The organism is Rhodococcus sp. NPDC055112 (assembly GCF_053607505.1).
The window spans coordinates 1-56,326 of sequence record NZ_JBSGTR010000022.1 but is presented as its reverse complement, the minus strand read 5'-3'; the positions used below and the strand labels follow the sequence as shown (position 1 = coordinate 56,326).

At 68.5% G+C, this 56,326-nt stretch carries 59 protein-coding genes (1 of these 59 cut by a window edge); 36 read left to right on the top strand and 23 right to left on the bottom strand.

The genetic code is table 11. From position 1 onward, the window contains the following. Positions 1–242, top strand: partial view of a DUF222 domain-containing protein gene (locus tag ACWFRB_RS12760; protein WP_452641408.1) — the 3' end only. 706 nt of this gene lie to the left of the window's left edge; the window shows 242 of its 948 coding nt (coding positions 707–948); its start codon lies off the left edge, out of view; it ends in the stop codon at positions 240–242. A 1,084-nt stretch (positions 243–1,326) separates the two neighbouring features. On the opposite strand, the gene ACWFRB_RS12755 is transcribed toward ACWFRB_RS12760, so the two are convergent. The 3 genes from ACWFRB_RS12755 to cofD are packed head-to-tail and all read right to left on the bottom strand — an operon-like array spanning position 1,327 to position 4,192. Further along, complete coding sequence (locus tag ACWFRB_RS12755) at positions 1,327–1,881, bottom strand: NUDIX hydrolase (RefSeq protein ID WP_452641407.1); 555 nt, start codon at positions 1,879–1,881, stop codon at positions 1,327–1,329. After that, on the bottom strand, positions 1,878–3,221 hold the full coding sequence (locus tag ACWFRB_RS12750) for a coenzyme F420-0:L-glutamate ligase (RefSeq protein ID WP_452641406.1): 1,344 nt from the start codon (positions 3,219–3,221) through the stop codon (positions 1,878–1,880). Before ACWFRB_RS12750 ends, ACWFRB_RS12755 begins: the two co-directional genes overlap by 4 nt. Then, positions 3,218–4,192, bottom strand: coding sequence for a 2-phospho-L-lactate transferase (gene cofD / locus ACWFRB_RS12745; protein ID WP_452641405.1), 975 nt, complete (start codon positions 4,190–4,192; stop codon positions 3,218–3,220). Before cofD ends, ACWFRB_RS12750 begins: the two co-directional genes overlap by 4 nt. A 475-nt stretch (positions 4,193–4,667) precedes the next feature. Between cofD and ACWFRB_RS12740 the strand changes: the two genes are divergently transcribed. Then, positions 4,668–4,901, top strand: a complete 234-nt coding sequence (locus tag ACWFRB_RS12740) for a WhiB family transcriptional regulator (RefSeq protein WP_179800471.1) — start codon at positions 4,668–4,670, stop codon at positions 4,899–4,901. A gap of 28 nt (positions 4,902–4,929) precedes the next feature. On the opposite strand, the gene ACWFRB_RS12735 is transcribed toward ACWFRB_RS12740, so the two are convergent. Beyond that, positions 4,930–5,424 (bottom strand): metallopeptidase family protein, encoded by a 495-nt coding sequence (locus ACWFRB_RS12735; protein ID WP_452641404.1) that lies wholly within the window; start codon positions 5,422–5,424, stop codon positions 4,930–4,932. Positions 5,425–5,505: 81 nt separating this feature from the next. On the opposite strand from ACWFRB_RS12735, the gene ACWFRB_RS12730 reads away from it, so the two are divergent. The 18 genes from ACWFRB_RS12730 (at position 5,506) to secA (ending at position 25,896) form a co-directional block, all read left to right on the top strand. Beyond that, on the top strand, positions 5,506–5,898 hold the full coding sequence (locus ACWFRB_RS12730; RefSeq protein ID WP_452641402.1) for a DUF3499 domain-containing protein: 393 nt from the start codon (positions 5,506–5,508) through the stop codon (positions 5,896–5,898). A gap of 71 nt (positions 5,899–5,969) precedes the next feature. Then, positions 5,970–7,334 carry a phosphomannomutase/phosphoglucomutase gene (locus tag ACWFRB_RS12725; RefSeq protein WP_452641401.1) on the top strand — a complete coding sequence of 455 codons (1,365 nt, stop codon included), beginning with the start codon at positions 5,970–5,972 and terminating at the stop codon, positions 7,332–7,334. 59 nt (positions 7,335–7,393) lie between these two features. After that, positions 7,394–8,506 carry a tobH protein gene (locus tag ACWFRB_RS12720; protein ID WP_452641400.1) on the top strand — a complete coding sequence of 371 codons (1,113 nt, stop codon included), beginning with the start codon at positions 7,394–7,396 and terminating at the stop codon, positions 8,504–8,506. Then, complete coding sequence (manA, locus tag ACWFRB_RS12715; protein ID WP_452641399.1) at positions 8,506–9,738, top strand: mannose-6-phosphate isomerase, class I; 1,233 nt, start codon at positions 8,506–8,508, stop codon at positions 9,736–9,738. The genes ACWFRB_RS12720 and manA overlap by 1 nt, the downstream gene beginning before the upstream one ends. Positions 9,739–9,844: 106 nt before the next feature. Then, positions 9,845–11,374, top strand: coding sequence for an amino acid permease (locus ACWFRB_RS12710; RefSeq protein ID WP_452641398.1), 1,530 nt, complete (start codon positions 9,845–9,847; stop codon positions 11,372–11,374). 222 nt (positions 11,375–11,596) lie between these two features. Then, the gene (locus ACWFRB_RS12705) at positions 11,597–12,811 is read left to right on the top strand and encodes an alkane 1-monooxygenase (protein WP_452641430.1); all 1,215 of its coding nucleotides are present in this window, start codon (positions 11,597–11,599) and stop codon (positions 12,809–12,811) included. 2 nt (positions 12,812–12,813) lie between these two features. Next, complete coding sequence (locus tag ACWFRB_RS12700) at positions 12,814–12,978, top strand: rubredoxin (protein WP_452641396.1); 165 nt, start codon at positions 12,814–12,816, stop codon at positions 12,976–12,978. Then, complete coding sequence (locus tag ACWFRB_RS12695; RefSeq protein WP_027500191.1) at positions 12,978–13,151, top strand: rubredoxin; 174 nt, start codon at positions 12,978–12,980, stop codon at positions 13,149–13,151. The genes ACWFRB_RS12700 and ACWFRB_RS12695 overlap by 1 nt, the downstream gene beginning before the upstream one ends. Continuing rightward, positions 13,148–14,386 (top strand): NAD(P)/FAD-dependent oxidoreductase, encoded by a 1,239-nt coding sequence (locus tag ACWFRB_RS12690; RefSeq protein ID WP_452641395.1) that lies wholly within the window; start codon positions 13,148–13,150, stop codon positions 14,384–14,386. The genes ACWFRB_RS12695 and ACWFRB_RS12690 overlap by 4 nt, the downstream gene beginning before the upstream one ends. A gap of 8 nt (positions 14,387–14,394) precedes the next feature. Then, complete coding sequence (locus ACWFRB_RS12685) at positions 14,395–15,033, top strand: TetR family transcriptional regulator (protein WP_452641394.1); 639 nt, start codon at positions 14,395–14,397, stop codon at positions 15,031–15,033. 67 nt (positions 15,034–15,100) lie between these two features. Beyond that, on the top strand, positions 15,101–16,582 hold the full coding sequence (gene ahcY / locus ACWFRB_RS12680) for an adenosylhomocysteinase (protein ID WP_452641393.1): 1,482 nt from the start codon (positions 15,101–15,103) through the stop codon (positions 16,580–16,582). Positions 16,583–16,593: 11 nt separating this feature from the next. Then, complete coding sequence (locus ACWFRB_RS12675) at positions 16,594–17,235, top strand: dTMP kinase (protein ID WP_452641392.1); 642 nt, start codon at positions 16,594–16,596, stop codon at positions 17,233–17,235. Between the two features lie 65 nt (positions 17,236–17,300). Continuing rightward, positions 17,301–17,978 carry an MtrAB system response regulator MtrA gene (gene mtrA, locus ACWFRB_RS12670; RefSeq protein WP_097210558.1) on the top strand — a complete coding sequence of 226 codons (678 nt, stop codon included), beginning with the start codon at positions 17,301–17,303 and terminating at the stop codon, positions 17,976–17,978. Then, a complete protein-coding gene (gene mtrB, locus ACWFRB_RS12665; protein WP_452641390.1) occupies positions 17,975–19,708 on the top strand; it encodes an MtrAB system histidine kinase MtrB in 1,734 nt (577 codons plus the stop codon). The genes mtrA and mtrB overlap by 4 nt, the downstream gene beginning before the upstream one ends. Beyond that, positions 19,705–21,456, top strand: a complete 1,752-nt coding sequence (gene lpqB / locus ACWFRB_RS12660; RefSeq protein ID WP_452641389.1) for an MtrAB system accessory lipoprotein LpqB — start codon at positions 19,705–19,707, stop codon at positions 21,454–21,456. The genes mtrB and lpqB overlap by 4 nt, the downstream gene beginning before the upstream one ends. A 30-nt stretch (positions 21,457–21,486) precedes the next feature. Next, complete coding sequence (locus tag ACWFRB_RS12655; RefSeq protein WP_452641388.1) at positions 21,487–22,146, top strand: ComF family protein; 660 nt, start codon at positions 21,487–21,489, stop codon at positions 22,144–22,146. 171 nt (positions 22,147–22,317) lie between these two features. After that, the gene (gene hpf, locus ACWFRB_RS12650) at positions 22,318–22,992 is read left to right on the top strand and encodes a ribosome hibernation-promoting factor, HPF/YfiA family (protein ID WP_452641387.1); all 675 of its coding nucleotides are present in this window, start codon (positions 22,318–22,320) and stop codon (positions 22,990–22,992) included. Between the two features lie 111 nt (positions 22,993–23,103). Beyond that, a complete protein-coding gene (gene secA, locus ACWFRB_RS12645) occupies positions 23,104–25,896 on the top strand; it encodes a preprotein translocase subunit SecA (protein ID WP_452641386.1) in 2,793 nt (930 codons plus the stop codon). Positions 25,897–25,902: 6 nt separating this feature from the next. Here secA and ACWFRB_RS12640 read toward each other — a convergent pair whose 3' ends face one another. Further along, positions 25,903–26,412, bottom strand: coding sequence for an Rv3235 family protein (locus tag ACWFRB_RS12640; RefSeq protein WP_452641385.1), 510 nt, complete (start codon positions 26,410–26,412; stop codon positions 25,903–25,905). Positions 26,413–26,581: 169 nt separating this feature from the next. On the opposite strand from ACWFRB_RS12640, the gene ACWFRB_RS12635 reads away from it, so the two are divergent. From ACWFRB_RS12635 to ACWFRB_RS12610, 6 genes are all read left to right on the top strand, one after another. Continuing rightward, complete coding sequence (locus tag ACWFRB_RS12635; protein ID WP_452641384.1) at positions 26,582–27,004, top strand: HAD-IA family hydrolase; 423 nt, start codon at positions 26,582–26,584, stop codon at positions 27,002–27,004. Then, positions 26,998–28,365 carry a WS/DGAT/MGAT family O-acyltransferase gene (locus tag ACWFRB_RS12630; protein ID WP_452641383.1) on the top strand — a complete coding sequence of 456 codons (1,368 nt, stop codon included), beginning with the start codon at positions 26,998–27,000 and terminating at the stop codon, positions 28,363–28,365. The genes ACWFRB_RS12635 and ACWFRB_RS12630 overlap by 7 nt, the downstream gene beginning before the upstream one ends. A 9-nt stretch (positions 28,366–28,374) precedes the next feature. Next, positions 28,375–28,881 (top strand): DUF6912 family protein, encoded by a 507-nt coding sequence (locus ACWFRB_RS12625; protein ID WP_452641382.1) that lies wholly within the window; start codon positions 28,375–28,377, stop codon positions 28,879–28,881. A gap of 74 nt (positions 28,882–28,955) precedes the next feature. Next, entirely contained in the window at positions 28,956–30,071 is a 1,116-nt protein-coding gene (locus tag ACWFRB_RS12620; protein ID WP_452641381.1) for a ferredoxin reductase, read from the top strand. Between the two features lie 105 nt (positions 30,072–30,176). Beyond that, a complete protein-coding gene (locus tag ACWFRB_RS12615) occupies positions 30,177–31,403 on the top strand; it encodes a fatty acid desaturase family protein (protein ID WP_452641380.1) in 1,227 nt (408 codons plus the stop codon). Between the two features lie 122 nt (positions 31,404–31,525). Then, positions 31,526–32,767, top strand: a complete 1,242-nt coding sequence (locus ACWFRB_RS12610; protein ID WP_452641379.1) for a fatty acid desaturase family protein — start codon at positions 31,526–31,528, stop codon at positions 32,765–32,767. A 342-nt stretch (positions 32,768–33,109) separates the two neighbouring features. On the opposite strand, the gene rsgA is transcribed toward ACWFRB_RS12610, so the two are convergent. Together rsgA and aroA are read right to left on the bottom strand one after the other, a co-directional pair. Further along, entirely contained in the window at positions 33,110–34,156 is a 1,047-nt protein-coding gene (gene rsgA / locus ACWFRB_RS12605; RefSeq protein WP_452641377.1) for a ribosome small subunit-dependent GTPase A, read from the bottom strand. Then, the gene (aroA, locus tag ACWFRB_RS12600) at positions 34,117–35,412 is read right to left on the bottom strand and encodes a 3-phosphoshikimate 1-carboxyvinyltransferase (RefSeq protein WP_452641376.1); all 1,296 of its coding nucleotides are present in this window, start codon (positions 35,410–35,412) and stop codon (positions 34,117–34,119) included. The genes rsgA and aroA overlap by 40 nt, the downstream gene beginning before the upstream one ends. 38 nt (positions 35,413–35,450) lie before the next feature. Here aroA and ACWFRB_RS12595 point away from each other — a divergent pair, with 38 nt between their 5' ends. Next, entirely contained in the window at positions 35,451–36,236 is a 786-nt protein-coding gene (locus ACWFRB_RS12595; protein WP_452641375.1) for an SOS response-associated peptidase, read from the top strand. Here ACWFRB_RS12595 and ACWFRB_RS12590 read toward each other — a convergent pair. Together ACWFRB_RS12590 and ybaK are read right to left on the bottom strand one after the other, a co-directional pair. Further along, positions 36,204–37,217 carry an LLM class flavin-dependent oxidoreductase gene (locus tag ACWFRB_RS12590; RefSeq protein WP_452641374.1) on the bottom strand — a complete coding sequence of 338 codons (1,014 nt, stop codon included), beginning with the start codon at positions 37,215–37,217 and terminating at the stop codon, positions 36,204–36,206. The genes ACWFRB_RS12595 and ACWFRB_RS12590 overlap by 33 nt on opposite strands. 89 nt (positions 37,218–37,306) lie before the next feature. Next, positions 37,307–37,801: a Cys-tRNA(Pro) deacylase gene (gene ybaK, locus ACWFRB_RS12585; RefSeq protein ID WP_452641373.1), complete on the bottom strand. Its 495-nt coding sequence runs from the start codon at positions 37,799–37,801 to the stop codon at positions 37,307–37,309. A 181-nt stretch (positions 37,802–37,982) separates the two neighbouring features. Here ybaK and ACWFRB_RS12580 point away from each other — a divergent pair, with 181 nt between their 5' ends. After that, positions 37,983–38,654: a sigma-70 family RNA polymerase sigma factor gene (locus ACWFRB_RS12580; RefSeq protein WP_452641372.1), complete on the top strand. Its 672-nt coding sequence runs from the start codon at positions 37,983–37,985 to the stop codon at positions 38,652–38,654. After that, on the top strand, positions 38,651–38,932 hold the full coding sequence (rsrA, locus tag ACWFRB_RS12575; RefSeq protein WP_027500167.1) for a mycothiol system anti-sigma-R factor: 282 nt from the start codon (positions 38,651–38,653) through the stop codon (positions 38,930–38,932). The genes ACWFRB_RS12580 and rsrA overlap by 4 nt, the downstream gene beginning before the upstream one ends. Positions 38,933–38,986: 54 nt before the next feature. On the opposite strand, the gene ACWFRB_RS12570 is transcribed toward rsrA, so the two are convergent. From ACWFRB_RS12570 to ACWFRB_RS12540, 7 genes are all read right to left on the bottom strand, one after another. Then, positions 38,987–39,691 carry a hypothetical protein gene (locus ACWFRB_RS12570; protein ID WP_452641371.1) on the bottom strand — a complete coding sequence of 235 codons (705 nt, stop codon included), beginning with the start codon at positions 39,689–39,691 and terminating at the stop codon, positions 38,987–38,989. 49 nt (positions 39,692–39,740) lie between these two features. After that, on the bottom strand, positions 39,741–40,415 hold the full coding sequence (locus tag ACWFRB_RS12565; protein WP_452641370.1) for a hypothetical protein: 675 nt from the start codon (positions 40,413–40,415) through the stop codon (positions 39,741–39,743). A 191-nt stretch (positions 40,416–40,606) separates the two neighbouring features. Beyond that, positions 40,607–41,308: a hypothetical protein gene (locus ACWFRB_RS12560; protein ID WP_452641369.1), complete on the bottom strand. Its 702-nt coding sequence runs from the start codon at positions 41,306–41,308 to the stop codon at positions 40,607–40,609. Between the two features lie 88 nt (positions 41,309–41,396). Next, on the bottom strand, positions 41,397–42,062 hold the full coding sequence (locus ACWFRB_RS12555; RefSeq protein ID WP_452641368.1) for a hypothetical protein: 666 nt from the start codon (positions 42,060–42,062) through the stop codon (positions 41,397–41,399). A 50-nt stretch (positions 42,063–42,112) separates the two neighbouring features. Beyond that, positions 42,113–42,841 carry a hypothetical protein gene (locus tag ACWFRB_RS12550; protein WP_452641367.1) on the bottom strand — a complete coding sequence of 243 codons (729 nt, stop codon included), beginning with the start codon at positions 42,839–42,841 and terminating at the stop codon, positions 42,113–42,115. Positions 42,842–43,067: 226 nt separating this feature from the next. Continuing rightward, a complete protein-coding gene (locus ACWFRB_RS12545) occupies positions 43,068–43,802 on the bottom strand; it encodes a hypothetical protein (protein WP_452641365.1) in 735 nt (244 codons plus the stop codon). Between the two features lie 231 nt (positions 43,803–44,033). After that, positions 44,034–44,108: a 50S ribosomal protein bL37 gene (locus ACWFRB_RS12540; protein ID WP_115967926.1), complete on the bottom strand. Its 75-nt coding sequence runs from the start codon at positions 44,106–44,108 to the stop codon at positions 44,034–44,036. A 94-nt stretch (positions 44,109–44,202) separates the two neighbouring features. Between ACWFRB_RS12540 and ACWFRB_RS12535 the strand changes: the two genes are divergently transcribed. Both ACWFRB_RS12535 and ACWFRB_RS12530 read left to right on the top strand, forming a co-directional pair. Continuing rightward, entirely contained in the window at positions 44,203–44,418 is a 216-nt protein-coding gene (locus tag ACWFRB_RS12535; protein WP_136906687.1) for a biotin/lipoyl-binding carrier protein, read from the top strand. Between the two features lie 17 nt (positions 44,419–44,435). After that, entirely contained in the window at positions 44,436–45,947 is a 1,512-nt protein-coding gene (locus ACWFRB_RS12530; protein WP_452641363.1) for a sensor histidine kinase, read from the top strand. Positions 45,948–46,022: 75 nt separating this feature from the next. Here the strand turns inward: ACWFRB_RS12530 and ACWFRB_RS12525 are convergent, their stop codons facing one another. Both ACWFRB_RS12525 and ACWFRB_RS12520 read right to left on the bottom strand, forming a co-directional pair. After that, a complete protein-coding gene (locus ACWFRB_RS12525; protein WP_027500159.1) occupies positions 46,023–46,277 on the bottom strand; it encodes a WhiB family transcriptional regulator in 255 nt (84 codons plus the stop codon). A gap of 292 nt (positions 46,278–46,569) precedes the next feature. Beyond that, positions 46,570–47,526: a diacylglycerol/lipid kinase family protein gene (locus ACWFRB_RS12520; protein ID WP_452641362.1), complete on the bottom strand. Its 957-nt coding sequence runs from the start codon at positions 47,524–47,526 to the stop codon at positions 46,570–46,572. A 100-nt stretch (positions 47,527–47,626) separates the two neighbouring features. Between ACWFRB_RS12520 and ACWFRB_RS12515 the strand changes: the two genes are divergently transcribed. Continuing rightward, complete coding sequence (locus ACWFRB_RS12515; RefSeq protein WP_452641428.1) at positions 47,627–47,989, top strand: hypothetical protein; 363 nt, start codon at positions 47,627–47,629, stop codon at positions 47,987–47,989. A gap of 3 nt (positions 47,990–47,992) precedes the next feature. Here ACWFRB_RS12515 and ACWFRB_RS12510 read toward each other — a convergent pair whose 3' ends face one another. Next, a complete protein-coding gene (locus ACWFRB_RS12510) occupies positions 47,993–48,466 on the bottom strand; it encodes an N-acetyltransferase family protein (protein ID WP_452641361.1) in 474 nt (157 codons plus the stop codon). 22 nt (positions 48,467–48,488) lie between these two features. After that, a complete protein-coding gene (locus tag ACWFRB_RS12505) occupies positions 48,489–49,076 on the bottom strand; it encodes an acid phosphatase (RefSeq protein ID WP_452641360.1) in 588 nt (195 codons plus the stop codon). Positions 49,077–49,147: 71 nt separating this feature from the next. Between ACWFRB_RS12505 and ACWFRB_RS12500 the strand changes: the two genes are divergently transcribed. Beyond that, a complete protein-coding gene (locus ACWFRB_RS12500) occupies positions 49,148–49,942 on the top strand; it encodes a ParA family protein (protein WP_077041046.1) in 795 nt (264 codons plus the stop codon). Positions 49,943–49,946: 4 nt separating this feature from the next. Here the strand turns inward: ACWFRB_RS12500 and ACWFRB_RS12495 are convergent, their stop codons facing one another. Continuing rightward, entirely contained in the window at positions 49,947–51,161 is a 1,215-nt protein-coding gene (locus ACWFRB_RS12495) for an Rv3212 family protein (protein WP_452641359.1), read from the bottom strand. A 9-nt stretch (positions 51,162–51,170) separates the two neighbouring features. Further along, a complete protein-coding gene (locus ACWFRB_RS12490; RefSeq protein WP_452641357.1) occupies positions 51,171–52,781 on the bottom strand; it encodes a DEAD/DEAH box helicase in 1,611 nt (536 codons plus the stop codon). 318 nt (positions 52,782–53,099) lie between these two features. Between ACWFRB_RS12490 and ACWFRB_RS12485 the strand changes: the two genes are divergently transcribed. Beyond that, positions 53,100–53,780, top strand: a complete 681-nt coding sequence (locus ACWFRB_RS12485; protein ID WP_452641355.1) for a ferritin-like fold-containing protein — start codon at positions 53,100–53,102, stop codon at positions 53,778–53,780. Positions 53,781–53,892: 112 nt separating this feature from the next. After that, positions 53,893–54,123, top strand: a complete 231-nt coding sequence (locus ACWFRB_RS12480) for a DUF3107 domain-containing protein (RefSeq protein WP_452641353.1) — start codon at positions 53,893–53,895, stop codon at positions 54,121–54,123. An 82-nt stretch (positions 54,124–54,205) separates the two neighbouring features. On the opposite strand, the gene ACWFRB_RS12475 is transcribed toward ACWFRB_RS12480, so the two are convergent. After that, entirely contained in the window at positions 54,206–54,850 is a 645-nt protein-coding gene (locus tag ACWFRB_RS12475) for a TetR/AcrR family transcriptional regulator (protein ID WP_452641352.1), read from the bottom strand. Between the two features lie 253 nt (positions 54,851–55,103). Between ACWFRB_RS12475 and ACWFRB_RS12470 the strand changes: the two genes are divergently transcribed. Beyond that, on the top strand, positions 55,104–56,222 hold the full coding sequence (locus ACWFRB_RS12470) for a DUF3152 domain-containing protein (RefSeq protein WP_452641350.1): 1,119 nt from the start codon (positions 55,104–55,106) through the stop codon (positions 56,220–56,222). Positions 56,223–56,326: the final 104 nt, after the last annotated feature.

Here is a 56,326-nt window from a genome sequence, read left to right as displayed (position 1 = left end):
GGACGGATGCGTTCATGGCGTTGGTGCACGGCGAGAGCTATCTGCACTGCCAGTGCCGGCGGAGGACTGCCGCACGGCGCACTTGCCCCGACCCGAGCGGCCGAAGCCGGAGGTCCACATCCACATCGACCTCGACACGCTGCTGCGACTGGCTGATAACCCCGGTCACCTCGAAGGCCACGGCCCGATCGATCCGGAGTTGGCGCGGTTGCTGGCTGGCGATGCGACGTGGCAGGCGGTGATCACCGATGCCAGGCGTGTCGATGCGGAGCGAAAGGCCGCTGTCGGCAACGAGACCCAGAGCGTCAAGGATTGCGAAGGCGATCCTGTCTGTGATTCCGAGGCCGACTGCGACTCCGACGGCATTGTCGAGGGCGGTGGGGTCGTGGGGGAGGGCTCCGAGCCGCCACGCGGCCAGCAGAGTACCCAGGTTTGGCGCAGCGGCCCGGTAGATGCCGATCCGACGGACTGTGCGAACGGCGATCCGACGCGAGAGTTGAAGGGCGACATTGGTTCAGGGGACAACTCTGCTACCACCTCAACACCAGGCGTCCCGGCCCGCTACCGACTTCGACGCCGACGGGCGGGGCAACTGCCGCCACGACATGACCCACCGACACTGTCGCGACGAGCGGATGCCGGCCCACGAGAACCTCGGGTCACCGACATCCTCGACGCGATCGCCGCGAACCCTGGCCTGCTCGACGGCCAGTTCCCCAAGCACGGCGGCTACGACCACCCGCCCAGCGGCGCCCTGACCTACCGACCCAGCAATGCCGTCCGCGCTGCCGTCTTCGACAAGTACGACACCTGCACTTTCCCCGGTTGCACCGTCAAGGCCCGCGATTGCCAGTTCGACCACATCGTCGAATTCGACCCCGACAATCCCCACGCAGGCGGCTGGACCGTGGAAAGCAACGGTGAACCCGCGTGCACCCGCCACCACCAGGCCAAGACCGACCGTCTCTTCCGCGTCGTCCGGCTCGAGGGCGATGTCATCGTCTGGATCGGTGCGCACGGCACCATCGGCGTCACCGTGCCGCTGCCGGTCGAACAGCGACCCAGCAACCGGACGAAGTCACCTGCAACTAGGCCGACCGTGAAGCCGACACCAGCACCGCCGCCGCCCGAACCGCCCGACCTCGGGATCTACGAGCCGACCTGGTGGGAAACCCACATGCAGCCCACGGACCTACCCCCGACGCTCCCGGAGCTGGCCACCATCACCGACCCCGGCCACCTCGCCCGGTGCGCACAACTGCGCACCCACCACGCCGAACACCTGGCGATCCTGGACGAGCGCCGGCGCCACCAACCCGCGCCCTTCTAGGCCGAGCGCAGCCGGGCCAGCTCCACCAGGTGATCGATGGTCTCCCGCTCGGCGGTCTCCGGCAGCGCATCGACCGGCCACCATCGCAGGTCGGTCGACTCGTCGCTGACGACGATCGGTGCATCGTTCTCCGCCCAGACGAGGAACCGCAGATCGAGATGCCGCGTCGGCAGGCCGAGCGAGCAGGTGATCGGGTGCGTGTGCGCGGAGAGCAAGACCGGGTCGATCCGCAGACCCTCGATGCCGGACTCCTCGGTGGCCTCCCGCAGCGCCGCACCGACGACAGTCTCGTCCGCCACCTCGCAGTGCCCGCCGAGCTGGATCCAGCGTCCGACCCGCGGATGCAGGGTCAGCAGCACCTGCCGCCCGTCCTCGCTCAGGACCAGGGACGACGCGGTGATGTGGCCGGGGGCATGCTCACGCAGGCAGCCCTGCGGCGCCGAATCGAGGAACGCGAGCATGGTGTGCCGCAACGACTCGTCGGCCGCGTTCGGTGTCTGCCAGCCGAGCAGCGCCTCGCGAGCCGAACGGTGCAGGGACTGAGCACTCACATTTCCACCAGCAGGTCTCCGGGCTCGCCCGGCACTCGCGGCACGAGGGGCTCGAGGGGATGCCCGACGGCGATGGCGCCGAGGGCCTGCCAGTCCGCGCGTAAGCCGAGCTCTGCCCGCACGAGGTCTGCCGCGAAGATGGTCGAACCGATCCAGCAGCTGCCGATTCCCTTGGTGGCCAACGACACCAGCAGCCCCTGCACGGCGGCGCCGGCGGCGACGGTGAACATCGTCTCCTCGGCCCTCGTCCTGGCCTCGTCCGGATAGCGGTGCGCGCCCTCGGGCACGCAGAAGGGGATCACCAGCTCCGGCGCCTCGAACAGGATGTTGCCGCGGTCGAGCCGCGCGTTGATCTTCTCCAGGCTCAGCCCGTCCGCGGTGAGATCTGAACGCCACTGCTCCCGCATCGCGTTCAGCAATCGTCTGCGCGTCGCGGCCGTGCGGATCCACACGAAGCGCACCGGGCGGGTGTGGTGCGGCGCCGGCGCCGTCAGGGCCTCCGCGATCGCATCCCGAAGGGACTGCGGATCAATCGATTCGGACGAGAACTCGCGCACCGATCGACGCAGCAGCAGGGCATCGTGGCGGCCCCGCTCCAGTGCCTCGTTGGAGCCGAGCCAGAACAGGTCTTCCTCGCCCGGCCGCACCAGATTCCGCGCCACCGAACCGTCGTCCTCGAACTCGAACCCACGGATAACGGCGATCGGCACGCTACCGACCTTGCCCTTCACCAGATCGCCCGCCGCGGCGAGTTCGTCCGCGACCGCGACTTCCGTCACGTAGAGCTCGTTGCCCTGGGCATCGACCGATCCCGCATAGCCGTGCAGCACGGGCAGTCCGGACGCGCCGATCGCGGCGTCCGTCTGGCCGACCCGCCACGCCCGTCCCATGGTGTCGGTGATGACCACGGCAACGTTCACGCCCAACAGTTCGGCCAACCGTTCACGCAACTGCCGGGCGCTCGCATCGGGGTCCTCCGGCAGCAGCGCCAGCTCCGCCGGGTCCACGTTCGATCCGTCGATGCCGGACGCCGCCTGGATGATGCCCAGCCTGTTCTCGGTGATCAGGGTGCGGCCCCTGCGGGCGACGACGCGGACCGCTTCCTGGTCCACCAGGCGTCGGCGAACGGCATCGCGCTCGTCGGGATCGGTGGGGGAGGCCACGATTCGGCCCTCGACCTTGGAGACGATCTTGCTCGTCACGACCAGCACGTCGCCGTCCACCAGCCACGGCGCCTGAGTCGCGATCGCCGCGGCCAGGTCATCACCCGGCCGGAACTCGGGAAGTCCTGGCACGGGGAGGATCTCGATGGAGCCGCCGGCTCCGTGATCACCGTTCACACCGTGACCCCGGCCAGGCGCAGCGCCGCCCGCGCCATCTCCGCCGTCGTCTCCGGGTCGGTCATCAGCAGTGGGACCGCCTCGACCTGTACTCCGGGAACCTGCGCGGTATCGGTTTCGTGGACGAGCCAGCCGTCCAGGATCCCGGTGTCCGAGCGTGCGCCGTAGTAGCGTCCGATCGCCTCGGCGGTGGTCTCAACGCCGATCACCTCCAGGCATTCGTCGGCCATGCCGCGCAATGGCTTTCCGTCGATGACGGGGGACAGGCCGACGACCTTTGCCTTGCCGGTTCGCAGCGCGCCCCGGATTCCGGGCACCGCGAGAACGGCGCCGACGCTGACCACAGGGTTGGAGGGTGCCAGGAGCACCGCGTCCGCGTTCTCGATCGCGTCGATGACTCCGGGTGCAGGCGTTGCCTTGTCCGCACCGACGTGCACGAAGCTGTGCGTCGGAACCTGGGCGCGGTGGCGGACCCACCATTCCTGGAAGTGGATCGCCCGCTGCTCGTCGTCGGCCGGATCGGTGATGACCACATGGGTTTCGCTGCGGTCATCGGTCACCGGGAGCAGTCGAACCCCGGGTTGCCAGCGATTGCACAGCGCCTCGGTGACCGCCGACAGTGGATAGCCGGTGCGCAGCATCTGGGTTCGGATGAGGTGTGTGGCGATGTCGCGGTCTCCGAGGCCGAACCAATCCGGCTTCGCTCCGTACGCCGCGAGTTCCTCTTTCGCGTTCCAGGTTTCGCCGACGTGACCCCAACCCCGCTCGGGGTCGATGCCGCCGCCGAGTGTGTACATGCAGGTGTCCAGGTCGGGGCAGATGCGCAGCCCGTGCATCCAGACGTCGTCGCCGACGTTCACGACCGCGGTGATCTCGTGTGCGCCCGCGGCATCCGATTTTCCGAGCAGGCTCCGCACACCTTGCAGGAAACGGGCTCCACCGACGCCGCCGACCAATACTGTGACTCTCACAGCTCAAGAGCCTAGGCCTCGTGCGCCGGTGCAGCGGACTTGCACCGGTCGATCGGTGACAGCCGGTGCGACACGCTGGTGACGCGCACGAATGCGTCGTCGAGGCGATTCCGCCGCGTGTGGTGGTAAGGGGAATTCGCCAACAGCTTGACCCCAGCGCTCGGTGCCGTGTCTAATCACAGGTATGTCATTCCACCTTCGCCACCCGAGATCAGTTGTGGCGAACCTTGATTCGAACGTTCGTTCGGAGTGGATGACATTGTCGGGGAACGAAAGTGACCGGAATTTTCTGCGCAATCCAAGGTGAGGAGGCGGAACGATGCCCAACCAGTACGAGGGATCACGACTTCTGAGCGCGCTTGATTACGAACCGCAGACCGATTTCACAGCGAACGCAGTGGAGGGTGTTGGCGAACTTTTGGGGGAGAGGGAGCCGGTACGGCCTCAGCTGAGCCTGGTCACCGGATTTGATGAGATGTTCGAGAACATCGAAGATCAGTGGCAGGAGCGCGCCCTGTGCGCGCAGACCGATCCCGAGGCGTTCTTCCCCGAAAAGGGCGGCTCGACCCGCGAGGCCAAGCGGATCTGCCTCGGTTGCGAGGTTCGCGACGAGTGCCTCGAGTACGCGCTCTCCAATGACGAGCGATTCGGAATCTGGGGGGGACTCTCGGAGCGCGAGCGTCGTCGGCTCAAGCGCGGGATCGTCTAGAGCCGGATCGTTTAGGGCTCAAGTACTTTCAGTCCTCTGGCTCTTCGCCGAGCTCCGGGTCGATGACCTCGGGGTCGACTCCGAGGTAGGTGGCGACCTGCCGGACCAACACCTCGTTCAGTAGATCGACGAGGTCTTCCTGACGCTTGGCGCGCAATTCGAGGGGCCGGCGGAACAGGACCAGTCGCGCTCTGGTGGCGGCGCCGTGCCGGTCCACGCCGGCCGGTACCAGTCGCGAGAGCGGCACCGGTCCCTCCGCCACCACCTCCGGCGGCCAGGTGACCGAGTCGGGATCGAGCGCGCGGATCTTCGGCACCTCGTCGACGGCGATGTCGAGCTTGGTGATCCGATCGTGCCAGCGGGCGTCGATCGGGGCGAACGCCTCCAGGACCAGCATGTCGAACTTCTCGGCTCTGCTGCGCCATGCGGGCACACTCGCCGGGAGCACCGGTCCGCGGATCCCACGTCCCCGTCGAGCAGCCGATCGGGAGGTCAACGGTCGTCCGTGTCGGGCTCTGCGCATGAAGGTCAATCCTACCGACACCCATCGGCTTCCGGTGTGTCCGAGTAGGAGCCTGCGGGTCTGCCAGCTACCCTCATCTGCGTGAGAGCACTGCGTCGATGCTGCCGGCCTGGGTGTAAGAACCCCGCCGTTGCGACGCTGACGTATGTCTATTCGGACTCGACGGCAGTGGTCGGTCCGCTCGCCACCGTCGACGAGCCCCATTCCTGGGATCTGTGCGAGACGCACGCTTCCCGGATCACCGCGCCGAAGGGCTGGGAGTTGGTCCGCTACGAGGGCGGCTTCTCCACCAGTACCCCGGACGAGGACGACCTCACGGCACTCGCCGAGGCCGTCCGTGAGGCCGGTATGCCCGAGCGTGGATCCGTCGATTCCGCCTCGTCGGGTTTGGTGGAAACGGCGCACGCGCCCGTCCAGGCCCCGCGCACCGGTCGTCGCGGACATCTGCGGGTTCTGCCCGATCCCACGAACTGACCCGCGCGGCACCTGGCACTAGGCTGGCGGTGCACCGATCAAGACCGTCCCCGAACGCAGGAGTTATCGCAGTGGCACGTCCCGCCGAATCCGTCCATGCCGTCATCAAGGCATACGACGTCCGCGGAGTGGTGGGCGAACAGATCGATGTCGACTTCGTCCGTGACGTCGGTGGCGCGTTTGCCCGACTGGTCCGCGACGGCGCCGACCGTGTGGCCATCGGTTACGACATGCGGGAGTCGTCGCCGGAGCTCGCGGACGCGTTCGCCGAGGGAGTGACGGCCCAGGGGCTCGACGTCGTCCTCATCGGCCTCGCGTCCACCGATCAGCTGTATTTCGCGTCCGGACTGCTCGATTGCCCGGGTGCCATGTTCACCGCGAGCCACAACCCCGCGAAGTACAACGGGATCAAACTGTGCCGCGCGGGCGCCAAGCCGGTCGGACAGGACACCGGGCTGGCGACGATCTCGGCCGAGGTCATCGAGGGCGTTCCCGGCTACGACGGCGAGGCGGGCTCTGTGAGTGAGCAGGATGTGCTCACCGAGTACGCCGACTTCGTCCGCGGCCTCGTCGACCTGTCGTCGATGAAGCCGATGTCGGTCGCGGTGGACGCGGGCAACGGCATGGGCGGACACACCGTCCCCGCGGTGTTCGAGCCGCTGCCGCTGAGCGTGGATCCGATGTACTTCGAGCTCGACGGGAACTTCCCGAACCACGAGGCCAACCCGCTCGACCCGAAGAACCTGGTCGACCTGCAGGAGCGGATCCGGCAGACCGGCGCGGACATCGGCCTCGCCTTCGACGGCGACGCGGACCGTTGCTTCGTCGTCGACGAGCTCGGCAACCCGGTGTCCCCGTCCGCGGTGACGGCACTGGTCGCGGAGCGGGAGCTCGCCAAGGAGCCCGGCGCCACGATCATCCACAACCTGATCACCTCCAGGGCGGTGCCCGAGCTGGTGACCGAGCTCGGCGGCACCCCCGTGCGGACCAGGGTCGGCCACTCCTTCATCAAGCAACAGATGGCGGAGACGGGCGCGATCTTCGGCGGCGAGCACTCGGCGCACTACTACTTCCGCGACTTCTGGGGTGCCGACTCCGGCATGCTCGCCGCGCTGCACGTACTCGCGGCACTCGGCGAGCAGGATCGACCGCTGTCCGACCTGATGAAGAGCTACGAGCGCTACGAGGCCTCGGGCGAGATCAACTCGACTGTCGCCGACGCCGCCGAACGGACCGCCGCCGTCCTCACCGCCTTCTCGGGCCGCACGAAGTCCGTCGACCGTCTCGACGGTGTCACGGTCAATCTCGGCCAGGGCGCGTGGTTCAATCTGCGCGCCTCGAACACCGAGCCCTTGCTGCGGCTGAACGTGGAAGCGCGGACGGTCGAGGAGGTCGATGCGCTGGTGGCTGAGATACTTGGTGTCGTGCGCGCCTAGCGGACACGGGAAGAGCCGTAGAATTCTTGCCCCGGGCAGAGCGAGAGAGGAAGGACGCCATGACGGCTCCGTCACACCTTCTCGACCTCGATGACTCCGCAAGCGTCACAGCAGCCGATTCCGAGGGATCGCTTCGGTCCGCCGCGCTCGGTGGGGCGCAGGTGCGGGCCACCGCGGAGTCGGTCGACGAGGGCGCCCTCGATCAGATCAGGGACCTCCGCCCGCGCAGCATCGTCCTGGTGACGGGCGGTGGCCGCGCAGGCCGGGCCGCCTCGGTGCTCACCAGTGCGCTCGGCGCCAGGATCGGCGTGCCGATCCTGCACCTGCCCGCGGTCCCACCGTGGGTCGGCTCGCTCGATGTCGTCGTCGTCGCGGGCGAGGACGCGGGAGATCCACGGTTGCTGACCGCGGTCGACTCGGCCCTGCGCCGGGGCGCCGAGGTGGTGATCGCCGCGCCGGACGAGGGGCCGCTCCGCGCGGCGGGGGCCGGACGGGCGATGCAGCTGCCGCCGCGCATTCGCGTCGCCGACCAGCACGGGTTCCTGCGGTACCTGTCCGCCGGTCTCGCGGTGCTGACCGTGCTCGGGCCGTCGCGCGCCGACAACCTGCTGCCGGACCTGCACGAGCTCGCCGACGCGGTGGACGCCGAGGCGCTGCGCGGGCACCCTGCCAATGAGGTGTTCCACAATCCCGCGAAGTCACTGGCCGTCCGCATGCGTGGACGCCGGGTGGTGCTGGCGGGCGACGGCCCGTCCACGCGCGCGCTCGCAGCGCACGGAGCAGAGGTGCTCATGCGCAATGCGGGCGCGGTCGTCGCGGCGGCCGACCTCAGCGATGTGGTGGCCTCGGCCACACGATTCGCGTCCGGCGGATCGGTCGCGGAGGCAGCTGGATACGATCCGATCTTCCATGACGAGGAACTCGACGGTCCGCCACCGAGCAACCCGGTGCGGGTCTTCGTGTTGTCGAGCGCGGCCACCAAGGCCGCCGCATCGCGCCGGATCGCGGTCCTGCCGGATGCCGAGCTGGTGCTCGCTGTGGAGGACGACGACGAGATCGACAAGGGGGGCCGGGAGATGGCTGGGGAGCGCACCGAGATCGAGCAGCTGGCGGTGACGGCCGTGCGCCTTGAGATGGCCGCGGCCTATCTGCAGTTGATCGGCGGTAGCTAGTGCAGTTGCTTGAAGGCGCGCTGCGCACCTATGCCTGGGGCTCGCGCACCGCTATCGCCGAACTGTGCGGCAGGCCCGTGCCGTCGAATCACCCGGAGGCCGAGGTCTGGCTCGGCGCCCACCCGGCCGACCCGGCACGTCTGCTCGGCGGCGAAGGCCCGGTCTCGCTGCTCGAGGCGGTCGACGCCGACCCCGCCGGCCAGCTCGGTGACCGGGCGCGGGCCGAGTTCGGTGACCGGTTGCCGTTCCTGCTCAAGCTGCTCGCCGCCGAGGAACCGCTCTCGCTGCAGGCCCACCCGAGCGCCGTTCAGGCCAAGGAGGGCTTCCAGCGCGAGGAGGCTGCGGGGATTCCGCTCGACTCACCGGTGCGCAACTACCGCGACGACAGCCACAAGCCGGAACTGGTGGTCGCGCTGACCCGGTTCGAGGTGCTCGCCGGGTTCCGGGATCCGCATCGGACGGTCGAGTTGCTCACGGCCCTCGAGGTCCCCGCGCTCGACCACTACATCGCTCTCCTTGCGGGACAGCCCGATTCGTCGGGGTTGCGGGCCCTGTTCACCACCTGGATCACGCTGCCGCCACCCGCGCTCGAAGCGCTGCTCCCGCAGATCCTCGAGGGTTGTGTGCGGTACCTGTCGGGTGGGCCGGGCACGCGCCCGTACACCGCGGAACTGCGGACCGTGCTCGGTCTGGGCGAGTCCTACCCGGGCGACGCAGGCGTGCTGGCCTCGCTGCTGCTGAACCGGATCACCCTGCAGCCGGGCGAGGGTCTCTACGTCGCGGCCGGGAACCTGCACGCGTACCTGCACGGGCTCGCCGTCGAGGTGATGGCGAACTCGGACAACGTGTTGCGTGGCGGGCTCACCCCCAAGCACGTCGACGTGCCGGAGCTGTTGCGGGTGCTCGACTTCGAGCCGCTCACCGGTCCGGTGCTGACGCCGTCCGCGGTCCCCGGTACCGCCACCGTCGTCTACGAGACGCCCGCGCCCGAGTTCGCGCTGACCCGGGTGGACCTGGACCGGTCCGGCGATCGGCAACCCGCCTCGGTGGAGTTCGAACTAGCCGGTCCGCGGATACTGTTGTGCACCTCGGGATCAGTCACACTTCGGAGCGGCGGAAAGACCCTGGAGCTCGAGCAGGGCGCCGCGGCGTGGATCGCGGCCTCGGATCCCGAGCTCGTGGCCGTCGCCCGGACGTCGACCGCGCAGGTGTTCAGCGCCGCAGTCGGGTGAACACCAGGGCACCCGCCTCGTAGCCGACGCGCCACCGGGGCGAAACCTCGTGTGAGGGGTGCCTGGCGCAATAGGCTTGGCCGCATTCCCTCACGAGGAGGCAGCGATGGGATCCGGGATTTTCAGAACGAAGTCGGTCGAGCAGTCGATCGCGGACACCGACGAGCCGGACAGCAAGCTCCGGAAGGATCTCACGGCCTGGGACCTGACGGTCTTCGGCGTCGCGGTGGTCGTCGGCGCGGGCATCTTCACGCTGACCGCGCGTACCGCGGGCAATGTCGCCGGGCCGTCGGTTTCGCTCGCATTCGTGCTCGCCGCGATCGCGTGCGGACTTGCCGCGCTGTGTTACGCGGAATTCGCGTCGACCGTCCCGGTCGCAGGCAGCGCGTACACCTTCTCCTACGCCACCTTCGGCGAGTTCGTCGCCTGGATCATCGGCTGGGACCTCATCCTGGAATTCGCCTTGGCCGCCTCGGTGGTGGCCAAGGGTTGGTCGCTGTACCTCGGCAACGTGATCGGCGCCGAGGGATCGACCGTCATCGAGCTGGGGCCGATCGACTTCGACTGGGGATCGGTGCTGCTGATCGCGGGACTGACGGTGGTCCTCGCAACCGGCACCAAGCTCTCGTCCCGGGTCTCGGCCGTCATCACCGGGATCAAGGTGGGTGTCGTCCTGCTGGTGATCGTGGTGGGCGCCTTCTACATCAGCAAGGACAACTACTCGCCGTACATCCCGCCGTCGCAGCCAGGTGAGACCGGCGAGGGCATCCATCAGTCGCTGTTCTCCTACCTGACGGGCGCGGGCGGCAGCACCTACGGCTGGTACGGCCTGCTCGCCGCCTCCAGCCTGGTCTTCTTCGCGTTCATCGGATTCGACGTCGTGGCCACCACGGCGGAGGAGACGAAGAACCCCCAGAAGGCCCTGCCGCGCGGCATCCTCGGATCCCTGGCCATCGTCACCGTCCTGTACGTCGCGGTGACGATGGTGCTCACCGGGATGGTCAAGTACACCGATCTCGCGGGCGAGAGCTCGACGCTCGCAACGGCATTCGAGATCCACGGGATCACCTGGGCTCAGTGGGTGATCAACCTCGGTGCCCTCGCCGGTCTCACCACGGTCGTCCTGGTGATGCTGCTCGGTCAGACCCGGGTGCTGTTCGCGATGTCCAGGGACGGACTGATGCCGAGAAAGCTGGCGCACACGGGTCCGCACGGGACCCCGGTGCGGATCACCGTCATCGTCGGTGTGGTCTCCGCCCTGCTGGCCGGCTTCTTCCCGATGGGCACGCTCGAAGAGATGGTCAACATCGGCACCCTCTTCGCCTTCGTGCTCGTGTGCCTCGGGGTGATCATCCTGCGTCGCACGCGGCCCGACCTGCCGCGTGGCTTCAAGGTGCCCCTGGTGCCGCTGGTCCCGATCCTCGCGGTGCTCGCCTGCCTGTGGCTGATGCTCAACCTGTCGGTGGAGACCTGGATCCGCTTCGTCGTCTGGATGGCCATCGGCATCGTCGTCTATTTCCTCTACGGATACCGGCATTCGATGGTGGGCAAGCGGGCCACGCCCCCGCCTGGGGTGGAGGCCGAGGCGCTCGGCCACCTCGGTGGTCCCGAAGGGCCAGGTGGGGTCGGGCTCTGACCCCGGCCGATCAGACCGAACCCTTGTGCTGCGAACACCCCGCCAGATCAACCGGCGGGGTGTTCGGCGTTTACCGGCCACCGAGTCCAGGCCGTGAGCCCGACCGACGTTTGTACAAATCTCTAGATTTGTATAGACGACGGACAAGATATGGCATATCGTCCATATCTACGTGGTTCACCTCACAGCTGTGGGCCCGTCTCAGAGGAGGCAGTCGTGGCAATGCAGGTCGATCCGGGGGCGCAGGCACCCGCCGAGCAATGGCGAGACAAGAAGCGGCATCTGTGGTTGCTGGGGCTGATCCCGCCTACAGCCGTCTTCCTCGCGGCCGGGCTGGTCTGGGGATTCAACGAGCTGGGTTGGTCCGCGGTCTCGCCGGTGTGGTGGTGGATCGGGCCGATCCTCGTCTACGGTCTGCTGCCGCTGCTCGACATCTTCTTCGGGCCGGACGGCCAGAACCCGCCGGAGGAGGTGATGGAGCGGCTCGAGAACGACAAGTACTACCGGTACTGCACGTACGTCTACATCCCGTTCCAGCTCGCGAGCCTGGTGTTCGCCTGCTATCTGTGGACCGCGGACAACCTCGCCTGGCTCGGAATCGAGGGCGGTCTGGGACTCGCCTCCAAGATCGGGCTCGCGCTCAGCATCGGGGTGATGGGCGGTATCGGCATCAACACCGCGCACGAACTCGGCCACAAGAAGGACGAGCTCGAGCGCTGGCTGTCCAAGATCACCCTGGCCCAGACCTTCTACGGGCACTTCTACATCGAGCACAACCGCGGCCATCACGTCCGCGTGTCCACTCCGGAGGACCCGGCCAGCGCCCGATTCGGCGAGACCTTCTGGACCTTTCTGCCGCGCAGTGTCTGGGGCAGCCTGAAGTCGTCGTGGGAGCTGGAGAAGACCCGCATGGAGCGCCTCGGCAAGAGCACGTGGAGCATCCACAACGACGTGCTCAACGCCTGGCTGATGTCCGTCGTCCTGTACGTCGCGCTCGTGGCCGGGTTCGGCTGGGAGGTGCTGCCCTTCCTGCTGCTGCAGGCCGTCTACGGCTTCTCGCTGCTGGAGACCGTGAACTACCTCGAGCACTACGGACTGCTTCGTCAGAAGACCGCGAGCGGCCGCTACGAGCGCTGCGCCCCGGTGCACAGCTGGAACTCGGATCACATCTGCACCAACATCTTCCTGTACCACCTGCAGCGGCACAGCGACCATCACGCCAACCCGACGCGGCGCTACCAGACCCTGCGCAGCATGGACGGCGCGCCGAACCTGCCGAGCGGCTACGCCAGCATGATCTCCCTCGCGTACTTCCCGCCGGTCTGGCGCAAGGTGATGGACAAGCGCGTCCTCGACCACTACGACGGCGACATCACCCGGGTGAACGTCCAGCCGGCCAAGCGTGAGCGGATCCTCGCCCGCTACGGGGCGGCGTGATCATGGCTGCCTACCAGTGCCCGGTGTGTGACTACCTCTACGACGAATTGAAAGGTGCCCCGAGAGAAGGATTCCCGGCCGGCACCCCATGGGATTCGGTTCCCGACGACTGGTGCTGCCCGGACTGCGGAGTGCGGGAGAAGATCGATTTCGAGAGGACTGCGTGATGAAGCTCTACCGCTGTGTCCAGTGTGGTTTCGAGTACGACGAGGAGCTGGGGTGGCCCGAGGACGGCATCGCGCCCGGCACCAGGTGGGACGACATCCCCGATGACTGGAGCTGCCCCGACTGCGGCGCGGCCAAGGCCGATTTCGAGATGGTCGAGGTTGCCCGCTCGTGAGCTCCATCGTGATCGTCGGCACCGGGGTCGCCGGGATCACCGCTGCCGAAACGCTACGGGCGGAGGGCTTCTCGGGATCGGTGACCGTGATCGGCGACGATCCCGCGCATCCGTACCGCAGGCCCGCCCTCTCGAAGGATTTGTTGCTCGGGACGATGCCTGCGGAGAAGGCCCGGCTCCGCGGGCTCGACTACTGGACGGAGCGAGGGATCGAGTTCCGCACGTCGGTGGCGGTCCTCTCGATCGACGTTGCCGGCCGATCGGTCCGGCTCGACACCGGCGAGGAGCTGCCCTACGACGCCCTGCTCCTCGCGACCGGCGGCCGGGCTCGCGGCATCGAGCACTCGGCCGGTGACGCCGTGCTGGCGCTGCGGTCGATGCACGACGTGGGACCGCTGCGCGCCGCCATCGAACGGACCAACTCGATCCTGGTGATCGGGGCCGGCCTGATCGGTTCCGAGGTCGCGGCCACCGCCAGGAGTCTCGGTGCCGAGGTGACGATGCTCGAAGCGGCGCCCGCGCCGCTGCACCGGGTACTCCCACCGCAGGTCGGCGAGCTCTACGAGCAGATCCACCGCGAGAACGGCGTGGCGCTGCACACCTCGGTGCGGCTCGACGAGCTCGACTCGGACGGCGCGGGCGGGGTGCGTGCCTCCGCCGACGACGGGAGGACGTGGTCCGCGGGCGCGGCGCTCCTCGCGGTCGGAATGGTGCCGAACACGCTCCTCGCCGAGCGGGCCGGGCTCACCACCGCAGACGGGATCGTGGTCGACGAGGGCTACGCCACCTCGGAGCCCGGTGTGTACGCGGCGGGGGACGTGGCCAACTGCCCGAATCTCGTGCTGGGCGGCAGGCATCGAACCGAGCACTGGAACTCCGCGCAGACCCAGGGCGCCGCTGCCGCGCGCGCGATGCTCGCGGGTCTGGACGGTGCGGCGCTCGCACCGGCACGCGAGGTGCCCTGGTGCTGGTCCTCGCAGTACGGGCTCAACCTCCAGATCGCGGGGTGGCCGCATGCCGACGACGACACCGTCGTTCGGGGCAGCATCGCCGAGCGTGACTTCACCCTGCTCACGCGGCGGGCCGGCCGATTGGTCGGCGCGGTGACCCTCGGCAGGCCCAAGGACCTCCGCGCGGCGCGGGTCCTGATCGGCGAGCACCCGGCGATCGATCCGGCGCTGCTGGCGGATGAGAGCCAGGACCTGACGGCGTTGAGTCAGCGGGTCCCTGTTTGACGGCCCGGATGCATGCTGCCACTCTCGCCACCATGGCACCGACGAACCGAATCCCGTTCCAACAGGCGACCCGCACGCTGCTGCGGGATTCGGTTCTCGGTGCGATGAGGGACCTGCTGTCGGTCAAGGACTGGTCCGAGGTGACCATGACCGACATCGCGGCCGAAGCCGGGGTCAGCAGGCAGACCGTCTACAACGAGTTCAAGTCCAGGCAGGGTCTTGCGCAGGCGTACGCGTTGCAGCTGGCGGACCGCTTCGTCGGAGCCATCGAGGACTCCATCTACGGCAACGCGGGCAGGCCGCACGTGGCCCTGGTCGAGGCGTTCACCACGTTCTTCCAGCAGAGCGCCTCCGATCCGCTGGTCCAGTCGCTGCTCACCGGGGAAGCCAAGCCGGACCTGCTGCGACTGATCACCACCGACAGTGCCCCATTGCTCGACCACGCCTCGGCCAGGCTGGCGGAAACATTGGAGCGCAGCTGGATTCAGGCCTCGCCTGCCGACGCCGGGATCCTCAGTCGGGGGATCGTCAGGCTGGCGATCAGTTACATCTCGATGCCACCGGATTCGGATCGCAACGTGGCCGAGGACCTGGCCCGGATCTTCGTGCCCTTCATCGATGCGATCGTCGGCGCCGGCGAGGCGTAACTCGCGCGCCCGCCTCAGGAGGAAACCCGATAGCCTTACCCGAGATATCGGCAACCAGGAGAGGCAGATGACGACCTCAGTGTCTGAGAACAAGCTCGAGGCGGATACCCGCAACGGAATCGATTACAAGGTGGCGGACCTTTCGCTCGCCGAGTTCGGCCGCAAGGAGATCCGTCTCGCCGAGCACGAGATGCCGGGCCTGATGGCCCTTCGTCGTGAGTACGCCGAGGTCCTGCCGCTCAAGGGTGCCCGCATCTCCGGGTCCCTGCACATGACGATCCAGACGGCCGTGCTGATCGAGACGCTGGCCGCGCTCGGCGCCGAGGTCCGCTGGGCCTCGTGCAACATCTTCTCCACCCAGGATCACGCCGCGGCCGCGATCGTCGTCGGCCCGCACGGCACCCCGGAGGAGCCCAAGGGCATCCCCGTGTTCGCCTGGAAGGGTGAGACGCTGGAGGAGTACTGGTGGGCGGCCGAGCAGATGCTCACCTGGCCGGGCGAGCCCGCGAACATGATCCTCGATGACGGCGGCGACGCCACCATGCTGGTGCTCAAGGGTGCGCAGTTCGAGAAGGCGGGCGTCGTGGCGCCCACCGACGACGAGCACGACTCGGACGAGTACAAGGTGTTCCTCGCGCTGTTGCGCAACTCGCTCGAGGCCGACAAGTCCAAGTGGACGACGATTGCGGAGTCCGTCAAGGGCGTCACCGAGGAGACCACCACAGGCGTGCTCCGCCTGTACCAGGTGGCGGCCGCCGGTGAGCTGACGTTCCCGGCCATCAACGTCAACGACTCGGTGACCAAGAGCAAGTTCGACAACAAGTACGGCACCCGGCACTCGCTGCTCGACGGCATCAACCGCGGCACCGACGTGCTGATCGGCGGCAAGGCGGCGCTCGTCTGCGGCTACGGCGACGTCGGCAAGGGCTGCGCGGAGGCGCTGCGCGGCCAGGGCGCACGGGTCGCGGTGACGGAGATCGACCCCATCAACGCCCTGCAGGCCCTGATGGACGGCTTCGAGGTCAAGACCGTTGAGGAGGCGATCGGCTGGGCCGACATCGTCATCACCTCGACGGGCAACAAGGACATCATCACCTTCGAGCACATGAAGCAGATGAAGCACCAGGCGATCCTGGGCAACATCGGCCACTTCGACAACGAGATCGACATGGCAGGCCTGGAGCGTGCAGCCGACGTCACCCGCGTCAACATCAAGCCGCAGGTCGACGAGTTCACGTTCGCGGACGGCCACTCGATCATCGTGCTGTCCGAGGGACGCCTGCTGAACCTGGGCAACGCCACCGGCCACCCCTCGTTCGTGATGAGCAACAGCTTCTCCAACCAGGTCATCGCCCAGATCGAGCTGTGGACGAAGCCGGAGGAGTACGACAACGAGGTCTACCGTCTGCCCAAGCACCTGGACGAGAAGGTCGCGAAGATCCACGTCGAGGCGCTCGGCGGCTCCCTGACCAAGCTCAGCAAGGACCAGGCCGAGTACATCGGCGTGGACGTCGAGGGCCCGTACAAGCCCGAGCACTACCGGTACTGAGCAACACCGCAGTGGGAACACTGATCGCGCTGGAGGGTCTCGACGGCGCGGGCAAGCGGACGCTGGTCGACAAGCTCGTCTCCGAGCTCACGTCGGCCGGCGTCCGCGTCGCGGTGCACACCTTTCCCCGCTACGGCGTCTCGATCCACGCGGATCTCGCGGCCGAGGCGTTGAAGGGCGCCCACGGTGACCTGGCCGAGTCGGTCCACGCGATGGCCGTGCTCTTCGCGCTCGACCGAGGTGGCGCGGTGGCGGAACTGACGGACCTGCTCGAGCGACACGACATCGTGCTGCTCGACAGGTACGTGGCCTCCAACGCGGCCTACGGGGCGGCGCGCCTGCGGCAGGGGCCGGACGGCGAGTTCGTCCGGTGGGTGGGCGAGTTGGAGTTCGACCGTCTCGGACTGCCACGACCGGCGCTGCAGATGCTGCTCGACGTGCCCGTCGAACTCGCGCGGGCGCGGGCGCTGGCCAGGGAGGCCTCCGACTCGACTCGTGAACTTGACGCCTACGAGCGGGACTCGGACCTGCAGAGCAGGACCGGTGCCGTGTACCGGGGACTGGCTCAGCTGGAGTGGGTCTCGAGCTGGAAGCTGATCGACCCGAACGTCGATCCGGCGGCACTCGCCGCGGATCTGGCACAGTGGATATGACGACACACTGCGCCGGACCTCACGCAACGACGGGTTCCGGCGTCCCGAGATGACACGATAGGGATATGAAGCCACGCATTCTGGTTGTCGATGACGACACGGCTCTGGCCGAGATGCTCACCATCGTGCTCCGCGGGGAGGGCTTCGAGCCCTTCGTCGTCGGCGACGGCACGCAGGCGCTGACCGCGGTCCGAGAGATCCGGCCCGACCTGGTGCTCCTTGACCTGATGCTGCCGGGGATGAACGGCATCGACGTGTGCCGGGTGCTGCGTGCCGACTCCGGGGTCCCGATCGTGATGCTGACCGCCAAGACGGACACCGTCGACGTGGTGCTCGGGCTCGAGTCGGGTGCCGACGACTACATCATGAAGCCCTTCAAGCCGAAGGAACTCGTGGCCCGCGTGCGCGCCCGGCTGCGGCGTACCGAGGACGAGCCCGCCGAGCTGCTCAGCATCGCGGACATCGTCATCGACGTGCCCGCCCACAAGGTCACCCGTGAGGGCCAGCTCATCGCCCTCACGCCCCTCGAGTTCGACCTCCTTGTCGCCCTGGCCCGCAAGCCCCGCCAGGTCTTCACCCGCGAGGTCCTGCTCGAGCAGGTGTGGGGATATCGCCACGCCGCCGACACCCGCCTGGTCAACGTCCACGTCCAGCGGCTGCGCGCCAAGGTCGAAACCGATCCTGAGAATCCCGAAGTGGTGCTCACGGTCAGGGGGGTCGGCTACAAGGCCGGACCGCCGTGATCCGATTCTCTCGTACGCGGCGGCGTATCAACGGAACCTTCACGCCGCTGCTGCGTCGTTGCAAGGACCTGAGTCATTCGCTCGGGCACCTGTGGCGGCGTTCACTGCAGCTCCGGGTCGTGGTCTCGACCCTGACGCTGTCGCTGGTGGTCATCACCATTCTCGGCGTGGTGCTGACCAGCCAGATCACCGATCGCCTGCTCGAGGCGAAGATCACCGCCGCCACCGAGGAGATGGACAGGGCCAGGGGCACCGTGCAGGCCGAGTTGGCGGGAGCCGACGACGGCACCTCGCTCGGGACCCAGCTCGACCAAGCCCGCGCGGCGCTGACGAACCGGAAGGGCGATGCGGGCGCGGCCTCGGGTGCGGCCGGAACCTTCACCCCTGTCCTGGTGGCACCGGCGGAACCGCCGCGTCAAACCGAGTCCAGCGGTCCGATCGAGCAGATCCCGGGCAATCTCAGGGAGTTCGTCAGGAGGGATCAGGTCAGCTACCAGTTCGCGACGGTCTCGGATCCGGAGGGCTATTCCGGTCCGGCGCTGATCGTCGGTAGCCCGGTGTCGTCCGACGTCGCAGGCCTGCAGCTCTACCTCGTGTTCCCGCTGGGGGCCGAGGAGAAGAGCCTGTCGCTGATGCGCGGCACCATGCTCATCGGCGGCGCGGTGCTGTTGGTGTTGCTGGCCGCGATCTCGATGCTCGTCGCGCGGCAGGTGGTGCTCCCGATCCGGTCGGCATCGCGGATCGCGGAGCGTTTCGCGGACGGCAGGCTCAAGGAGCGGATGCCGGTCCGTGGCGAGGACGACATGGCCAGGCTGGCCGTCTCGTTCAACGACATGGCGGAGAGCCTGTCCAAACAGATCACCCAGCTCGAGGAGTTCGGCAACCTCCAGAAGCGGTTCACCTCGGACGTCAGCCACGAGCTGCGGACCCCGCTGACCACCGTGCGGATGGCCGCGGAGCTGATCCACGACGGCAGCGCGGACCTGGATCCGGCCATGCGCCGCTCCTCCCAGCTGCTCGTCGCCGAACTGGACCGGTTCGAGTCGCTGCTGAACGACCTGCTGGAGATCAGCCGCCACGACGCGGGCGTCGCCGAACTTGCCAATGAGCAACTGGATCTGCGGATGAGCGCGCGGGCCGCGGTGTCGACGATCCGCCACCTCGCCCGCGAATCCTCGACCGAGCTGATCCTCGATCTGCCGGAAGAGCCGGTGATCGCGTCCGTCGATCCCCGCCGGGTCGAGCGCATCCTGCGGAACCTGCTCGCCAACGCGATCGACCACAGCGAAGGACAGCCGGTGTTGCTGCGGCTGCGCGCGGACGCCGACGCGGCGGCATTCATCGTGCGGGATCAGGGGATCGGACTTCGCCCAGGCGAGGAGAAGCTGGTGTTCAACAGGTTCTGGCGGTCGGACCCGTCCCGGGTGCGCCGCTCCGGGGGTACCGGGCTCGGCCTGGCCATCAGCCTCGAGGACGCCCGGCTGCACGACGGCCGACTCGAGGCGTGGGGCGAGCCGGGGGAGGGCGCATGCTTCCGGTTGACGCTGCCCCTGGTGCGCGGCCACAAGATCACCAGCAGCCCACTGCCGCTCAAGCCGTCGACCCGCAAACACGCTCAGGGGCAGCCGATCCCGGGGACCGCCCGATCCGACGACGGGCTCGAGACGCAAAGCGAGTCGCTCGACCCCGATGAGGCGAGCAGCGTGCCGATGCTCAGGGAGCGGCCATGAAGATACGGATCGCCGCGGCGCTGGCGTCGGTTTTCCTGCTTGCCGGCTGCGCCAGCCTCCCCGACTCGTCCACCCCGCAGGCGATCGGCACCATCGCGCCCAGCCCGGTCACCGGGGAGGTGCCGGTGCCGCTGCCGGGCCGCGAGCCGAATCTGTTGCTGCGGGACTTCTTCGCGGCCAGCACGGACCCCGTGAACCGGCACGCCGCGGCGCGCCAGTTCCTGACCCCGACCGCGGCGGAGCACTGGGACGACGCCGCGAGCACGACCATCGTCGACAAGGTGGATGTGCTCGAGGAACAGCGCAACGGCGACACGGCCACCTTCACCATCCGCGCGAACAAGGTCGGTCAGCTCGAACCCGGCGGGTCCTACCAGGCGACCGAGGGAAATTTCGAGGCCAAGGTCCACCTGCGCCGAAGCGACGGTCAGTGGCGGATCGACGAGCTCCCGCCCGGCGTGATCATGGACCGGCCGCAGTTCCTCAAGACCTATCAGCGCAACGCCCTCTATTTCGTCGCTCCCGGCGAGAGCATGGTCGTGCCCGACCTGCGCTGGATCTCGGCCCGCCAGGAGAATCTCCCGGAGCGGCTGGTGGAGCTGCTCATCGCCGGCCCCAAGGCGGTGCTGTCCAACGCGGTCGAGAACGAGCTGGCAGGCCTGTCGCTGCGCGCGCCGGTCACCAAGGCCGATGGCAGGACCGAGGGCGTCGGCATCGGGTTCGGCGGCGTCCGCATCGACTTCCAGGGCGCGCAGGGACTCGACCAGCATCAGCGCGAGCTGCTCGCGGCGCAGGTCGTGTGGACCCTCGCCACCGCAGAGATCTCCGGGCCGTACGTGCTGCTCGCCGACGGAAAGCCGCTCGACGAGCGGTTCCCGCAGGGATGGAGCACCGCCGACGTCGCCTCGACCAACCCGACCGCTTCGGTGAGTGGGGTCGTCGGGCTGAACGCGCTACGGGACGGGGCGTTGGTCAGCGTGACCGATACCGGCGTGTTGCCGAGGCCCGGCTACTTCGGCTCGGCGACGAGCCTCGAGTCGATCGCGTTGTCCCGCGACGGCAAGTGGGCGGCAGGCGTGTCGGCCGCGGGACAGGCGTCAGGGACGGTTCGGACGCTGATGGCAGGCCCGATCGACGGTGACGCGGTGCCGCTGCTCCAGGGCAGTTCCATCACCAGGCCCACCTGGTCGCCCGACAACGGGTCCGTCTGGGCCGTGGTGGACGGTTCCCGGGTGGTCCGCGCCGAGCGGGACCCGGCGGGCCAGATGTCCGTTCAGTCCGTCGACTCGGCCGCGATCGCGGGGCTGGGCGGGTCCATCACCGAACTGCGGCTGTCCCGAGACGGGGTTCGGGCGGCGATCATCGTCGACGGCAAGGTGTACGTGACGACCGCAGAGCGGCGTCCGGACGGCCAATACCAGCTCACGAACCCACGGCCGGCCGCGGTCGGTCTCGGCAGCCCGGCGGTGTCGCTGGACTGGAGTGGTGGCGATTCCGTGGTGGTGGTCCGGGCGGCGTCCGAGATCCCGGTGGTCATGGTGTCGCAGGACGGCTCCCGGATGGACGCGCTGCCGAGCCGGAACCTGACGTCGCCGGTCGACTCCGTCGATGCCTCCCCGACGACGGTGTTCGTCGGAGATGCGCGCGGGGTGTTCCAGCTCAACAACAACGACCCGGCGTCCGACCGGTACTGGCGCGAGGTGCCGGGACTGACGGGGGTCAAGGCCACCCCCGTGCTGCCCGGCTGACTGTCGTAGCGCGGGTGCACACTGCGGTGCATGCGCGCGCTCGTCGACCTGATCCTGCCCCGCGAGTGCGGAGGCTGCGGGGCGGTCGGCACCGACTGGTGTGACCGCTGCCGGGCGGAGCTGTCGAGCGACCCCTTGCGGCTCGCTCCCCGCCTCGATCCGGGGGTTCCGGCGTGGGCGCTGGGGCCGCACACGGGTCCGCGGCGGAGCGCGGTGATCGCCGCCAAGGAACGCGGACGCAGGGACCTGGCGAGGCCCCTCGGGCGCGCATTGGCGGGTGCGCTGGAACGGCTTCGAGAACTCGGAGAGATCGACCCGCCGGAACTCGCCGGATTGACCTTGGTGCCCGCGCCGACACGGGCGAGGGCGGCGCGGGCGCGCGGGGGAGACCCGGTGACGCGGGCGGCGCTCGCTGCGGTGTCGGCGCTGTCGCCAGAACCGGTTGCGTTGTTGCCGATTCTGAAATTCACTCGGGGAGTTCAGGATTCGGTCGGACTCTCGGCACGGGCGCGCGTCGAGAACCTGTCGGGTCGGATCCGTGTGGCCCCGGGTGCGCGAACCGGCCGGTCTGCTTGCGTGGTTCTCGTCGACGACGTTTTGACCACCGGGGCGACGGTCTCGGAGTCCGTGCGGGTCCTCGCCGGGAGCGGTGTCATGGTCGATGCCGTCCTTGTGATCGGCGCCGCATGAATCAATCGGGGAGAACGCTGGCACTCGCGTCCAGTTCGGACTAGCGTCGCCAACACAACCGACGACACGGGCGGGAGGTGATACCCCAACCCTGGTGCCGGGCGGTCCCCTCCCGGCACAGATCACCCGCCGACTGTCACCGCGGTGACTCGGCCGTAACCTGGAGGTACCGTGACGAACCCTTCAAAAGCCTCGGTTTTTTTCGAAGAAGAGACGGACTCGGCCGGGCAGCCTGACGGCCCGCGCGCCGACATTGTGGTGAAGGGCCGCAATGTCGAGGTCCCCGACCACTTCCGTGTATACGTCTCAGAGAAGCTGGCTCGGCTCGAGCGCTTCGATCCCACGATCTACCTCTTCGACGTGGAGCTCTATCACGAGCGCAATCGACGGCAGGCCAAGAGCTGCCAGCGCGTCGAGATCACCGCCAGGGGCAAGGGCCCCGTCGCAAGGGCTGAGGCCACCGCCGACAGTTTCTACGCGGCATTCGAGGGCGTCACCACGAAGCTGGAGAGCAGACTGCGCCGCACCAAGGATCGGCGCCGCGTCCACTATGGCGACAAGACACCGGTCTCTGTGGCCGAGGCGACCGCGGCCCTCGCGGAGGACGATTCCCTGGCGATTTCGCCCGACCTGTCACTCGAATCCGAGACCGTGCCGCCCGACGGCCCAGGTCAGGTCGTGCGGACCAAGGTGCACACCGCAGCGCCGATGAGCGTCGATGACGCCCTGTACGAGATGGAACTGGTCGGCCACGACTTCTTCTTGTTCTACGACAAGGAATCGGATCGGCCCTCTGTCGTCTACAGGCGACACGCGTTCGACTATGGCCTGATCCGACTGGCCTGACCCCGGTCAATTGAGTTAGCGCCTACCATGGAGCCGGTCGGGAGAGAACTCTCCCGACCGGCTCCACTGTGTACACCACCTGCCCGCCGAGGATTGAGGACGTTTAAGCCCGTGCCGTCGTTGTCGCTTTCGAAGCTGCTCCGTGTTGGTGAAGGTCGCATGGTCAAGCGGCTCAAGCACATCGCCGAGCACGTATCCACCATCTCGCCCGATGTGGAAGCCCTGTCCGATGCCCAACTCCACGCGAAGACGGCGGAGTTCCGGGAGCGGTACGCCCGCGGGGAGACCCTCGACGAGCTGCTGCCCGAGGCGTTCGCAGTGGCCAAGGAGGCTTCCTGGCGGGTGCTCGGCCAGAAGCACTACACCGTTCAGGTCATGGGCGGCGCGGCGCTGCACTTCGGGAACGTCGCCGAGATGAAGACCGGTGAGGGCAAGACCCTGACCTGTGTGCTCCCGGCCTACCTCAACGCGATCGCAGGCGACGGCGTGCACGTGGTCACGGTGAACGACTACCTGGCCAAGCGCGACTCCGAGTGGATGGGCCGTGTGCACCGCTTCCTCGGCCTCGAGACCAGCGTGATCCTGTCCGGGATGACCCCGGCCGAGCGACGCACGGCGTACGCGGCCGACATCACCTACGGCACCAACAACGAGTTCGGCTTCGACTACCTGCGCGACAACATGACGCACAGCCTCGACGACCTGGTGCAGCGCGGCCACAACTTCGCCATCGTCGACGAGGTCGACTCGATCCTCATCGACGAGGCTCGCACACCGCTGATCATCTCCGGCCCGGCCGACGCCTCCAGCAAGTGGTACGGCGAGTTCGCCCGCATCGCGCCGCTGCTCAAGCGCGATGTGCACTACGAGGTCGACATCAAGAAGCGCACGGTCGGCGTGCACGAGGCGGGTGTCGAGCTCGTCGAGGATCAGCTCGGCATCGACAACCTCTACGAGGCCGCGAACTCGCCGCTGGTCAGCTACCTGAACAACTCGGTCAAGGCCAAGGAGCTCTACCAGAAGGACAAGGACTACATCGTCCGCGACGGCGAGGTCATCATCGTCGACGAGTTCACCGGACGTATCCTGGTCGGCCGCCGCTACAACGAGGGCATGCACCAGGCCATCGAGGCCAAGGAAAAGGTCGAGATCAAGGCCGAGAACCAGACCCTCGCCACGATCACCCTGCAGAACTACTTCCGCCTCTACGACAAGCTCTCGGGCATGACCGGTACCGCCGAGACGGAGGCCGCCGAGCTGCACCAGACCTACGGCCTCGGCGTGATCCCGATCCCGACGAACCGTCCGATGGTCCGCGTCGATCAGGGCGACCTGATCTACAAGACCGAGGAGGCGAAGTTCGCCGCCGTCGTCGACGACGTCGTCGAGCGCCACCAGAAGGGCCAGCCGGTCCTCATCGGCACCACCAGCGTCGAGCGCTCGGAGTACCTGTCCAAGCAGTTCACCAAGCGCGGTGTCGTACACAGCGTGCTCAACGCGAAGTTCCACGAGCAGGAGGCGACCATCGTCGCCGAGGCCGGCCGGACCGGCGCGGTCACCGTTGCCACCAACATGGCAGGCCGTGGCACCGACGTCGTGCTGGGCGGAAACCCGGACATCCTCGCCGACCTGCACCTGCGCAAGAAGGGGCTGGACCCCGTCGAGACCCCCGACGACTACGAGGCCGCGTGGGAGCCCGCGCTCGAGGAGGTCAAGGCCCAGGTCAAGGCGGACGCGGAGGATGTGCGCGCGGCCGGTGGACTCTACGTGCTCGGCACCGAGCGGCACGAGTCCCGCCGCATCGACAACCAGCTCCGAGGCCGTTCCGGCCGCCAGGGCGACCCGGGCGAGTCCCGCTTCTACCTGTCGCTCGGCGACGAGTTGATGCGACGGTTCAACGGCGCTGCCCTCGAGTCGATCATGACGCGCCTCAACCTGCCCGACGACGTGCCGATCGAGGCGAAGATGGTGTCCAAGGCCATCAAGAGCGCCCAGACGCAGGTCGAGCAGCAGAACTTCGAGATCCGCAAGAACGTCCTGAAGTACGACGAGGTGATGAACCAGCAGCGCACGGTCATCTATGCCGAGCGTCGCCAGATCCTCGAGGGCGAGGACATGGAGGGTCAGGTCGAGGGCATGATCACCGACGTGGTCACCGCCTACGTCGACGGCGCCACCGCCGAGGGCTACGTGGAGGACTGGGACCTCGAGCAGCTGTGGACGGCGCTCAAGACGCTGTACCCGGTTGGCATCGACCACAAGGAGCTGACCGGCGAGACCGAGATCGGCGAGCGCGGCGATCTCACTCGCGAGGAACTGCGCGATGCGCTGCTGGCGGACGTGCGGGCGGCCTACGACGCACGCGAGCGACAGATCGACGAGATCGCAGGCGAGAACGGGATGCGTGAACTCGAGCGTCGCGTGCTGCTGTCGGTGCTCGACCGGAAGTGGCGTGAGCACCTCTACGAGATGGACTACCTCAAGGAGGGCATCGGCCTGCGGGCGATGGCCCAGCGTGACCCGCTGGTCGAGTACCAGCGCGAGGGCTTCGACATGTTCACCGCGATGCTGGAGGGCCTGAAGGAGGAGTCGGTCGGATTCCTGTTCAACCTGCAGGTCGAGGCCGCGCCCGCGGCGGAACCGGAGCATTCGGGTTGGACGGCCGCCGCAACCGCGGCGCGGCAGGCGCCCGCCGCGCTGCCGACCGAGGAGCCCGCTCCCGCGGCCCCAGCCGCACCGGCCGCGCTGCGTGCCAAGGGACTCGAAGCATCGGAGGAGACCAGGCTGACCTACTCGGGTCCCGCCGAGGACGGCAACGCTCAGGTCCGTCGGACCGCCGCGGGTGCAGGCGAGGGTTCCCGGCGCGAGCGCCGACAGGCCGGACGGTCCAAGCGCAAGAAGTGACCGGCCTCAGCCGACCTGTAGTGAAGTGACACGCCAGCCGCCGAGAGCTTTCCCGGCGGCTGGCGTGCGTTCGATGCGGGCCGCGACCGCGAACATCCGCGGCCCGCGCGAGTAGCTGCCGAACACCTCGGCGGAATCGGCTCCGCTCGGTCGCAGGTGTACGCGGCCCAGGCAGGCGACGCCGAGCCCACGGGCGGGCAGGGGGCGCTGGGCCAGCGTGCCGACGAGGCCGACCAGCGCGGGCGCCAGCAGCGGCCGCAGCTGCGCAGGCGGACGCCGACGGTCGAGTACCTCGAGCGTCAGCCGGAGGGCGTGCTCGGCGAACCGTTGCGACTCGGGGTCGATGGCGACGGCCGCGGCCGGTGGCCTCCCGTGATCGCGACCGTTGCCGGGGGATCGACCGCTGTGCGGCGAGCGGGTCGGAGCGCGGTGGGCGGCGGCGCGAGACTCGGTCCTGCCCGCGATGGGCGGTTCGCATCGCGGGGCCTGGGTCAAGAACCTGTGGGTGTCACGCATGAGGGACGTCTCCTGTCTCGACGGGCGGCTCGTGACGAGTCGCCGGGCAGCGATGCCGAGTCCGAGGAGAGGCCGGACGGACAGAAGGATTGCACGGATCAGGAAGCGGCGCGCGGGTTCTCGCGAACCTCATCGCGCGCGGATGTTCCCGGAGCCATAGGGTGGGCGGATGCAAGGGTTGGTTGTGGACTTCGGCGGCGTGCTGGCCGGGCCGGGCTCGGACCGTGCGGGAATGACCGCGATCATCGGGGCGCTTCGCGCGGTCGGGGTGCGCTCGGCCATCCTCAGCAACGACCCCGGCGGGCCTACGGGTGCGGACCTGCGCGGGCTCGGCAACGGGGTTCTGGTCGACGAGGTGGTGCTCTCCGGCGACGTCGGACTGGCCAAGCCCGATCCGCAGATCTATCGGCTGACCGCGGATCGTCTCGGACTGGCGCCGGTGGACTGCGTGTTCGTCGACGATCTGGCGGTCAACGTCCGCGGCGCCGCCGCGTCTGGGATGGTCGGGGTACACCACGTGGATCCGGAGACCACGGCAACGGAACTGCGAATACTCTTCGATCTCGGGCAGGCGGTGCCGGTGCAATGGTGAACAGGCTGACCACACTCGACGCGTCGTTCTATTTCCTCGAGGCGAGCAACACCCCGATGCATCTCGGTTCGCTGTCGATCCTGCAGCCGCCGCGGTCGGGTCTCGACTACGAGGACCTGCTGACCCGGGTCGAGAACCGACTCGCGCTGGTGCCGCGCTATCGGCAGCGGGTGCGGGAGGTGGCGTTCGGCCTCGCCCGGCCGGTGTGGGTGGACGACAGGGACTTCGACATCACCTATCACGTCCGGCGTTCGGCGCTGCCGAAGCCGGGGTCCGACGAGCAGTTGCACGACCTGGTGGCGCGGCTGACCTCGCGACCGCTGGACCGGTCCCGGCCGCTGTGGGAGATGTACCTCGTGGAGGGGCTGTCCAAGAACCGGGTGGCGATCTTCACCAAGTCACACTCCTCGCTGGTGGACGGCGAGCACGCGCTCGAGATCGGTCAGGTGCTGCTCGACCCGACGAAGACGCCGCCGCCGCCGACCGAGGAACTGTGGATGCCGCGTCGCGAACCGCGCGAGGCGGAACTGGTGCTCGATGCCGTCGCGGAGATGGTCGCGCGCCCCAGCGAGGGCGCGGCCACTCTCCGGATGGCGGTCGGCGACCTGATCGGGACGGCGGCCGAGGTGGCAGGCAACCTCGCCGCGGTGGTCCGGACGGCCGCGCACACGGCGCCAACCAGCCCGTTGAACGCGCCGATCTCCCGGAACCGGCGATTCGCGGTCGCGAAGACGACACTGGCGGACTACCGGGCCGTGCGTGACAAGTACTCGTGCACGGTCAACGACGCCATCCTGGCCGTGCTGACGGGGGCGCTGCGGAACTGGTTGCTGTCCCGTGGCGAGCCGGTCACCGCGTTCACCACGGTGCGTGCGCTGGTGCCGATGGCGGTCGATTCCGGGGTCGCCGAGCGCGGGGTGTCCTCGTTCCTGGTCGACCTGCCGGTGGGGGAGCTGAACCCGGTGGTGCGGCTCTCGCACATCGCGCACGCCACCGAGGCACACACGAAGCAGAACCGGTCGGCCGCACTGCCGCTGGCTCGGATGTCGGGTCTCGCGCCTGCGACCCTGCACGCGATGGGCCTGCGGGTGGCCAGTGGGCTCTCGCAACGGGTGTTCAATCTGATGATCACCAATGCGCCCGGCCCGCAGTCCCCGCTGTACCTGGGCGGGGCGAAGGTCCTCGAGATGTATCCGGTGTCGCCGTTGCTGAAGAACCAGACGCTCAGTGTCGGCCTGACGTCATACAACGGCCACGTCTACTACGGTTTGAATGCCGACCGCGATGCGATGTCCGACGTGGATGTGGTGACGGCGCTTCTGTACGAGTCGCTCGAGGAGCTGTTGGATGCCACTACATAAGGATTGCGCATGAGGGTCTACATCCCCGCGACCATCGCGATGTTGCAGAGGTTGGTCGCGGACCAGGAGTTCGATCCGGTGAGCCGCACCGCGTTCGCTGTCACCCCGGCGCTGCGCGAGGCGTATGCCTCCGGTGACGACGACGAGCTGGCCGAGGTCGCGATGACGGAGGCTGCACGTGCCTCGCTGCGGCTGCTGGCCGCCGAGGACGATGACGAGGGTGCGGCGAGTATCCAGCGCCGCGCGGTCATCGCCGCGGACGTGGACGAGGTGAAGCTGCGGCCCGATCTCGACGACGCCGTTGTCCGGCTGGCGGCGCCGGTGACCCTGGCCGAGGTCGCTTCCGTCCATGTCGATCTCGCGGAGGCGGAGCAGGCGATCGCCAAGGCGGTCGAGGCGATCGACGCGGCCGATCTGGGTGATGCGGACGCCGAGTTCGTACTCGGTGACGCCGAGGATCACGAGTTGGCCTGGTATGCCACCCAGGAGCTCGCATTCTTACTCGATCTGTTGTGACAGTCCGCGTGACAGCAGGGCACACGGGTAGGTAACCTACGGTTCCGTAACCTACGCGAGTGGATGGATTGTTGATGGGTTTGAGGAACTGGCTCGAGGCGCCCGCTGCCGAAATCTCGGCGCCCCGCCGGCCGAAGCTGAACATGCTGCGCGGAGCGGTGACGCGGGTGACCACACCCCTGCTGCCGGACGACTTCCTGCACCTGGCGAACCCGCTGTGGTCGGCGCGCGAGCTGCGCGGCAAGGTCATCGAGGTCCGCAAGGAGACCGCGGACTCGGCAACCCTCGTGATCAAGCCCGGGTGGGGCTTCGACTTCGACTACCAGCCGGGCCAGTACATCGGCATCGGGCTGCTCGTGGACGGTCGATTCCACTGGCGGTCGTACTCGCTGACCTCCCCGCCGAACTGGGAGAAGAAGCGGATCTCGATCGCGGTCAAGGCGATGCCGGAGGGCAAGCTGTCGAGCCACCTCATCAACGGCGTCCCCTCGGGAACCGTGATCCGGTTGGCTGCGCCGCAGGGCAACTTCGCGCTCCCGGAGCCGCCGCCGGAGAAGATCCTCTTCCTCACCGCGGGCAGCGGCATCACCCCCGTGATGGCGATGCTGCGCGCGATGGTGCGCCGAGACGAGCTACCGGACGTGGTGCACGTGCATTCCGCGCCGACCGCCGAGGACGTGATGTTCGGCGAGGAGTTGTCCGCGCTGCACGAGTCGCATCCCAACTTCGTCTCCCAGGTCCAGCACACCAGGACCGGCGGCCGGTTCCGGCTGGCGGACCTCGACGCGCTGTACCCGGACTGGCGTGAGCGGCAGACCTGGGCGTGCGGGCCGACACCGATGCTCGACGAGATCGAGCGCGTCTGGCAGGAGGAAGGTCTCGCCGACCGACTGCACACCGAGCGGTTCGCGATCTCGCGCGCGGACGACGCCGGGCAGGGCGGCACGGTGACCTTCACCAAGACCGGCCGCAGCATCGAGATCGACGGCGCGACCACGCTGCTCGAGGCCGGGGAGAAGGTCGGGGTCCAGATGCCGTTCGGGTGCCGGATGGGCATCTGCCAGACCTGTGTTGTCCCGCTCGTCGCTGGTCACACCCGGGATCTGCGGTCCGGGCGGGAGCACGGCGAGGGGGAGCGGGTGCAGACCTGTATCGCTTCGGCTGCGGGCGACTGCACCTTTGACCTCTAGCTCTTTCGTCATCTCGAGTTCACGGATGTCGGCTATCGTTGTCGGTATCGGATACGCCGCGGGGGCCTCCGCAGGCAATCTATCTATCCCCATCGGAGGGCCCTGATGGCCATCACGGACATCAAAGAATTCTCACACCTCACCGAAGCCGACATCGAGGCGCTCGGGCGCGAACTCGACGAGATCCGCCGCGACATAGAGGATTCGCGCGGCGAGCGCGATGCGCGGTACATCCGCAACGTCATCAGGCTCCAGCGCGTCCTTGAGGTCGGTGGCCGGCTGACCCTGTTCGGCAGCAAGTACCGGCCTGCTTGGTTCGCGGGCACGACCATGCTCGCCCTCGCCAAGTGCATCGAGAACATGGAGCTCGGCCACAACGTGGTGCACGGGCAGTGGGACTGGATGAACGATCCGGAGATCCACTCCACCACGTGGGAGTGGGACATGACCGGGCCGACCTCGCAGTGGAAGCGGGCGCACAACTACTCGCACCACACGTACACCAATATCGTCGGGATGGACGATGACGTGGGATTCGGGATCCTCCGGATGACCCGCGATGAGCAGTGGCGACCGATCAATCTGCTGCAACCCGCGGCGAACGTGCTCCTCGCGACCACCTTCGAGTGGGGCATCGCGATGCACGACCTGGGCAATGCCAAGTCCGAGGACCTCAAGCGCGGCGGCGCCAACGTCGACCAGCTGAATCGTGAGTTCTACGCGAAGGCCGCCAAGCAGGTCGCGAAGGACTTCGTGCTGTTCCCGGCGCTGACCGGTCCGGCGTGGAAGCACACCCTGACCGCGAACGCGACCGCCAACCTCGCCAGGAATCTGTGGGCGTACGCGGTGATCTTCTGCGGGCATTTCCCGGACGGTGCGGAGAAGTTCACCGTCGAGCAGTACCGCACCGAGACGAAGCCCGAGTGGTACCTGCGGCAGATGCTCGGCAGCGCCAACTTCAAGGCGGGCCGGGTGATGGCGTTCATGAGCGGCAACCTCAGCTTCCAGATCGAGCACCACCTTTTCCCGGATCTGCCGAGCAATCGGCTCCGTGAGGTGTCGGTCCGGGTCCAGGCGCTGTGCGACAAGTACGACCTGCCGTACACGACGGGCTCGCTGGCGCGCCAGTACCTGTTGGCGCTCAGGACGATTCACAAGCTGGCACTGCCGGACCGGTTCCTGACGGCCACCTCCGACGACGCGCCGGAGACCAGTTCGGAGCGCAAGTTCCGCTCGGAGGGTTCGCTGAATCCGCTTCGGGTCGACCCGGTCACCGGCAGGCGCAGCGGCCTGAGGTCGGCGCTGCGTGAGCTCCGCGAGCGTCGCCGCTAGCGGCCCCTCCGGCACCCCGCAGTGAGTTGGGTCACACCTGGATTCTGACAACCTACGCAGCCGTAACTTACGGTACGGTAGGTCGGAACCAAGGCAACTGATCGACTGCGGGGAGAGCCGGAATGGCGATTGCGGACGTCAAGGAATACGCGCACCTTACCGAGGCGGATGTGGAAGCGCTCGGTTTCGAGCTGGACGCCATCCGTCGCGACATCGAGGCGTCGCGCGGCGAGCGCGACGCCCGCTATCTGCGCAACACCATCCGCCTGCAGCGTGGCCTCGAGGTCGCGGGCCGGGCCGTCCTGTTCGGCAGCCGAAAGCGCCCGTTGTGGCTGCTGGGTGCCGGACTGCTCGGCACGGCGAAGATCATCGAGAACATGGAGCTCGGCCACAACGTCATGCACGGCCAGTGGGACTGGATGAACGATCCCGAGGTGCACTCGAGCACCTGGGAGTGGGACGTCGTCGGGCCATCTGCGCACTGGAAGCAGACGCACAACTACCTGCATCACAAGTACACCAACATTCTCGGCATGGACGACGACGTGGGATACGGCCTGCTCCGCGTCACGCGGGACCAGAGATGGAAGCCGTTCAACGCGGGCAACATCGCGTACAACACCGTGCTGGCCCTGTTCTTCGAGTTCGGCATCGCCGCGCAACACGTCGAGCTGGGCAAGGTCGCCATGGGCCGCGACGACCGCGACGAGACCAAGCGCAAGCTGCGCGAGGTCGGTGAGAAGGTCGGCAAACAGCTCGTCAAGGACTACGTCCTGTTCCCGGCCCTGACCGGCAAGGCGTGGAAGTCGACGATGACCGCGAACCTGACCGCGAACATGATCAGGAACGTGTGGACCAATGCGGTGATCTTCTGTGGACACTTCCCGGACGGCGCCGAGAAGTTCACCAAGGACGACGTCGACAACGAGACCCAGGCCCAGTGGTACCTGCGGCAGATGCTCGGCAGCGCGAACATCAGCGGCGGCCCGGTGATGGACTTCATGACCGGCAACCTCAGCTACCAGATCGAGCACCACATCTTCCCTGACCTGCCGTCGAACCGGTACGCCGAGATCGCGGTGCGGGTGCGGGCGCTGTGCGACAAGTACGACCTGCCGTACACCACCGGCCCGCTGTTGGTGCAGTACGCGAAGGCCTGGCGCACGATCGCCAAGCTGTCGCTGCCCAACAAATACTTGCGCGACACCACCGACGACGCGCCGGAGACCGCCTCGGAGCGGAAGTGGGAGGGCACCCAGGCGGTGCTGACGGTTGATCCCGTCACCGGCCGCAGTCGCGGTCTGCGCACCGCCATCCGTGAGGCGAAGAAGCGTCGGAGCGTGCGGGGACTGTTCTCCCGCTGAACCGAAGTCTGTCGAAGGTGACGTGAGTGCCCCGCCGTGACGGGGCACTCACGTCACTCGGTTTCGCTAGGACCCGACCAATGCCGAGCCGGTGTCGAGCAACGTTCCGAAGATGCTCTGGATGTCACCGAAGATGGCCGATCCGGCGTCGATGATCAATTGTGCACTACCCATTTGAAACTCCTTGTGTCGTGACCGTGAGATCGGGTGATCCCGGTGTGTCTTGACCGTGAGTTGATTCGAATCAGGTCGAGCCCAAACAGTGTAAAAACTCGGTTACTACAAACATGGGATTTCACGGTGTAGTTGACCCGACCGTGACCTTGTTCGGTGACGAAACCGTTACCAGGCCTCGTTGGAATTGAGCGCTACCAGCAGCAATCGCACGGCTGCGACCCGGCGCGCGGCCTCGCCCTCGAGGCGGTCCAGCGCGCACTCGGGGTCGGCGGGCGGGCCAAGGTGGCTGCAGCCGCGCGGGCAGTCCTCGATGGCCGCGGCCAGGTCTGTGAACGCGCCGAAGACGTCGTCGGGCGAGATGTGTGCCAGGCCGAACGAGCGGATGCCGGGCGTGTCGATCACCCAGCCACCGGAACGACCACTGTCCGTCAGGTCGGGCAGCGGCAGGGCAACCGACTGGGTCGAGGTGTGCCGTCCCTTGCCCACGCCCGACACCACGCCGGTGGCCCGATCGGCATCGGGCACAAGGCGATTGACGAGGGTCGACTTCCCGACGCCGGAGTGGCCGATGAGTGCGGTGACCTTCCCTGCCAGCGCCTCCTGGACCGGATCGAGCGGATCGTCCTGGCCGGCCAGGATCACCGGCACGTCCAGATCGGCGAAGGCGGCGGCGAACTCCGCGTGGTCGGCCAGATCGCCCTTGGTCAGGCAGAGGATCGGCGCCAGCCCACCGACGTAGGCGGCGACGAGCGCCCGCTCGACGAATCCGGTGCGGGGCGGTGGGTCCGCGAGGGCGACCACGATCAGCAGCTGGGAGGCGTTGGCCACCACGATCCGCTCGAACGGGTCGGTGTCGTCGGCGGTCCTCCGCAGTACCGTCGAGCGCTCCTCGACGCGCACGATGCGGGCCAGCGTGTCGGTGCGGCCGGAGACGTCGCCGACCACGCCCACCTGATCGCCGACGACGATTGGCGTGCGGCCGAGCTCGCGGGCGCGCATGGCGACGACGAGGCGGTCCGGATCGTCGTCGAGCACGCAGCCCCATCGGCCGCGATCGACGGAGACGACCATCGCCGTCTCGGCGCTCTTGTGTTCCGGCCTGGTCTTGGTGCGCGGACGCGAACCCTTGCCCGGGCGGACCCGGACATCGGACTCGTCGTACCGGCGCGCAGTCAGGAGGGCGCTCCGGCCGACTTCAGCATCGTCGCCCATAGATTCTCGAATCCGGGCAGGGTCTTTGCGGTGGTGCCGATGTCCTCGATCTCCACGCCAGGCACCACCAGGCCCAGGATCGCGCCCGCGGTCGCCATCCGGTGGTCGGCGTAGGAGCGCCACGCGCCCCCGTGGAGCGTGCGCGGCTCGATGCGCAGGCCGTCCTCGGTCTCGGTGACGGCGCCGCCGAGATTGTTGATCTCGGTCCTCAGGGCGGCGAGCCGGTCGGTCTCGTGACCGCGCAGGTGGGCGATCCCGCGCAGCGTGGACGGCCCGTCCGCCAGCGCGGCAAGGGCCGCGACGGTGGGGGTGAGTTCGCCGATGTCGTGCAGGTCCACGTCGATGCCACGAAGGCTACGCGGCCCTCGCACGGTCAGCGTCGAATTCGCCAGCGACACTTCGGCGCCCATCTCCGTGAGGATCCCGCGGATGGCATCGCCCGGCTGCGTGGTGCGGGCAGGCCACAGCGGCACGCTGACGGAGCCTCCGGTGACCGCGGCCGCGGCAAGAAACGCGGTGGCATTGGACAGGTCGGGTTCGATCACCCAGTCGACCGCGTCGACGGGCCCGGGGGACACGCGCCAGGTGTCGGCGTCGCCGCCGTCGCCGGGGGTCTGGACCCGAACCCCCGCCTCCCGCAGCATCTCCACGGTCATGTCGATGTGCGGCATCGAGGGCACCGAGCGGCCCTCGTGGCGCACGGTGATGCCGTCGTCGAAGCGCGCGGCGGAGAGCAGGAGTCCGGAGACGAACTGGGACGAACCCGAGGCGTCGATGGTCACGACGCCCCCCGAGACCTTGCCGTGCCCGTTCACGGTGAAGGGCAGGCCGTCGCCGTCGATGTCGACACCGAGACCACGGAGCGCGTCGAGGATGGTGTTCAGCGGCCGGGTGCGGGCCTGCTCGTCGCCGTCGAACTCGACGGTGCCGTCGGACAGCGCCGCGAGCGGCGGCAGGAACCGCATCACGGTGCCGGCCAGGCCGCAGTCGACGGCGGCGGAGCCGAGCGTCCCTGGGGTCACGCGCAGGGTGGTGGGCTCCCCGTCGTCGTCGATCCGTACGCCCAGGGCGCGCAGGGCGTCGATCATCAGGTCGGTGTCGCGGCTGCGCAGTGCGCCGGTGATCGTCGACGGACCCGAGGCGAGCGCGGCCAGGATCAGCGCCCGGTTGGTGATCGACTTGGACCCGGGCAGGGTCACGGACGCGTGCACGGGCGATGCGGCGACGGGCGCTCTCCACAGACTCACGTGCACCATCTTCCCAGAGTGTCGGTGGTGCGAGACACAATGGTCGTATGTGCGGCAGATATGCGACGACGGTCGACCCGGCGCTGCTGGCGGTCGAGTTGGATGCGATCGACGAGACGTCCGGTCCCGGGGGTGCGCGCGAGCCTGCCGAGAACTACAACGTGGCACCCACCGACCCGGTGCTCGCCGTGGTGAGCAGGCACTCGCACGAGCACCCGGACGACGCTCCTGCCCGCCGGATCCGGCGGATGCGGTGGGGTCTCCTGCCGTCGTGGACCAAGGCGTCGGAACCGGGCGTGCCGGCCAAGCGGGCGCCGCTGTTCAATGCCCGCGCCGACACCGCCGCCACCAAGCCTGCCTTCCGCAGCGCGCTCAAGACCAAGCGCGCCCTGGTGCCGATGGACGGCTGGTACGAGTGGCTGACGGAGCCTGCGGCGACGGGCAAGGCGGCGAAGGTGCCGTACTTCATGACCCCCGCGGACGGCTCGCGGCTCTACGCGGCAGGCCTGTGGTCGGTGTGGCGGGACCGCGAGGCCGACACCGCGCCGCTGCTCAGCGTCACGATCCTCACCACCGACTCGGTCGGCGAGCTGCAGTCGATCCACGACCGGATGCCGCTGATCCTCACGCCGGATCGGTGGCAGAGCTGGCTCGACCCCGACGCGGACGCACCCGACGACCTGCTGGACCCGATCGACGAGGCGGTCGCGGCCGGCATCGAGATCCGGCGGGTGTCGGACCGGGTGAACAGCGTCAGGAACGACGGTCCGGAGCTGATCGCGCCGGTCGGGGCGCCGGGGTCAGCGGTCGGCGAGCAGATCACCCTGCTGTGAGGACAGGTCGCTGACCTCGGCCACCAGCTCGAGCGAGCGAAGCCAGGCCGTGCGATCGGTCGCCGAGGAGACGACCATCAGCTCGTCCGCGGCGGTCTCCTCACCGAATCGGTCCAGGTACTCGCGCACCACGGTCGGCGTGCCGACGGCCGAGTACCGCACCATCTGCAGCACCTGTTGGCCCGCGGGGGATTCGAGGATCATGTCCGCCTCGTCGGCCGTGAAGGTCCGGCCGCGACCGATGAACAGCCCGACCCGCTTGCGCTTGGTCTCGAGGAACAGCCGGTCCGCCTCGCCCTGGGTGTCCGCCGCGATGACGTTGACGGCGGCGATCACGTACGGCTCCGCGAGCTGGGCCGAGGGCCGGAACTCGCGGCGGTAGATCGCGATGGCGTCGAGCAGTGCATTCGGCGCGAAATGTGATGCGAAGGCATACGGAAGTCCCAGCGCGGCAGCCAGTTTGGCGCCGAACAGGGACGATCCGAGGATGTACAGCGGCACATTCGTGCCCTTGCCCGGCGTCGCTTCGATCCCGGGGATTCGCGAGGGACCGGTCAGGTAGCCCTGCAGCTCCAGCACGTCCTGAGGGAACGACTCCGCGGAAGCGGGGTCGCGTCGTAGCGCCCGCATCGTCTTCTGGTCGCTGCCCGGCGCGCGGCCGAGCCCGAGGTCGATCCGGCCGGGGTGCAGCTCGGCGAGAGTGCCGAACTGTTCGGCGATCGTCAGCGGCGCATGGTTGGGCAGCATGATGCCGCCTGCGCCGAGGCGGATCCGCTGCGTGTGCGCCGCGATGTGCGCGATCAGCACGCTGGTGGCCGAGGAGGCGATGGACGGCATGTTGTGGTGCTCGGCGTACCAGATGCGCCGATAGCCCCACTGCTCGGCGCGTTGCGCCATCTCCACGCTCGACCGGAAACTGTCGCCTGCGCTCTCGCCCTCGCCGATATGAGCAAGATCGAGGATGGAGAGTGGAACCGTCACGGTGGTGCCGCCTTCGTTCGGAGATGACTGTCGTCGGCGGGGATGAGCGCCTCGTGGTGCAACCGTCGCGGGGCCCCGAGTATTTCTGGTCAGCCCGCGGTGATCGGGGCGAGCACCGCGCCGGTCAGCCGCACCAGGTCTGCCGGATCCAGGTCGATCTCCAGTCCGCGCCTGCCCGCGCTGCACAGCACCCGATCCCAGTTCGCGGCGGAGTCGTCGATGACGGTCGGCAGCCGCTTGCGCTGACCGAGCGGGGAGATGCCGCCGAGCACGTAGCCGGTGGACCGCTGCGCCTCGGACTGCTCGGCCATGACCGCCTTGCTCGATCCCAGCGCCGCCGCCGCGGCCTTGAGGGAGAGCTTCTCGGGGACCGGGAGCACGGCGACCGCCAGCTTGCCGTCGGAGGTCTTGATCACCAGTGTCTTGAGGATCTGGGCAGGCTCGAGTCCCAGCTGACCGGCCAGCGCGTCGACCGCCTCGGCGCCGTAGGAGGCGCTGGCGGAGTCGTGCTCGTAGCTGTGCACGCGGTGCGAGATCTTGCCCTTGGTGAGCGCCTGGGTCGCGGGGGTGGAGGTGCCGGCCATGGCGCCGACTCTAGTTCTACGGCAACACGCTGTGACGAGACCGTGGGAACACTTCGCGATGGACCGGCGTTGCACCCAGCACGTTGGTCCATCTCGAAAGGAGTCCTAGGTGTCGGTGCAGTGCCTCGAGCGCCCCGCTGACCGCAGTCCCCTCGACCGGGTAGCGGTAGCCTTGATCCCTATGGCGAGCGAAGGGATCAGCGTGCCTGACGACCGGCCCGAGAACGATCAGCCACCCCAGGACGAGTCGGGCGGCGATCTGACCGCGCGGTTCGAGCGCGATGCGCTCCCGCTGCTGGACCAGCTCTACGGTGCGGCGCTGCGGATGACCCGTAACCCGGCCGACGCGGAGGACCTGGTCCAGGAGACCTACATCAAGGCCTACTCGGCGTTCCGCTCCTTCAAGGAGGGCACGAACCTCAAGGCCTGGATGTACCGGATCCTGACCAACACCTACATCAACTCGTACCGCAAGAAGCAGCGTCAGCCGGCGCAGTACCCGACGGACGAGATCACCGACTGGCAGCTCGCGGCCACCGCCGAGCACACCTCGCAGGGCCTGCGGTCCGCCGAGGTGGAGGCGCTCGACACGCTGCCCGACGACGACATCAAGGCGGCCCTGCAGGAGCTGCCGGAGGAGTTCCGGATGGCGGTGTACTACGCCGACGTCGAGGGGTTCCCGTACAAGGAGATCGCGGAGATCATGGGCACGCCCATCGGCACCGTGATGTCCCGCCTGCATCGCGGGCGCAAGCAGCTGCGTGGGCTGCTGGCCGACGTGGCACGAGAGCGTGGATTCAACCGGAGCGGCGCAGCGGCGACCGCGGCCAAGGAGCAGGAGGCGACCCGGTGAGCGAGCAGGACGAGTTCGAGCGGTTGGACTGCTCCGCGGTGATCGCGGACGTGTGGCTGATGCTCGACAACGAGTGCGACGAGACGACGCGCGCCCGGTTGAAGCGGCACATGGAGGACTGCGGATCCTGCTTCGAGGCCTACGGCATCGAGGAGAAGGTCAAGTCCCTGGTGAACCGGAAGTGCGGCGGCGAGCACGCGCCGGACGGGCTGCGGGAGCGGCTCAAGATCCAGCTGCGCACCACCACGATCATCACGCGGGTCGACCCGGACCAGTAGGCACGCGCACGGCGGTGGCCGCCCGGGAGTTCCCGGGCGGCCCTCGCCGTGCATTCAGCTCCCGAAGATCAGTTCGGCGGAGCCTGCGGGGCTGGGGACCTGGCATCCGAGTGCACAGCTCACGGTGACGCCCGTCGGCGACCAGTCGAGGGCGTCGAGGCCGTCGGCACTGACGATCAGGCGAGCGTCGAGGTTGACTCCCGGCTCGCCGGTGGCGGACCGCGCTTCGGGTTCGGTCGTTCGACCGCAGCCGACAGCGGGTCCGAGTTTCGGATTCTGGAGCTTGTAGACGGTGTCGTAGACGACGGTGGAACCGGTGTCGACGGTCCACGCGCCCGCGGCGCCCCAGGCGCTCGTGGAGTCGGTGACGCGTTCGCCCGTCGGGTTGGTGTACGTCACGGTCCCGGACACCGGCCACTGCCACCGGCGGTTGCCGCACGCGTCGGCCGTCTCGTTGATCTGGTCGATCTCGGTGACCTGCCGGGCGGGGCCGTCGGTTGCGGAGATGGTTGTGCGGTAGTGCATTTCGTCGCCCTCGAATCCGATGTTCGGCCCGACGACCTCGTGGGTGACGGCGAGGTTGTGATGCGTCGTGGTCGCGCGGGTGGCGGAGGCGTCGTGGCCGGGTGTGGCCGCGGATCCGACCGCGTCGGCGGATTGGGCGGCGGCGGTGCAGGTGATGCCGGCGGCGAGCAGCGCGACGGATGCGGTGGTGACGGCGAGGCGGGAGAAGGCGCGCCGGCGGGTGGTGTGGGGCACTGGTAGCTCCTGGGTTGGTGGTCGTCTGTGGACTGAAGGTGGGGGCGGATCAGCTCCCGAAGATCGACCCGACCGAGCCGGCGGGGCTGGGCAGGTAGCACTCGGCAGCGCAGCTCGTGACGACGCCGGTCGGCTTCCAGGTGAGGCGGTCGAGTCCGTCGATGTCGACCGTCAGCGCCGAAGGCATGTTGACCGGTCGCGAGTCGGCGTACCAGTCGCAACCCACCGCGAAGCCTCCCCTCGCGTTCTGGAGCAGGCGGACGCTGTCGTAGACGACGGTGGTACCGGCCGCGGGGTCGACGGTCCACGACCCGACCGCGGGGTACCCGGGTCTGACGTAGGGCATCGAGTCGGTGACGCGTTCGCCCGCCGCGTTCGTGTAGGTCACCGCCCCCGACTGCGCGGATGTCCAGCTGCGGCTGCAGCCGTAGAAGTCCGAGACGGAGTCCGCGATTCCGGTGATCGTGCGCGCCGGTCCGTCGGTGGCGGAGACGGTGGTGCGGTAGTGGACCTCGTCGCCGAGGTATCCGACGTTGCTGCCGACGATTTCGTGGGTGACGGTGAGGTTGTCGTGTGTCTTCGTTACGCGGGTGGCGGAGGCGTCGTGGGATCCGAATGCGTCCGCGGATTGGGCGGTGGCGATGCCGGTGACGCCGGCGGCGAGCAGGGCGGCGGTCGCGGTGGCGGCAGCGAGGAGGCGGATGGGTGTCGAGAACGTGGACATGGGGCTCCGTTCGGAAGGAGTCTGCTGGGGGAGGTGTCGAGGAAGTCCACACCGTGCGTGCCCCCCGACCGCGTCGGCGTCATCGTAGGGTTCGTGCCGGATTCGCGCGTAGAATTCCGAAATGTGTTGTGTATAACCAAACTTCAGGGGCCGGGACACTGTGTGTTCCGGCCCTCGAAGGTGCGATGAGGTCAGCTCCCGAACGCAGATCCGCCCGAGTCGGTCGGGCGGGGAAGGGAGCAGGCGAGTGCGCAGCTGGCGGTGACGCCCGTCGGGCGCCAATCGAGGAGCGCGAGGCCGTCGGCTCGGACTGTCAGGTAGGCATTCATGTTCGACGGGGACGCGTTACCCTCCCAGTCGCAACCCATGGAGAATCCGCCCCTGGCATTCCGGAGCACGCGGACGCTGTCGTAGACGACGGTGGTACCGGCCGCGGGGTCGACGGTCCACGACCCGACCGCCGGGTATTCGTATGTGCGGGTCATGACGTTGGCGAGGACCTTGGGCATCGACTCGGACACCTGCGCACCCGAAGTGTTCGTGTAGGTCACGGTTCCGGACTTCGCCAACGTCCACGAGTTGGAGCAACCCACCAGATCCGAGATGCCTTCCTCGATTCCGGTGATCGTGCGCGCCGGTCCGTCGGTGGCGGAGACGGTGGTGCGGTAGTGGACCTCGTCGCCGAGGTATCCGACATTGCTGCCGACGATTTCGTGGGTGATGGTGAGGTTGTCGTGTGTCTTCGTTGCGCGGGTGGCGGAGGCGTCGTGGGATCCGAATGCGTCCGCGGATTGGGCGGTGGCGGGGCCGGTGACGCCGGCGGCGAGCAGGGCGGCGGCCGCGGTGGCGGCGGCGAGGCGGGCGACGGTGCGCCGGCCGGTGCTGTGGGGCACTGGTTCTCCTGGGTGAGGTGGATTGTCGGGCGGGCGAACTGACGGATTCGTTGGTGGGAGCGGCTCGGGATTCAGCCGCTCGGCGCCGTCAGCTGCCGAAGGGGCCGGTCTGGTGGAGGCTGCCGTACGAGCTGGTCATCGCGGGCCAGTCCAGGGTGCCCAGTCCGGAGGCGTCCAGGCCGACGCCGGTGTAGCTCACCCCGTCCTCCATCGAGGGCCTGCCCCGGAAGTCCATCCACTTGTAGGTGATCTCGAGGACGACCGTGGCTCCGGATTCGGCGGCGATCGGCCACCCGGCGTTCGAGACTTCCCATCCGCCCTCGTCGGTCATGTTGAGGCCGTCGTAGGTCGCCGCGATCAGGGTCGGGGTGACGGCCTCGGTGGTCCGGATACCGTTCGCGTCGGTGTAGGTGAGTTTCGCCGTGTTCGGGACGTACGACATGAGCCCCCTACGCTCGATGATCCTGGTGACCTGCCGGGCCGGCGCCGACGTCGCGGAGATCGTGGTCCTGAAGGTGATCTCGTCGCCCGCGTAGCCGGCGTTCGGTCCGACGACCTCTCGGGTGACCGACACGTTCTCCGCGGTGCGCGTGGCGCGGGGGATCAGTTCGGGATGGCTGGGGGCTCCGATGCCGAAGTCCGACGAGCCGACCGCACCCGCGGTGCCGACGCCGGCGATCAGACCGGACACGGCAATGGTTGTGGCGGCGACGGCCGCGGCGACGCGGCGCGTGGTTGTTGCTGGGCGGGACACAAGATCTCCGAATCTCTGTGGCGATGGGAGGACGGTGCGGCGCACGCGGATCAGCTGCCGAACTCGGAAAAGTCGATGCCGGGGATGCCCGAAGAGCCGATGTTGCCGACGCCTGCGGTGCAGGGGTCGCAGGTCACCAGAGCGTTCATCGGATAGAACGTCTGGGTGCCGAGTCCGGAGATGTCCGCGGTGACACCCGAAGCCGTGGTGACTACTCCCTCACCCTGCCTCAGGGTTCCGGTCCAGGTGTAGGTGACCTCGAGGACGACGGTCGCGCCGGCTGCGGTGATCGGCCATCCGGTGCCGGGCGCCACGTAGAGGCTGTCCGTGCCCGGGGTGGATGTGATCGCCTCGGTGGTCCTGCGGCCGTCGCCTGCGGTGTATGTGATCTTGGCGGAGGTCTCTTTGGAGTATCCGGGTCCACCGTCGTCGATCCGGGTGATCAGGCGGTCCGGGGCCCCGGTCGCGGCGAAGGTGGTGCGGTAGGTCACCTTCTCGCCCACTCCGGTCACGTTCGGGCCGACCACCGCCCGCGTGATCGTCACGTTGTCGACGGTGGCGGTGTCCGAACGCTGCAGGTCGGTGTCGTAGCCGGTGGAACCGGAGCCGAACGGGTCGAAGTTGGTGAAGTTGACGCTGCCGCCGCTGAGGCCGGTCACGCTTTCGCTGCTGCCGGTCGCGCCTGCGCTCGCGGTGCCGGTCAGCAGGCCCGCTGCGAGGAGTGCTGCGGTGGTGGCGACCGCGGCGAGGCGGCGGGTGGGTGTTGACGGGCGGGACACGGGACTCCGTTCGGGATGGGCGACTGGGGAACGTCTCGGGGGAGTCGACACTGTCCGTGCCCCCCGGCCGCGTATGCCGTGATCGTATGGACGGCCGCCCAGTTTCGCCGGAGAAAGTGAAAACTGTTGTGTGTAACGATATTTCGGATGGTTCAATCTCAGGTCCGACGAGATGCGACGAGGGCAACCCGGCAATTCTCGGGTGCCCTCGTCGCGACGTGAAGAGTCAGCTGCCGAAGGAGCCGAGGAAGATCTTGAGGAATTCGTCATTGCTCATGTGGTAGCCAGCACACCCGTCGCAGCGCGTCTGGGCCTTCATCGACGGGAAGTTCTGGGTGCCGAGCCCGGAGATGTCGGCGGTGACACCAGAGTTCTGGACATAGGCGGTGTATTCCTGCCTCATGGTTCCGTACCAGTTGTAGGTGACCTCGATGACGACGGTGTCGCCGGCCGCGGTGATGGGCCACCCGGCGCCGGGCGCCACGTAGTTGCCCACCAGCTCCGGCGTGGCCGTGATCGTCTCGGTGGTCCTGCCGCCGTCCGCCTTGGTGTAGGTGATCTTTGCCGTGGGGCTCCCGGTGTATTTGGGCCCTTGGTCGTCGATCCGGGTGATCAGGCGGTCCGGGGTCCCGGTTGCGGCGAAGGTGGTGCGGAAGGTCACCTGCAGGCCGCCCCCGCCCACATTCTTGCCGACCACCTCGCGGGTGATCGTCACGTTGTCGACGGTGGCGGTGTCCGAGCGCTGCAGGTCGGGGTCGTTTCCGTTTTCGATGACGCGCTCAGCGGAACCGACCAGGTCGAGGTTGGAGACGTCGACGCTGCCGCCGCTGCTGCCGGTCACGCTTTCGATGCTGCCGGTCGCGCCTGCGGTTGCGGTGCCGGTCAGCAGGCCTGTGGCGAGGAGGGCGGCGGTGGTGGCGACCGCGGCGAGGCGGCGGGTGGGTGTTGATGAGCGGGACACGGGACTCCGTTCGAGGTGGGCGACTGGCGCGCGTTGCGGGAGTCGACACCGTACGGGCCCCCCGACCGCGTGTGCGGTTATCGTATGGACGGCCGACCGGTTCCGCCGGAGAATCCGAAAACTGTTGTGTATAACAATATTTCGGAGGGTTCGATCCTCTGGTCCCGTGAGACGCAACGAGGGCCGGGACACAGTGTGTCCCGGCCCTCGTGAGGCTTCGCCTACGGCGCGTCAGCTGTTTGGACGCTTGCCGTGGTTGGCCTTGTTGCCCTTGCGGCTGCGCTTCTTGCGACCACGCTTACCCATGGTTGTCTCCTTCCCTCTGATCTCGCTCCGGGACATTCTTCCACGTGTGGTTGGCTGTACTTCCATTGGCAGGTCTAGACAAGCGAGGTGCTCGATGGCAGAAGACGTGCGTGCCGAGATGGTTTCCACCGTCTTCCAGGTGGTTGTCGCCGAAGGTGACGAGGTCAAGGAGGGTGACACCCTCGTGATCCTGGAGTCGATGAAGATGGAGATCCCGGTGCTCGCCGAGGTGAACGGCCGCGTGACCTCGGTGGATGTCACCGTCGGCGACGTCATCCAGCAGGGCGACCTCATCGCCGTCATCTCCTGACCGTCACACCCTGATCGATGTCCACCCTCAGTGATCTGCTCGCCGAACACACCGACCTGCCGGGCAGCGCCGTCGACCACCTGCAGCGGGTGGTCGGGGAGTGGCAGCTGCTCGCCGACCTGTCGTTCGCCGACGTGCTGCTGTGGGTTGGCGCGGACAGCGGCAACCCGGAGGTCTCCGGCCACGGTGAAGTGGTCTGCGTCGCGCAGTGCAGGCCGACCACCGCCCCGACCGCGTTCGCGGAGGACGCCGTCGGCACGGTGGTCTCGGACGCCGAGCATCCGCACGTGCGGCAGGCGCTGACGGAGTGGCGAATCGTCCGGGTCGAGGACGGACCGCCCGGCGAGGGGACGCCGGTACGCCGCGAGGCGATCCCCGTCCGCTGCGCGGGGGACGTGATCGCCGTCCTCAGTCGCGACACCAACCCCACCCAGCATCGGCAGTCCAGCCCGCTCGAGGTCGCGTACCTCGACTGTGCCGCGGACCTGTGTCAGATGATCAGCGAGGGCACCTTCCCGACGCCGGAGGAGCACAGCGAGATCCTCTCCAGCCCGCGCGCGGGCGACGGCTTCATCCGGCTCGACTCCGACGGGACCGTGGTCTACGCCAGCCCGAACGCGCTCTCGGCCTATCACCGGATGGGCCTGACGACCACGACGCTGACGGGCAGCGACCTGGCCTCGGTGACCCGGACGCTGGTCACCGACCCGTTCGACTCTCAGGACGTGGCCAACGACATCAGGGCCGCGCTCGCGGGCAAGGCGGGCAGGCGGATGGAGGTGGAGGCGCGCGGGGCGACGGTGCTGCTGCGCACCCTTGTGTTGCGGCCGGGCGGCCAGCCCGCAGGCGCGGCGGTGCTGATCCGCGATGTCACCGAGGTCAAGCGCCGCGACCGCGCGCTGCTGAGCAAGGATGCGACCATCCGGGAGATCCATCACCGGGTGAAGAACAACCTGCAGACCGTTGCCGCGCTGCTGCGGCTGCAGGCCAGGCGCACCAACAACGACGAGGCCCGTCAGGCGCTGAGCGAATCGGTCCGCCGGGTGACCTCGATCGCGCTGGTGCACGACACCCTGTCCATGTCGGTGGACGAGGAGGTCAACCTCGACGAGGTGGTCGATCGGCTGGTGCCGATCATGGCCGACGTCGCGATGGTGGGCAACGCGGTCCAGATCCGTCGGGAGGGCAGCCTGGGGGTGTTCCCCGCCGAACGGGCCACCCCGCTGGTTATGGTGCTGACCGAGCTGGTGCAGAACGCGATCGAGCACGCCTTCGAACCGGGGGAGCCCGGCACCGTGACGCTGCGCGCCGAGCGGTCCGCGCGCTGGCTCGACGTGGTGATCCACGACGACGGCAACGGCCTGCCGCCGGGCTTCAGCCTGGAACGGTCCGACCGCCTCGGCCTGCAGATCGTCCGGACGCTGGTATCCGCCGAGCTGGGCGGTTCGCTCGGCCTGCATCCCGCCGAGGGTGGCGGAACGGACGCGGCGCTGCGGGTGCCGCTCGGGCGCCGCGCGAACCGCGTGTGATCGCGGATCGACCCAGGAGACGACTAAGGCCCGGCACCATCATGGTGCCGGGCCCGTTCGTACGGTGCTGTGTTGCTAGACCGTGGTGCGGGCGCGGGTGCGCGCGTTGCGACGCTTGAGGGCGCGACGCTCGTCCTCGCTCATGCCGCCCCAGACGCCTGCGTCCTGGCCGGACTCGAGTGCCCAGGACAGGCAGTCGGCGGTGACGGGGCACCGGTTGCACACCAGCTTGGCGTCTGCGATCTGGGCGATGGCCGGACCGCTGTTGCCCACGGGAAAGAACAATTCCGGGTCTTCATCCCGACAAATTGCGTTGTGGCGCCAGTCCATCCTTCTGCTCCTTAACCGGGTGCGTTCTGCACCGTTTCGTATCGCTGAGTTCATGCGCATTCTGGGAAATGTTTCCGCGCTGTTGCTTGTGAATGCTTTCACGAACGAGCGGGATGTCAATGGAATCAGACCGCTTCGTGGGGTAACTCACTCTGTTAGGTTGCCCTATGCGGTCTGGGCTACTTTCTACCCCGGTTTCGGCGAGATTGCACTAGTCCCGTAGGATTTCTTGGCATTTTCTCATGTTGGGGCCGATCGCGCAGTGCGGTGACGGGGGGAGCCGGCCGACGCGTCAGACGCCGCTCGGCGCCACGACGGAGATCGCGTCGGGGACCGAGACGAACTCGACCTCGGTGCGCATGCCGATGTAGTCGCCGTCCATCTGCAGGGCGATCGGTGTGGTCGAACGGATCAGCACCCGCGGCACATCATCCACCCGAAAAAGGTTGCGCGCCTTCGGTTGTGCGCCGGGTGTGAGGAGTTGCCTGACCAACTTCAGGGTCTTGGGGACGCTCATCGTCCGCATCGCGAAGACGCCGAGTCCGGTGCTGAACGTGGTCTCCGGGTTGACCCGGACGGGACGGTCGTTCAGGTAGGTCCACGGGCTGGAGTTCGACACGAAGGCGTAGTGCACGCCCTCGACGGGGTCGTGGCCGGGCACCCGCACGGTCAGCGTCGGTTCGGCGCCCCGGATGCGGAAGAACTCGCGGACCGCGGTCCGGACGTAGCGCGACGGCGTCGCCGGATGGCCGTTGCCGCGGCTCGCGTCGATCGCCTCGCATACCTGCGCGTCGAGGCCCATGCCTGCGTTGAAGGTGAACCAGCGGTTGTCGCAATGGGCGAGGCCGATCCGCCTGCTCTGACGCAGGGCGAGCAGCTCGATGAGCTGATTGGTCGCCGCCACGGGATCCGCGCTGATGCCGAGCGAGCGGGCGAACACGTTCGCCGAGCCGCCGGGGACCACGGCGATGAGCGGGATGGGCCCGATCGCGAGCTCGCTCATCGAATCGGGTCGCGGCGCGCCGAGTAGTCCGTTGATGACCTCGTTCACGGTGCCGTCGCCGCCGTGCACGACGATCAGACCGATGCCCTCGATGGCAGCGCGCCGGGCGAGCTCGCCCGCGTGACCGCGGTGGGTGGTGTGCGCGACCCGCACCTGGACTCGGCTCGACACCGCGTGCGCGAGCAGATCACGCGCCGCGGGGGTCGTCGAGGTGGCATTCGGGTTGACGATCAGCAGCGCGCGCACAGGACACCACCCTAGCGGGGAGCTTCGCGTTCTATAGGCTGGCGCGGTGCCAGAACAGCCCACACGCCCCAGCCCGCCCGCAACGGTCCGTTGGGCCGGAATGCTGGTGACCCTTCAGGGCACCGTCGCGGTAGGCATCGCGATCGCGCTGCTGATCCGCGGCCTCCTCGGCCACGATCAGACCGCGACCAGCGGATACGGCACCGCGGCGTGGTTCGTGATCCTCGGTGGCGCGGTCCTGGCCGCCGGCATCGCGCTGATCACGGGCAGGCGCTGGGGTCGCACGATCGCCGTCGTCGCCCAGCTGTTGCTGCTCCCGGTGTCCTGGTCGCTGCTGACCGACTCGCACCAACCGGCGTACGGGGTGTTGCTCGCGGTGATCGTGGTCGCCGCGCTGGTGTTGCTCTTCAGCAGTCCCTCGTCGCGGTGGATGGCCGACGAGTACGGGGACGAGGCCTCCTAGCCGCTACGCCTGTGCGGCGAGGCCGGCGAGGGCGTCGCCGGACAGGCGGTAGGTGGTCCACTCGTCCTGGGCGGTCGCGTCGAGCGACTCGTAGAACGCGATCGACGGGGCGTTCCAGTTCAGCACCGACCAGCTGAGCCTGCTGTAGTCGTTGTCGGCGCACTCCTTGGCCAGCGCGGCCAGCAGGGCCCGCCCGTGGCCTGCGCCGCGCCGCTCCGGCAGGACGAAGAGGTCCTCCAGGTAGATCCCGTGGACGCCGTCCCAGGTGGAGAAGTTGCGGAACCACAGCGCCAAGCCGATGACGGTCCCGGCCTCCTCGGCCACGTGGCAGAAGGCGGACGGGTTCTCGCCGAACAGTGCGGTGGTGATCTGCTCGACCGTCACGGTGCACTCGTGCCTGGCCTTCTCGTACTCGGCCAGGTCGTAGATCAGGCCGGTGATGGCAGCGGCGTCGTCGGGGGTGGCCCGCCGGATCATGATTGCTCTCTCTCGAATCGACTCAATAGGTGACGTTGTGTGAATTGATCTGCTGAACTCCGTGATCGAAGCCGAGCACGGAGATCGCCGCCGGGTCCATTGCGAACCGTCGGCCCTCGGTGACCGGGAGCTCGGCCCACCGGGCCAGCAGGGCGCGGGAGAAGTGCGCATGCCCGACGAGGATCACGTCGCGCTCCTCGAGCTGCGACAGCGCCGTCGACAGGACCATGTCGGCGCGGGCCGCCACGGACTCGGCGCTCTCCCCGCCCGGGCACGGGTGCGACCAGACGGTCCAGCCCGGCACGCTCTCGCGGATCTCGGGGGTGGTCATGCCCTCGTACCGGCCGTAGTCCCACTCCGCCAGCGCGTCCCACGCGGTGGCGGCCCCGAGCCCGGCCAGCTCCGCAGTCCTGGTGGCCCGGCTGCGCGGGCTGGTCAGGACCAGCGGTTCCCGAAGCCCCAGCCGGGCGATCCGGTGCCCGGCCTCCCGTGCCTGCTCCTCGCCCGCCGCGGTGAGCGGGATGTCGGTGCTGCCGGTGTGCCTGCCGTTCAGTGCCCACTCCGTGGCGCCGTGTCTGACCAGGGCGATACGGGGGCGTGCGGTGCTCATGCGGCAATGATGCCAGGGCGATCTGGGCCCGACCGCTCGCCACATCCGACGAAGTGCGCAAAGATCACCCCGTGACAACTGTGCTCGCTGTGGCGAATCAAAAGGGTGGGGTCGCCAAGACCACGACGGTTGCCTCGCTGGGGGCCGCGCTCGCGGGCCTCGGGCGCAAGGTGCTCGTGGTGGACCTGGACCCCCAGGGCTGCCTGACGTTCTCGTTGGGACACAACCCGGATCGGGTCGAATCGTCGGTGCACGAGGTGCTCACCGGCGAGGCGGCCCTGCGCGAGGTGATCCTGGACACCGAGGAGGGCATCTCGCTGGTGCCCGCGACCATCGACCTCGCAGGCGCGGAGGCGATGCTGCTGATGCGGCCGGGCCGGGAGTTCGCGCTCAAGCGCGCGCTGGCGACGCTGGACAACGACTACGACATCGTGCTGATCGACTGCCCGCCGTCCCTCGGCGTCCTGACCCTCAACGGGCTCACCGCCGCCGACTCGGTGCTGGTGCCGTTGCAGTGCGAGACGCTGGCGCACCGCGGCGTCGGGCAGCTGCTCCGCACCGTTGGCGAGGTGCAGCAGATCACCAACCCCGACCTGCGCCTGCTCGGCGCGCTGCCGACGCTCTACGACGCCAGGACCACGCACAGCCGCGATGTGATCTCCGACGTGGCCGATCGCTACGAGATGCCCGTGCTGGCGCCGCCGATCCCGCGCACGGTGCGGTTCGCGGAGGCCTCGGCCTCGGGTGCCACGGTGCTCGCGGGCAGGCGCAACAAGGGCGCCCTCGCATATCGGGAGCTGGCCGAGCAACTGGTGGCGCACTGGGACACCGGCGCGGACCTGGTGACCTTCAGCCCCACGGCCTGACTCGTCAGCGCAGGGCGACGACGTCGTCCCCGCGCTGCTCGAGCAGCACCGTGCCCACTGTCGCACTGGTGATCGGTGCCTGCTCGCCCGCGCGGTCCACGGCGATCCGACGCACCTCGGCTCCGGTCGACAGGTCGTGTACGGCGATGGCGCCGTCGACGGGGACCAGCATCTGGCCCGCCATCAGCGTGCCGGGGCCGATGGCCCCCTCGATGGTCCACCGGGGCACCAAATCGGTTGCGCCAAGGGCGATCACCCGTGAGCCGGTCCACCACGAGTAAACCGAACCGACCTTGACGACCTTCGAATCCGGCGAGACGTCGGCGGGTACCGGGTGCATGGCGATGGGCGCGCCGGAGCCGTCGAAGACGCCGACCCTGGCTCCGGTCGAGGGTCCGGCGGGCAGGTAGACGGCGGTGCGGTCACCCGTGACGGCGAGGACCTTCGCGCCGGTGACTCCTGGGTCGAGATCGGCGAGCACGCTCGAGCCGTACTCGTCGGGCTCGGTGTTGTCCTTGGGAGCGGGGTTCAACACGCTGAGCCGGTCGGCGGGCTCGTCGGGGCATCGCTCCAGCACCGAGAGCCGCGTGCTGCTCGACGCCGACGAGACCAGCTCGCAGCCCGAGCGTGGCTGGGTATTCGGGTTGACCGGTGCGTCGACGCGGCCGAATTCGAGGGTGCGCACCAGATCCGAACGCCACAGCTCCATCCGGTCCGTCCCGCGCGAGGTCACGTAGGTGCCGTCCTCGGACAGGACAACGGCGTCGTCGGCATCGCTGCTGCGCTGGGCGACCCTGGCGCCGTTCGCGCCTGCCAGTTCGGTGACGGCTCCGCAGCCGCGACCGTCGTGGTACACCGACACGACGGAGTTCCACGCCCCGATCACCCCGCACAGCGGCAGGTCCCGGGTGTAGCTCCACAGCTCCGCGCCGGTGTCACGGTCGCGTCCGATGACCGCACCGCCCTCCGCGGTCACCACGGCGCCACCCGCGACGACCGGACGTCCGGTCGATGCGCTGTCGGCGCGCCAGATCTCGGTGACGCTCTCCGGGATGGACAGCGCCGTCTCTGCCGGTGTGGCAGGGGTTTCCGCGGTGATCGAGGTGGTTCCCCTGGCATCGCTGCGCAGCCAGATCACACCGGCGGCGAGCACCACGACGACCGCGATCGCGGCAGCGGCGATGAGGTCGGCGCGCGTGCGCCGCTCCGGTGCGACCACGGCGGCGGGCTACTCCGAGGCCACGGCCACGGAAGGTGCGGCTGCCGCTGCCGCGGGCTTACGCCGACGCCTGCGACGGCGCGCAGGCGCGGTGCCGTCGCCCGAGGGTGCGGTGGTGTCCGTCGCCGGGGCGTCGGAAACCGCTGCGGTGGTGTTGGTTTCGGTGGTGCTGCGACCACCGCGGGTGCGCTTGCGCGGGGACCGGGTGCGCGCCGGGCGCTCGGACTTCTCGCTTCGCTCGGTGCCGGCGGTGGTGTCGTCGGAGCCGCCGCCGGTCTCCGTCGCGCGCTCGGGCCTGGCCCGCTTGATCGAGCCCTTGGCGTCGGTCGGGATGTTCAGCTCGGAGTACAGGTGCTCGGAGCTGGAGTAGGTCTCGGCGGGGTCAGGGATGCCGAGTCCGAGCGCCTTGTCGATCAGCTGCCAGCGGGGGATGTCGTCCCAGTCGACCAGCGTGACCGCGATGCCGGTGCGGCCCGCGCGACCGGTGCGGCCGATGCGGTGCACGTAGGTCTTCTCGTCCTCGGGGCACTGGTAGTTGATGACGTGGGTGACGTCGTCGATGTCGATGCCGCGGGCCGCGACGTCGGTGGCGACCAGCACGTCGATCTTGCCGGTGCGGAACGCCTTGAGGCCCTTCTCCCGCGCCACCTGGCCGAGGTCGCCGTGCACGGCGCCAACGGAGAACCCGCGCTCGGCGAGGTCGTCGGCCACCTTCTGCGCGGTCCGCTTGGTGCGGGTGAAGATCATGGTGGCGCCACGACCCTCGGCCTGCAGCACGCGGGCGACCATCTCGGCCTTGTCCAGCGCGTGGGCCCGGTAGATGTGCTGGCTGGTGCGGTCGTGCACCGCCGACGATTCCGGCTCCTCGGCGCGGATGTGCGTCGGCTGGGTCAGGAAGGTTCGCGCGAGGGTGATGATCGGTCCCGGCATGGTGGCCGAGAACAGCATCGTCTGGCGCTTGTCGGGGACCATGCCGAGGATCCGCTCGATGTCCGGCAGGAAGCCGAGGTCGAGCATCTCGTCGGCCTCGTCCAGCACGAGCACGCCGACCTTGCCGAGGATGAGGTGGCCCTGCTTGGCCAGGTCGAGCAGCCGGCCCGGGGTGCCGACGACGACGTCGACGCCCTTCTGCAGCGCGGCGATCTGGGTCTCGTACGGGCGTCCGCCGTAGATCGAGAGCACCTCGAGCTTGCGGTCGCCTGCCTTGAGGAACTTGCTCGCGTTGACCAGGTCCTCGGTGACCTGGATGCACAGCTCGCGCGTCGGCACGATGATCAGCGCGCGGGGGGTGCCGTCCAGCGTCGCGGTGCCGGTGTCGCCGGTGGCGATGCGGTGCAGCAGCGGGACGCCGAACCCGAAGGTCTTGCCCATGCCGGTGCGTGCCTGGCCGATGAGGTCGTCGCCGGCCAGCGCGAGCGGCAGGGTCAGCTCCTGGATGGCGAAGGTGCGGTCGATGCCGATCTCCGCGAGGGCCCGGACGATCTCGTCCCGAACGCCGAGTTCGGCGAACGTCGGGGCGATATGGGTCTCGTCGAGCTGGGCGGAGAGAGTGGTTTCGGTCGCGTCGTCTTCATGGTCGATCGTGATCTTGCTCAGGGGTCTGGCCTTCCTCGTTGGCACGCGCGCACGAGGTGGGGCCAGGCCGATTGTCGGCCGATGTCGGTGCCCTCGTCCGTGAGTCGCGCTTCCTGCTGCCTGAGCGCGGAAATCTGGGGATCTCGGCGCGGCGCGGGAAGGGACTTCAAGATCAGGTGCGCGCACATTATCTGCGGGTCGCCGCGTGGTTGTGTCGGCCCATTTGCTCGGGCTACGGGCGGCTGCCCGCGTCCATGGTAGCTTGCGCGACCGCCTGCGCCGGTATTTGCATGGCCAATCTCACCGTCTTCACCCTGGCGCGGCCCCCGCGAGCGGGCACCACGCGACGTCTACGCTGTGCCCATGGGAGCCAATTCGTCGGATTCATTGACGCCAGCCATTGCCGCCGATCATCCGGGAGTCGGCGAACTGTTCGCCGCTCTCGCGTACGGCGAGATCTCGGCTTTCTACCGCCTCGCGGAGGATGCGCAGATGTCGCCGACCCTGCAGGGGAGGGTCGCGCTGGCGAGCATGGCCGCCGCGGAGATGAGCCACTTCGAGACCCTCGAGTCCGCGTTGACCGCGCGGGGGCACGACGTGTACTCCGCGATGAAGCCGTTCGTGGCGGCGCTGGACGACTATCACGCCTCCACGCACCCCTCGACCTGGTTGGAGTCGCTGGTCAAGGCGTATGTGGGCGACGGCATCGCCGCGGACTTCTACCTGGAGATCGCGGACTCCCTCGACCCGTCGGTGGCGGGCGTCGTGCGCGAGGTGCTCGCCGAGACCGGGCACTCGGAGTTCGTGGTGCACGAGGTCAGTGCGGCGGTCCGCTCGAGCACGCAGGAGAAGGACCGGCTGATGCTGTGGGGACGTCGGCTGCTGGGGGAGGCGATCACCCAGGCGCAGTACGTGATGGCTCAGCGCCAGGATCTGACCGAGCTGGTGATCACCGCGAGCGGCGACCTCAGCGGCATCGCCGCCATGTTCGACCGGATGCAGGAACGGCACTCCGAGCGGATGACGGTGCTCGGACTCGTGTGAGACCGGTCCGCTGCTGTTCGCTCTCAGCACACGCACAGCGGGGGCGCCGCGGCGAGCGGCTGCACTAGCCTTGGGCTTCGGTAGTGATGGCACGAGATTTCGGAGGTTGGCCGTGGAGGTCAAGATCGGTGTTTCTGACAGCCCGCGCGAGCTCATCGTGAACAGCGAACAGACATCCGACGAGGTCGAAGCCCTGGTCGCGGGCGCGCTCGGCGGCGAGGGCGGCGTGTTGGCGCTCGTCGACGACAAGGGACGCAAGTTCCTGATCCAGGCCAGCAAGGTGGCGTACGTGGAGATCGGACCGTCGGACAGCCGCAAGGTCGGCTTCGCGGCGACCAGCTGACCTGAAGAAGCGGACGAAGAAACGGGGCGCGGTCATCCGCGCCCCGTTCTCGTGTGTGCCGCTGTGGTTCGTATCGCGCAGTTCAGTGCTGCAGCGGGACGTGTGACAGTCCGCCCCAGGCGAGCACGACGGTGGTGTCGACGGCTTCCTCCTTGGGGATGGGCCGGTTCGCCTGCAGCCAGTAGCGCGCCGTGAACTGGCTGGTGCCGACGAGCCCGACCGCGAGGATGCGGGCGCGATAGGGATCGAGCCCCGAGTCGTGGCTGACCAGGTCGAAGACGGCGTCCACGCAGGCCTCGGTGGCCTGGTCGACCCGCGCAAGGACCTGCGGGTCACCCATCACGTCGGACTCGAACACCAACCGGTAGCCCTGGCTGTCGTTGTCGACGAAATCGAAGAAGGCCTGCACGGCCGCGCGGACGCGCTGCCTGTTGTCGGTGGTCGAGCGCAGGGCCTGCCGCACGCCCGAGATCAGGCTGTCCACGTAGCTCTGCAACACCGCGAGGTAGAGGTCGAGCTTGCCGGGGAAGTGCTGGTACAGCACGGGCTTGCTGACGCCGGCGCACTCGGCGATCTCATCCATGCCCGCAGCGTGATAGCCCCTGGTGACGAAGACCTCGCTCGCGGCCTGGAGCAGCTGCAACCGCCGCGCGTCGCGGGGGAGGCGGGTGCTGCGTTTGGTGGTCTGGCCTGCGGGTACTGCGGCCCGATCCGCGAGTTCTGTCATCGTGCTCCCAATCTGCTGCCTATCCACCATCACTGACCCGTGCGGTGCCGTGAGGGTGCTCACTGCACTGAGTGCACAAAGTCATCGAACGATACCCGGACGATCGCCGGGCCACCCTCACAATGGCGCATGCTGTGTAAGTGAGTATTCCAGGTGATGCGGTCGGTGTCGGCATGTCGCCGTCGGGCGCCCGGTCGGGACGACGTTCGGCGCGCCGAATCGCCGTTGCGCCGGTCTGTGAGATTCTGGCTCCGTGACAGATCGAGGTGGACCGCGGTTGCGGGGCGACGCTCCGCGTCGCTCCGGCGACAGTGGCTACCCCGACGACCGCTACTCCGCCGCGCGCGCAGGCGACGACTACCCGGACGATCGGTACCACGACGACGAGCGTTACGGGCGTCGTGAGACCGGCTCCCATCAGCCGCTTCGAGCGCAATGGGATCCCACCAGTCGCGAGCCGGGGCGACCCCGTGCCCCGCGGCCGGAACGCCAGGCCCGAATGCAGAGCAAGCTCGGCAAGTTCGTCTCCGTGTACGGATGGCGGGCGTACGCGATCCCGATCCTGCTGGTGGTCACCGTGCTGGTCGCCGTCGACGCGATCCGCGGCGGCGGCAGCTCACCCGAATCGGAGACCGGCGAGGGTCCGGGTCTCGGCGCGCTCAGCACGGCCACCGACGGCACCGATGTGATCGGCGTGCCGCCGCAGGCCGACGGCAACTTCGCCGCGACGATCCCGTCCGGTGCGCTCCCGGACGGGGGACCGTTCACCGCCCAGGGCGCGGGCACCTGGCACGTGATCCCTGGCGCCACCCCGCAGGCGGGGCAGGGCACCGAGCAGGTCTTCACGTACACCGTCGAGGTCGAGGACGGCGTCGACACCTCCGGCTTCGGCGGCGACGAGGCGTTCGGCCGGATGGTGGACCAGACCCTGGCCAACCCGAAGAGCTGGACCCAGGACCCGCGGTTCGCGGTCCGCCGGATCGACAGCGGCGAGCCCTCCTTTCGGGTGTCGCTGACCTCCCAGATGACCGTTCGCCAGGCCTGCGGATACGACATCGAACTCGAGGTCTCCTGCTACAACCCGTCGATCAACCGGGTGGTCCTCAACGAGCCTCGCTGGGTCCGCGGCGCCATCTCCTTCCAGGGCGACATCGGCTCCTACCGGCAGTACCAGATCAACCACGAGGTCGGCCACGCCATTGGCTATCAGGACCACCAGCCCTGCGAGTCGGACGGGGGGCTGGCGCCGGTGATGATGCAGCAGACCTTCGGCACCTCGAACAACGACATCGCCAAGCTCGACCCGGAGGGCGTGGTGCCGATGGACGGCAAGACCTGCCGGTTCAACCCCTGGCCGCACCCGCGCGGCTAGTCGGCTAGCTGTACTGCCCAGGGACGTTAGTCAAACGGCTGAAGGGAACGTTCCTGCCGATGGCGGAGTGTTGCCGATGGTGATTGTAGGTGTGCAGCCACCCC

Coding starts and splice junctions, on each gene's coding strand:
- ACWFRB_RS12740 (WP_179800471.1), top strand. CDS start 4,668: ATGTTCGAGAACATCGAAGATCAGTGGCAGGAGCGCGCCCTGTGCGCG.
- ACWFRB_RS12735 (WP_452641404.1), bottom strand. CDS start 5,424: ATGCGCAGAGCCCGACACGGACGACCGTTGACCTCCCGATCGGCTGCT.
- ACWFRB_RS12720 (WP_452641400.1), top strand. CDS start 7,394: ATGACGGCTCCGTCACACCTTCTCGACCTCGATGACTCCGCAAGCGTC.
- ACWFRB_RS12710 (WP_452641398.1), top strand. CDS start 9,845: ATGGGATCCGGGATTTTCAGAACGAAGTCGGTCGAGCAGTCGATCGCG.
- ACWFRB_RS12705 (WP_452641430.1), top strand. CDS start 11,597: ATGCAGGTCGATCCGGGGGCGCAGGCACCCGCCGAGCAATGGCGAGAC.
- ACWFRB_RS12700 (WP_452641396.1), top strand. CDS start 12,814: ATGGCTGCCTACCAGTGCCCGGTGTGTGACTACCTCTACGACGAATTG.
- ACWFRB_RS12695 (WP_027500191.1), top strand. CDS start 12,978: ATGAAGCTCTACCGCTGTGTCCAGTGTGGTTTCGAGTACGACGAGGAG.
- ACWFRB_RS12685 (WP_452641394.1), top strand. CDS start 14,395: ATGCATGCTGCCACTCTCGCCACCATGGCACCGACGAACCGAATCCCG.
- ahcY (WP_452641393.1), top strand. CDS start 15,101: ATGACGACCTCAGTGTCTGAGAACAAGCTCGAGGCGGATACCCGCAAC.
- mtrA (WP_097210558.1), top strand. CDS start 17,301: ATGAAGCCACGCATTCTGGTTGTCGATGACGACACGGCTCTGGCCGAG.
- lpqB (WP_452641389.1), top strand. CDS start 19,705: ATGAAGATACGGATCGCCGCGGCGCTGGCGTCGGTTTTCCTGCTTGCC.
- ACWFRB_RS12655 (WP_452641388.1), top strand. CDS start 21,487: ATGCGCGCGCTCGTCGACCTGATCCTGCCCCGCGAGTGCGGAGGCTGC.
- ACWFRB_RS12640 (WP_452641385.1), bottom strand. CDS start 26,412: ATGCGTGACACCCACAGGTTCTTGACCCAGGCCCCGCGATGCGAACCG.
- ACWFRB_RS12635 (WP_452641384.1), top strand. CDS start 26,582: ATGCAAGGGTTGGTTGTGGACTTCGGCGGCGTGCTGGCCGGGCCGGGC.
- ACWFRB_RS12630 (WP_452641383.1), top strand. CDS start 26,998: ATGGTGAACAGGCTGACCACACTCGACGCGTCGTTCTATTTCCTCGAG.
- ACWFRB_RS12625 (WP_452641382.1), top strand. CDS start 28,375: ATGAGGGTCTACATCCCCGCGACCATCGCGATGTTGCAGAGGTTGGTC.
- ACWFRB_RS12620 (WP_452641381.1), top strand. CDS start 28,956: ATGGGTTTGAGGAACTGGCTCGAGGCGCCCGCTGCCGAAATCTCGGCG.
- ACWFRB_RS12615 (WP_452641380.1), top strand. CDS start 30,177: ATGGCCATCACGGACATCAAAGAATTCTCACACCTCACCGAAGCCGAC.
- ACWFRB_RS12610 (WP_452641379.1), top strand. CDS start 31,526: ATGGCGATTGCGGACGTCAAGGAATACGCGCACCTTACCGAGGCGGAT.
- rsgA (WP_452641377.1), bottom strand. CDS start 34,156: ATGGGCGACGATGCTGAAGTCGGCCGGAGCGCCCTCCTGACTGCGCGC.
- aroA (WP_452641376.1), bottom strand. CDS start 35,412: ATGGTGCACGTGAGTCTGTGGAGAGCGCCCGTCGCCGCATCGCCCGTG.
- ACWFRB_RS12595 (WP_452641375.1), top strand. CDS start 35,451: ATGTGCGGCAGATATGCGACGACGGTCGACCCGGCGCTGCTGGCGGTC.
- ybaK (WP_452641373.1), bottom strand. CDS start 37,801: ATGGCCGGCACCTCCACCCCCGCGACCCAGGCGCTCACCAAGGGCAAG.
- ACWFRB_RS12580 (WP_452641372.1), top strand. CDS start 37,983: ATGGCGAGCGAAGGGATCAGCGTGCCTGACGACCGGCCCGAGAACGAT.
- ACWFRB_RS12565 (WP_452641370.1), bottom strand. CDS start 40,415: ATGTCCACGTTCTCGACACCCATCCGCCTCCTCGCTGCCGCCACCGCG.
- ACWFRB_RS12535 (WP_136906687.1), top strand. CDS start 44,203: ATGGCAGAAGACGTGCGTGCCGAGATGGTTTCCACCGTCTTCCAGGTG.
- ACWFRB_RS12530 (WP_452641363.1), top strand. CDS start 44,436: ATGTCCACCCTCAGTGATCTGCTCGCCGAACACACCGACCTGCCGGGC.
- ACWFRB_RS12525 (WP_027500159.1), bottom strand. CDS start 46,277: ATGGACTGGCGCCACAACGCAATTTGTCGGGATGAAGACCCGGAATTG.
- ACWFRB_RS12515 (WP_452641428.1), top strand. CDS start 47,627: ATGCTGGTGACCCTTCAGGGCACCGTCGCGGTAGGCATCGCGATCGCG.
- ACWFRB_RS12510 (WP_452641361.1), bottom strand. CDS start 48,466: ATGATCCGGCGGGCCACCCCCGACGACGCCGCTGCCATCACCGGCCTG.
- ACWFRB_RS12505 (WP_452641360.1), bottom strand. CDS start 49,076: ATGAGCACCGCACGCCCCCGTATCGCCCTGGTCAGACACGGCGCCACG.
- ACWFRB_RS12485 (WP_452641355.1), top strand. CDS start 53,100: ATGGGAGCCAATTCGTCGGATTCATTGACGCCAGCCATTGCCGCCGAT.
- ACWFRB_RS12475 (WP_452641352.1), bottom strand. CDS start 54,850: ATGACAGAACTCGCGGATCGGGCCGCAGTACCCGCAGGCCAGACCACC.